Annotated in this window: 49 protein-coding genes (1 of these 49 running past the window's edge); 25 read left to right on the top strand and 24 right to left on the bottom strand. The window is 46.3% G+C overall.

What is annotated here, in order from left to right; translation table 11 throughout:
• Positions 1 to 136, top strand: the 3' portion of a protein-coding gene (acnB, locus tag NAF29_RS16845) for a bifunctional aconitate hydratase 2/2-methylisocitrate dehydratase (RefSeq protein ID WP_251262800.1). 2,465 nt of this gene lie to the left of the window's left edge; the window shows 136 of its 2,601 coding nt (coding positions 2,466-2,601); the start codon falls outside the window, past its left edge; it ends in the stop codon at positions 134 to 136.
• Between the two features lie 76 nt (positions 137 to 212).
• Here acnB and NAF29_RS16840 read toward each other — a convergent pair whose 3' ends face one another.
• From NAF29_RS16840 to msrP, 3 genes are read right to left on the bottom strand one after another with little or no spacing between them, the layout of a single operon-like run.
• A complete protein-coding gene (locus NAF29_RS16840) occupies positions 213 to 1,688 on the bottom strand; it encodes a sensor domain-containing diguanylate cyclase (protein WP_251262799.1) in 1,476 nt (491 codons plus the stop codon).
• A 15-nt stretch (positions 1,689 to 1,703) separates the two neighbouring features.
• Entirely contained in the window at positions 1,704 to 2,345 is a 642-nt protein-coding gene (msrQ, locus tag NAF29_RS16835) for a protein-methionine-sulfoxide reductase heme-binding subunit MsrQ (protein ID WP_251262798.1), read from the bottom strand.
• Complete coding sequence (gene msrP, locus NAF29_RS16830; protein WP_251262797.1) at positions 2,345 to 3,307, bottom strand: protein-methionine-sulfoxide reductase catalytic subunit MsrP; 963 nt, start codon at positions 3,305 to 3,307, stop codon at positions 2,345 to 2,347. Before msrP ends, msrQ begins: the two co-directional genes overlap by 1 nt.
• Positions 3,308 to 3,423: 116 nt before the next feature.
• Here msrP and NAF29_RS16825 point away from each other — a divergent pair, with 116 nt between their 5' ends.
• The 3 genes from NAF29_RS16825 to NAF29_RS16815 all read left to right on the top strand — a co-directional run bounded on the left by NAF29_RS16825 (position 3,424) and on the right by NAF29_RS16815 (position 5,659).
• Positions 3,424 to 3,777 carry a YacL family protein gene (locus NAF29_RS16825; protein WP_251262796.1) on the top strand — a complete coding sequence of 118 codons (354 nt, stop codon included), beginning with the start codon at positions 3,424 to 3,426 and terminating at the stop codon, positions 3,775 to 3,777.
• 222 nt (positions 3,778 to 3,999) lie between these two features.
• Positions 4,000 to 4,338 (top strand): P-II family nitrogen regulator, encoded by a 339-nt coding sequence (glnK, locus tag NAF29_RS16820; protein WP_251262795.1) that lies wholly within the window; start codon positions 4,000 to 4,002, stop codon positions 4,336 to 4,338.
• 40 nt (positions 4,339 to 4,378) lie between these two features.
• Positions 4,379 to 5,659: an ammonium transporter gene (locus NAF29_RS16815; protein WP_251262794.1), complete on the top strand. Its 1,281-nt coding sequence runs from the start codon at positions 4,379 to 4,381 to the stop codon at positions 5,657 to 5,659.
• A 397-nt stretch (positions 5,660 to 6,056) separates the two neighbouring features.
• Here the strand turns inward: NAF29_RS16815 and argR are convergent, their stop codons facing one another.
• The gene (argR, locus tag NAF29_RS16810) at positions 6,057 to 6,524 is read right to left on the bottom strand and encodes a transcriptional regulator ArgR (protein ID WP_251262793.1); all 468 of its coding nucleotides are present in this window, start codon (positions 6,522 to 6,524) and stop codon (positions 6,057 to 6,059) included.
• Positions 6,525 to 6,766: 242 nt separating this feature from the next.
• On the opposite strand from argR, the gene mdh reads away from it, so the two are divergent.
• Positions 6,767 to 7,699, top strand: coding sequence for a malate dehydrogenase (gene mdh, locus NAF29_RS16805; protein WP_251262792.1), 933 nt, complete (start codon positions 6,767 to 6,769; stop codon positions 7,697 to 7,699).
• A gap of 561 nt (positions 7,700 to 8,260) precedes the next feature.
• Entirely contained in the window at positions 8,261 to 12,865 is a 4,605-nt protein-coding gene (locus NAF29_RS16800) for a family 31 carbohydrate-binding protein (RefSeq protein WP_251262791.1), read from the top strand.
• A gap of 87 nt (positions 12,866 to 12,952) precedes the next feature.
• Here the strand turns inward: NAF29_RS16800 and NAF29_RS16795 are convergent, their stop codons facing one another.
• Positions 12,953 to 14,326 carry an RICIN domain-containing protein gene (locus NAF29_RS16795; protein ID WP_251262790.1) on the bottom strand — a complete coding sequence of 458 codons (1,374 nt, stop codon included), beginning with the start codon at positions 14,324 to 14,326 and terminating at the stop codon, positions 12,953 to 12,955.
• Between the two features lie 424 nt (positions 14,327 to 14,750).
• Positions 14,751 to 15,722, bottom strand: a complete 972-nt coding sequence (gene ispB / locus NAF29_RS16790; RefSeq protein WP_251262888.1) for an octaprenyl diphosphate synthase — start codon at positions 15,720 to 15,722, stop codon at positions 14,751 to 14,753.
• Between the two features lie 238 nt (positions 15,723 to 15,960).
• Here ispB and rplU point away from each other — a divergent pair, with 238 nt between their 5' ends.
• The 7 genes from rplU (at position 15,961) to NAF29_RS16755 (ending at position 20,124) form a co-directional block, all read left to right on the top strand.
• A complete protein-coding gene (gene rplU / locus NAF29_RS16785; RefSeq protein WP_251262789.1) occupies positions 15,961 to 16,272 on the top strand; it encodes a 50S ribosomal protein L21 in 312 nt (103 codons plus the stop codon).
• A 17-nt stretch (positions 16,273 to 16,289) separates the two neighbouring features.
• Positions 16,290 to 16,547 (top strand): 50S ribosomal protein L27, encoded by a 258-nt coding sequence (gene rpmA, locus NAF29_RS16780; protein WP_251262788.1) that lies wholly within the window; start codon positions 16,290 to 16,292, stop codon positions 16,545 to 16,547.
• A 117-nt stretch (positions 16,548 to 16,664) separates the two neighbouring features.
• Positions 16,665 to 17,858, top strand: a complete 1,194-nt coding sequence (gene cgtA, locus NAF29_RS16775) for an Obg family GTPase CgtA (RefSeq protein ID WP_251262787.1) — start codon at positions 16,665 to 16,667, stop codon at positions 17,856 to 17,858.
• A 35-nt stretch (positions 17,859 to 17,893) separates the two neighbouring features.
• Complete coding sequence (locus NAF29_RS16770) at positions 17,894 to 18,667, top strand: threonine/serine exporter family protein (RefSeq protein ID WP_251262786.1); 774 nt, start codon at positions 17,894 to 17,896, stop codon at positions 18,665 to 18,667.
• On the top strand, positions 18,658 to 19,137 hold the full coding sequence (locus tag NAF29_RS16765) for a threonine/serine exporter family protein (protein WP_251262785.1): 480 nt from the start codon (positions 18,658 to 18,660) through the stop codon (positions 19,135 to 19,137). The genes NAF29_RS16770 and NAF29_RS16765 overlap by 10 nt, the downstream gene beginning before the upstream one ends.
• A 12-nt stretch (positions 19,138 to 19,149) precedes the next feature.
• Positions 19,150 to 19,644, top strand: coding sequence for a type 3 dihydrofolate reductase (folA, locus tag NAF29_RS16760; protein WP_251262784.1), 495 nt, complete (start codon positions 19,150 to 19,152; stop codon positions 19,642 to 19,644).
• A 93-nt stretch (positions 19,645 to 19,737) separates the two neighbouring features.
• Positions 19,738 to 20,124 carry a DUF3718 domain-containing protein gene (locus NAF29_RS16755; RefSeq protein ID WP_251262783.1) on the top strand — a complete coding sequence of 129 codons (387 nt, stop codon included), beginning with the start codon at positions 19,738 to 19,740 and terminating at the stop codon, positions 20,122 to 20,124.
• An 83-nt stretch (positions 20,125 to 20,207) separates the two neighbouring features.
• Here NAF29_RS16755 and NAF29_RS16750 read toward each other — a convergent pair whose 3' ends face one another.
• The 7 genes from NAF29_RS16750 to lptD form a co-directional block, all read right to left on the bottom strand.
• Positions 20,208 to 22,232 (bottom strand): methyl-accepting chemotaxis protein, encoded by a 2,025-nt coding sequence (locus tag NAF29_RS16750; RefSeq protein ID WP_251262782.1) that lies wholly within the window; start codon positions 22,230 to 22,232, stop codon positions 20,208 to 20,210.
• 99 nt (positions 22,233 to 22,331) lie between these two features.
• Complete coding sequence (locus tag NAF29_RS16745) at positions 22,332 to 23,150, bottom strand: symmetrical bis(5'-nucleosyl)-tetraphosphatase (protein ID WP_251262781.1); 819 nt, start codon at positions 23,148 to 23,150, stop codon at positions 22,332 to 22,334.
• 13 nt (positions 23,151 to 23,163) lie between these two features.
• Positions 23,164 to 23,544: a Co2+/Mg2+ efflux protein ApaG gene (gene apaG / locus NAF29_RS16740; protein WP_251262780.1), complete on the bottom strand. Its 381-nt coding sequence runs from the start codon at positions 23,542 to 23,544 to the stop codon at positions 23,164 to 23,166.
• Positions 23,545 to 23,555: 11 nt separating this feature from the next.
• The gene (gene rsmA / locus NAF29_RS16735; RefSeq protein WP_251262779.1) at positions 23,556 to 24,368 is read right to left on the bottom strand and encodes a 16S rRNA (adenine(1518)-N(6)/adenine(1519)-N(6))-dimethyltransferase RsmA; all 813 of its coding nucleotides are present in this window, start codon (positions 24,366 to 24,368) and stop codon (positions 23,556 to 23,558) included.
• Positions 24,365 to 25,372: a 4-hydroxythreonine-4-phosphate dehydrogenase PdxA gene (pdxA, locus tag NAF29_RS16730; RefSeq protein ID WP_251262778.1), complete on the bottom strand. Its 1,008-nt coding sequence runs from the start codon at positions 25,370 to 25,372 to the stop codon at positions 24,365 to 24,367. The genes rsmA and pdxA overlap by 4 nt, the downstream gene beginning before the upstream one ends.
• A complete protein-coding gene (gene surA, locus NAF29_RS16725; RefSeq protein WP_251262777.1) occupies positions 25,373 to 26,677 on the bottom strand; it encodes a peptidylprolyl isomerase SurA in 1,305 nt (434 codons plus the stop codon). It lies immediately after the preceding gene.
• A gap of 81 nt (positions 26,678 to 26,758) precedes the next feature.
• Positions 26,759 to 28,906, bottom strand: a complete 2,148-nt coding sequence (lptD, locus tag NAF29_RS16720; RefSeq protein ID WP_251262776.1) for an LPS assembly protein LptD — start codon at positions 28,904 to 28,906, stop codon at positions 26,759 to 26,761.
• A 282-nt stretch (positions 28,907 to 29,188) separates the two neighbouring features.
• Between lptD and NAF29_RS16715 the strand changes: the two genes are divergently transcribed.
• From NAF29_RS16715 to djlA, 3 genes are read left to right on the top strand one after another with little or no spacing between them, the layout of a single operon-like run.
• Complete coding sequence (locus NAF29_RS16715) at positions 29,189 to 30,208, top strand: aminoglycoside phosphotransferase family protein (RefSeq protein ID WP_251262775.1); 1,020 nt, start codon at positions 29,189 to 29,191, stop codon at positions 30,206 to 30,208.
• Entirely contained in the window at positions 30,205 to 30,885 is a 681-nt protein-coding gene (gene murU / locus NAF29_RS16710; protein WP_251262774.1) for an N-acetylmuramate alpha-1-phosphate uridylyltransferase MurU, read from the top strand. The genes NAF29_RS16715 and murU overlap by 4 nt, the downstream gene beginning before the upstream one ends.
• Complete coding sequence (gene djlA / locus NAF29_RS16705; RefSeq protein ID WP_251262773.1) at positions 30,885 to 31,700, top strand: co-chaperone DjlA; 816 nt, start codon at positions 30,885 to 30,887, stop codon at positions 31,698 to 31,700. The genes murU and djlA overlap by 1 nt, the downstream gene beginning before the upstream one ends.
• On the opposite strand, the gene NAF29_RS16700 is transcribed toward djlA, so the two are convergent.
• The 4 genes from NAF29_RS16700 to rapA form a co-directional block, all read right to left on the bottom strand.
• Positions 31,697 to 32,227 carry an outer membrane beta-barrel protein gene (locus NAF29_RS16700; protein WP_251262772.1) on the bottom strand — a complete coding sequence of 177 codons (531 nt, stop codon included), beginning with the start codon at positions 32,225 to 32,227 and terminating at the stop codon, positions 31,697 to 31,699. The two genes, djlA and NAF29_RS16700, sit on opposite strands and share 4 nt — an antisense overlap.
• 69 nt (positions 32,228 to 32,296) lie before the next feature.
• Positions 32,297 to 33,103 carry a DUF3530 family protein gene (locus tag NAF29_RS16695; RefSeq protein WP_251262771.1) on the bottom strand — a complete coding sequence of 269 codons (807 nt, stop codon included), beginning with the start codon at positions 33,101 to 33,103 and terminating at the stop codon, positions 32,297 to 32,299.
• A 42-nt stretch (positions 33,104 to 33,145) separates the two neighbouring features.
• Positions 33,146 to 33,820: an RluA family pseudouridine synthase gene (locus tag NAF29_RS16690; RefSeq protein WP_251262770.1), complete on the bottom strand. Its 675-nt coding sequence runs from the start codon at positions 33,818 to 33,820 to the stop codon at positions 33,146 to 33,148.
• Positions 33,820 to 36,717: an RNA polymerase-associated protein RapA gene (gene rapA / locus NAF29_RS16685; RefSeq protein WP_251262769.1), complete on the bottom strand. Its 2,898-nt coding sequence runs from the start codon at positions 36,715 to 36,717 to the stop codon at positions 33,820 to 33,822. The genes NAF29_RS16690 and rapA overlap by 1 nt, the downstream gene beginning before the upstream one ends.
• A 223-nt stretch (positions 36,718 to 36,940) precedes the next feature.
• Between rapA and NAF29_RS16680 the strand changes: the two genes are divergently transcribed.
• Positions 36,941 to 38,326 (top strand): PhoH family protein, encoded by a 1,386-nt coding sequence (locus NAF29_RS16680; RefSeq protein ID WP_251262768.1) that lies wholly within the window; start codon positions 36,941 to 36,943, stop codon positions 38,324 to 38,326.
• Between the two features lie 41 nt (positions 38,327 to 38,367).
• On the opposite strand, the gene NAF29_RS16675 is transcribed toward NAF29_RS16680, so the two are convergent.
• Positions 38,368 to 39,300: a hypothetical protein gene (locus tag NAF29_RS16675; protein ID WP_251262767.1), complete on the bottom strand. Its 933-nt coding sequence runs from the start codon at positions 39,298 to 39,300 to the stop codon at positions 38,368 to 38,370.
• Between the two features lie 232 nt (positions 39,301 to 39,532).
• Here NAF29_RS16675 and NAF29_RS16670 point away from each other — a divergent pair, with 232 nt between their 5' ends.
• Genes NAF29_RS16670 through NAF29_RS16660 form a run of 3 tightly spaced genes read left to right on the top strand, consistent with a single transcriptional unit; the run spans position 39,533 to position 43,724 of the window.
• Positions 39,533 to 41,701 carry a TonB-dependent siderophore receptor gene (locus NAF29_RS16670; RefSeq protein WP_251262766.1) on the top strand — a complete coding sequence of 723 codons (2,169 nt, stop codon included), beginning with the start codon at positions 39,533 to 39,535 and terminating at the stop codon, positions 41,699 to 41,701.
• The gene (locus NAF29_RS16665) at positions 41,691 to 42,275 is read left to right on the top strand and encodes a hypothetical protein (protein ID WP_251262765.1); all 585 of its coding nucleotides are present in this window, start codon (positions 41,691 to 41,693) and stop codon (positions 42,273 to 42,275) included. The genes NAF29_RS16670 and NAF29_RS16665 overlap by 11 nt, the downstream gene beginning before the upstream one ends.
• 3 nt (positions 42,276 to 42,278) lie before the next feature.
• Positions 42,279 to 43,724, top strand: a complete 1,446-nt coding sequence (locus tag NAF29_RS16660; protein WP_251262764.1) for a PepSY-associated TM helix domain-containing protein — start codon at positions 42,279 to 42,281, stop codon at positions 43,722 to 43,724.
• A gap of 81 nt (positions 43,725 to 43,805) precedes the next feature.
• On the opposite strand, the gene leuD is transcribed toward NAF29_RS16660, so the two are convergent.
• From leuD to leuA, 4 genes are read right to left on the bottom strand one after another with little or no spacing between them, the layout of a single operon-like run.
• Positions 43,806 to 44,411 carry a 3-isopropylmalate dehydratase small subunit gene (gene leuD / locus NAF29_RS16655; RefSeq protein ID WP_251262763.1) on the bottom strand — a complete coding sequence of 202 codons (606 nt, stop codon included), beginning with the start codon at positions 44,409 to 44,411 and terminating at the stop codon, positions 43,806 to 43,808.
• Complete coding sequence (gene leuC, locus NAF29_RS16650) at positions 44,411 to 45,811, bottom strand: 3-isopropylmalate dehydratase large subunit (protein ID WP_251262762.1); 1,401 nt, start codon at positions 45,809 to 45,811, stop codon at positions 44,411 to 44,413. The genes leuD and leuC overlap by 1 nt, the downstream gene beginning before the upstream one ends.
• Before the next feature lie 18 nt (positions 45,812 to 45,829).
• Entirely contained in the window at positions 45,830 to 46,921 is a 1,092-nt protein-coding gene (gene leuB, locus NAF29_RS16645) for a 3-isopropylmalate dehydrogenase (protein ID WP_251262761.1), read from the bottom strand.
• Positions 46,918 to 48,477 (bottom strand): 2-isopropylmalate synthase, encoded by a 1,560-nt coding sequence (gene leuA, locus NAF29_RS16640; RefSeq protein WP_251262760.1) that lies wholly within the window; start codon positions 48,475 to 48,477, stop codon positions 46,918 to 46,920. Before leuA ends, leuB begins: the two co-directional genes overlap by 4 nt.
• A 418-nt stretch (positions 48,478 to 48,895) precedes the next feature.
• Here leuA and NAF29_RS16635 point away from each other — a divergent pair, with 418 nt between their 5' ends.
• Positions 48,896 to 49,693 carry a sulfite exporter TauE/SafE family protein gene (locus NAF29_RS16635; RefSeq protein WP_251262759.1) on the top strand — a complete coding sequence of 266 codons (798 nt, stop codon included), beginning with the start codon at positions 48,896 to 48,898 and terminating at the stop codon, positions 49,691 to 49,693.
• Between the two features lie 20 nt (positions 49,694 to 49,713).
• Here the strand turns inward: NAF29_RS16635 and NAF29_RS16630 are convergent, their stop codons facing one another.
• Positions 49,714 to 50,571 carry a thioredoxin family protein gene (locus NAF29_RS16630; RefSeq protein ID WP_251262758.1) on the bottom strand — a complete coding sequence of 286 codons (858 nt, stop codon included), beginning with the start codon at positions 50,569 to 50,571 and terminating at the stop codon, positions 49,714 to 49,716.
• A 98-nt stretch (positions 50,572 to 50,669) separates the two neighbouring features.
• Entirely contained in the window at positions 50,670 to 51,707 is a 1,038-nt protein-coding gene (locus tag NAF29_RS16625) for an NADP(H)-dependent aldo-keto reductase (RefSeq protein ID WP_251262757.1), read from the bottom strand.
• A gap of 275 nt (positions 51,708 to 51,982) precedes the next feature.
• On the opposite strand from NAF29_RS16625, the gene NAF29_RS16620 reads away from it, so the two are divergent.
• From NAF29_RS16620 to NAF29_RS16605, 4 genes are all read left to right on the top strand, one after another.
• A complete protein-coding gene (locus NAF29_RS16620; RefSeq protein WP_251262756.1) occupies positions 51,983 to 52,309 on the top strand; it encodes an Hpt domain-containing protein in 327 nt (108 codons plus the stop codon).
• Between the two features lie 33 nt (positions 52,310 to 52,342).
• Positions 52,343 to 53,536 carry an FIST signal transduction protein gene (locus NAF29_RS16615; protein WP_251262755.1) on the top strand — a complete coding sequence of 398 codons (1,194 nt, stop codon included), beginning with the start codon at positions 52,343 to 52,345 and terminating at the stop codon, positions 53,534 to 53,536.
• A complete protein-coding gene (locus NAF29_RS16610) occupies positions 53,533 to 54,972 on the top strand; it encodes a response regulator (RefSeq protein ID WP_251262754.1) in 1,440 nt (479 codons plus the stop codon). Before NAF29_RS16615 ends, NAF29_RS16610 begins: the two co-directional genes overlap by 4 nt.
• A 184-nt stretch (positions 54,973 to 55,156) precedes the next feature.
• On the top strand, positions 55,157 to 57,671 hold a 2,515-nt coding region (locus tag NAF29_RS16605; protein WP_251262753.1), incomplete at its 3' end, for a beta strand repeat-containing protein.

Below are 57,671 nucleotides of genomic sequence, written 5' to 3'. Positions count from 1 at the left end.
TAAAGATGAGTACATGCAATACGCCGATACAATCAGTGCAGATGCAGCGGATACCTATCGCTATTTGAATTTCCATAAGATGCCTGAGTATACGAAGAAAGCCGACGAGGTTATTTTCCAAACTGCGGAAGTCTAAATTGGGCTAAACACGCATGATTAAAAAAGCCAGCATAATGCTGGCTTTTTTGCGTTTAGACGTTGGAATTAAGTGCTTAAGCCGGTTTGATCATCACTTGATTTCTTCCATTGTGTTTGGCCTGATAGAGTGCTTCATCGGCATCTTTAATGAGAGATTCCAACTTAGCGTGAGTGTGTTGTATTTCTGCAACGCCAAAACTTGCTGAGACTTTAAGTGTTTTATTATTGTATTCCACTGTACTTCTGGACAATGATTCACGCATGCGTTCGGCCACAATCGCTGCATGTTGCGCCGAGCATTCCGGCACAATCACTGCAAACTCTTCACCGCCATAGCGGCAAACCAAAGCTTCATCTCTGAGCTGATTACAGAATATTTTGGCTGAGCGCTGCAATATCAAATCACCGCCATCATGACCGTATTCATCATTGATGCGTTTAAAGAAATCAAGATCGATGAGGATGATACTCATCATTCGGTCATATCTTTTTGAACGCAAAAACTCTTGTGAGGCGTGTGAAATCCACTTGCGCCTGTTTGCTATTCCAGTGAGTTCATCTGTGTGAGCTAAGGTATTCAAGTGGCGGTTATTGCCGATTGAACCGGTGAGAGCGAGGATCAAAATGCCGGCAATTGAAAGTGTTGGCAGCAACATTTGAACTTCAGAAACAGTGTAGACGCCCCAAAGTGATGAGGCGCTTACAATGAGTAATAAGGCAAATGTGGAGATGATGATAGCCAGTGCACTCGGGCCTAGTTTGATCGCGACATGGGCAAAGCAAAGCGTCGCTACAATACCCATCCATCCGATAACTGCGTGATCGGTTTCTATGTAGAAGCCTGCTATTTCGAGGGCGATGATAGTACTGGTAAATAGCAGTGTAATTTTGAGCAATCTCGAATCAATATTTAAATTGTTTCTGAGATATGCAATATCAATATATGCGTGGTCAAAGAATTGTTCGCAACGAAAATAAGAGAATGCCGTCATGAACGTTAAGGTGAAACATAGGGTGCCGGTGATGTTAGACATCCAGCGTAATAAAAACAAATCGATTAAAAGTTGAGCAATGTCTAAATCAATTAAGAAATAAACTAAAGTGGCAATGGTTGTGGAGATCACCGATGTCGCCATTGTCGCGTACACCAAAGCAAATACGTGCTTGGGTTGATCTAGTTTGAGTGACCCTTTGGTGTATCGCACAAGCCCAAGATGAGCCATGTAAAAGCATAATGCATGAGTGACGGAATAGAGAATGATTTGAGGTAAGAAATAAAAAGCATCTTCTGTTGGCTCCACGACATGAATCAGAGCAAACATGGATGCAAACATTGACCCCACGATAATACCGGGAAGGGCTTGGCGACCAAAGCAGGTCACCAGCGAAAAACTAAATGCTGCCGGAATGAATGCGACCGTGACAAAGTCGGTCGACCGGAAATAGACAGTGATCACTGCTACGCATAGCCATAAAAAACCAATGACTAATTGGAATTGCCAATATTTCTTCTTCGACACTGTAGGCGAGGTTGCCGTTTGATATGGCAATGGAGAGCCCTTTATTCATCTATGCATGGTTTTAGTGTGTTTGCTAGATCTGAAAAATTCAAACCAAATGAACAATTTATTTTGTCGCCATGCAAGAAGTGAGACACCCAACATGCCATATAAGATAGCCTCGTTTAAAGGGCTTTTTTGCGACCAGTAAAAATGCACCAATGCCAATACTAACAAAGGATAAACTAAGGCATGAACTTGCCCCCAACGCTTACCTAATGCGCGCTGAGCGCGTTTGAACGATGTAAAGCTTAGTATGGCCAGCAGTACCCACGTCACCATGCCTACAGTAATGTATGGACGCTTGATGATCTCTTTTCCAATTTCAAGCCATTGCAATTGCCATTCAAACACCACAAAGCAAATGATGTGCATGGATGCGTAAAACGCCGCATATAAGCCAAGCATGCGTCGTACCTGCAACAACGCTGGGGTTTTCGTCCAACGAATAGCGGGAGAAACGGCTAAAGTTGCAAACAAACAATGAATCGACCCAATACCATAAAAATGAATGAGTGCTTTGACTGGATCGGCTCCGAGCATATCGGTTGCGCCAAGCCAAAACATCCACACGGCTGGTGTTAAACAGGTCACATGCAATAGCAACTTAATGACTAGAAGGTGATTTTTGCTACGAATCAGGGCCATTAATAAAACTGCTTCTTGCCGAGTTGGGTGTACATATGTGCAACTTGGTCGGCATATCCGTTGTAAATTTCGGTATCGCGACGCTTCTGACCAAAAATGCCTCCGGTACCAATAATGCGCTCGCTGGCTTGACTCCATCGAGGGTGAGCCACCTCCGGATTTACGTTGGCATAAAAGCCGTATTCGCTAGGGGCTAATTGATTCCATGTCGTTTCTGGTTGCTCGCTTGTGAAACGAATTGACACGATCGACTTGATACTTTTGAAGCCATATTTCCACGGCAAAACGAGTCGAACAGGCGCACCATTCTGAGGTGGGATAGTCTTTCCATACATTCCTACCGCAATTAATGTGAGTGGGTTCATGGCTTCTTCAATAGTTAAACCTTCCACATAAGGATAATTGATGCCGCCTCCCATTAAACGATTCCGTTGTCCCGGCATCTGCTTTGGATCATGGAGCGTTTGAAATGCCACATATTTAGCGTCACTGGTGGGGGAGAAGCGTTTGATCATTTCAGCCAATGGAAACCCTATCCAAGGAATTACCATAGACCAAGCCTCTACACAGCGCAGGCGGTACACGCGCTCTTCAAGCGGGTTCCACTTCAGAATATCTTCCAAATGGAACGTGCCTGTGTTTTCCGCATGGCCAGAAACCTTGATTGACCAAGGTGTAGTTTTGAAATCTTGGGCATTATCCGCGGGGTCGTCTTTGCCCGTGCCAAATTCATAAAAATTATTGTACGTGGTCGCTTTGGCTTCTGGTGTCACGGCCAGAGCTGAGTCGTCTTTAATAAACTTAAGTCGACTTTGAGTGGCTGCATGGCCACTATTTGGGAGCATTGCCGCAGCAGTTAAGACACTGGCGCTGGTAATGAGTTGGCGCCGGTTTAGGTACAAAGATTCTGATGTTACCTGATGCTCAGGTAACGAGTAATGATTAAATCGAACACGTTTCATTCCATACACTCCATCTTTTTATACCCACAAAGCATTAGACCGTGTGTTAAACGAAAAAATCTCGTTTCAGGATGCGCTATTATTATAATTATGTGAACTAAACCGATGTGAACACCATGGACTTTGAATTTTTCTTCGACCCCAGTGAATTGAGAACTCTAGCAAGAGTGACTCATCCTCATGAAGCCTTTGGTGCATGGTTAAGTTACGAACTTGAAGCGGAAGTGACGTATATAGAGTCTTTAATTGAACGCCTAAAGTCAGGGCCAGATGAATGGTTTGAAGATGGTGATGAATGGCGATTAACGAAAGATAATGATTCTATTTCTGTGAAACATCACAGCTTATTTGAAGATTACGAAGATGATGGGAATGGCTTAAAACTTGACGGTGAGGCGCTCGAAGCGGATGCCGGTATAGAAGATTTCTTACAGTTACTCGAGGCATGGGTAGAACACCTATTTCCTTAAGCTGCACTGCAATGGTGCTGCATGTAACTTTTATGTGATGCAACTTGTAACTTGCACTACTTTGATCCATTGGAGCTGATCAAATTTGTGCATCACTGTTACAAATTATTAATAAAACCTTTCTATTTGAATCTATCCTATTGATTTTTATTGTTTAAATTCTCCTTGGCATGATGTTTGTTAATAATCCTTCGATTATAAAACTTTTCTAGGGAGTACACGATGAAACTTGTGACAGCAATCATCAAGCCATTCAAGCTGGATGATGTCAGAGAAGCCATCTCAGAAGTCGGAATTGAAGGTCTGACTGTAACTGAAGTTAAAGGCTTCGGACGCCAAAAAGGCCATACAGAGCTATATCGCGGCGCAGAGTACCAAGTCGATTTCTTGCCAAAAGTAAAATTAGAAATCGCAACGAATAACGAAAGCGTTGAGCGCTTAGTAGAAGCAATCAGCAAAGCGGCATACACCGGCAAAATCGGTGATGGCAAAATTTTCGTTTATGACTTGGAACAAGCTGTACGGATCCGTACAGGCGAAGCTGACGACGAAGCTCTATAAGAGTTTGGTTTTCACTGTCTGACACATCCGGGAGAAAATAATGGACAATCTTAATTACATCTTCGAATTGCAATACGCAATCGACACTTTTTACTTCTTAGTCTGTGGCGCATTAGTTATGTGGATGGCCGCTGGTTTCGCAATGCTGGAAGCTGGCTTGGTTCGCGCTAAGAACACAACTGAAATTCTAACTAAAAACGTAGCCTTGTTTGCTATCGCTTGTACCATGTACTTAGTATGTGGTTACGAAATTATGTATGACGGTGGATACTTCTTATCAGGTATCACAACTGTTGCTGGCATGGACGACGCAGCGATTGCATCGGTTCTTGACGCATCTAAAGAGTCTGGTTTTGGTGACATGGGCGAATACGCTGGTGCATCAGACTTCTTCTTCCAAGTTGTATTCGTTGCAACAGCAATGTCTATCGTATCGGGTGCGGTTGCTGAGCGTATGAAATTATTCGCTTTCTTAGCATTCGCAGTGGTACTGACTGGTTTCATCTATCCAATGGAAGGTTCTTGGACTTGGAACGGCGACAGCGTATTTGGTCTGTATGAATTGAGCTACAGTGACTATGCCGGTTCAGGTATTGTTCACATGGCTGGTGCAGCGGCTGCTCTTGCTGGCGTATTGTTGTTGGGTGCTCGTAAAGGTAAGTACGGTCCTAACGGTGAAGTGAAAGCGATTCCTGGTGCGAACTTGCCATTGGCAGCGTTAGGTACCTTCATCCTATGGATGGGTTGGTTCGGTTTCAACGGCGGTTCTACTCTTAAATTGGGTGGTATTGCGGTAGCAAACGAAGTTGCTAACGTATTCTTGAACACAAATGCTGCGGCTGCTGGTGGTGCGATTGCTGCACTCATCGTTGCTAAAATCTTATTCAAGAAAGCTGATTTGACGATGATCCTCAACGGCGCATTGGCTGGTTTGGTAGCAATTACAGCAGAGCCTGCTGACCCAACTCCACTATTAGCAACATTGATTGGTGCTGCTGGTGGTGTGATTGTAGTGTTCTCAATCTTGGCTTTGGATAAAGTTAAAATTGATGATCCAGTGGGTGCTATCTCTGTCCACGGTGTAGTTGGTCTGTGGGGTATATTCGCGGTACTTCTGTCTGATTCTGACGCAACGTTCATGGGCCAACTGGTTGGTGCATTAACTATCTTCGTATGGGTATTCGTAACAAGCTTAATCGTTTGGGGAATTCTCAAAGCAGTCATGGGTATCCGTGTCTCTGAAGAGGAAGAGTACGCTGGTACTGACGTTACAGATTGCGGTATGGAAGCATACCCAGAGTTCGTATCTAGCAGCAAGTAAGCTAGAACCAACTTATCTGAATAAACCGGAGCGGATGCTCCGGTTTTTTTATGCCTTGAATTTGTTTGTTGATATCCCGCGTATTGGCGACAAGATCATGATCTCATTTTTGACTCAATGCAGGCGCGTGAATATTAGGTATGTCTTACCCCGTTGTGACGTGATCTATGCGACAGTAGATACTGAATAGTGATTCATTTGTCGCCATCTAGAGACGAGCTGAATATTTGGCAGAGACAACGCTGTAGGGCTGAATAGGCGACTGACGGTGTGATTAAAGGAGGTGACTTGCTTGAGTCGATGCAGCTTAGCCATAAAGCCCATTGAGAGTTGGACGTTAGGCCATTTTATCTTAGCGAAGCAACGAAAAATGGCCCATTATCCATGTTAAAAACGATCAGTCGTTGTAGCCAAATAGATTCCGTACTGCGCGAAGTGTGTGATCAATATTCACAGCTTTGGTTGGCGTGATGAAAATGGTATCATCGCCCGCGATTGTTCCTAAGATGCCTTCGGCTTTGCCTACAGAGTCGAGCAAACGGGCAATAAGCTGAGCTGCGCCTGGGCTTGTTCGAATAACAATCATTAAATCATTGTGATCAATGTCGATAACAAGATTTTTAAGGGGACTAGAAGTCGTAGGTACGCCTAATTCCGCGGGTAAACAATAAACCATCTCCTGTTTAGCATTACGTGTTCGTACTGCTCCAAACTTGCTGAGCATCCGAGAAACCTTGGATTGGTTTACATTGATATAGCCTTGCTGTTTGAGTGCGTTGACTATTTCTCCTTGAGAACCAAATCGCTCCTGCTTGAGCAGGTTGTGAAATGCTTTGACTAAGGTATCTTGCTGGTTGGTCTGCATAACGAGTCCTTAATTTGTTATGCATTCATTTTGCATAAATTTGCATAAATCGGCAAACTTGGTTGCTGCGCATTGAGAACTAAACGCGTACTTTTTGCTTTACGATATTGGACAATGGAAATCGTCCGGTGTTCGCGGTTTGATTTAGCACAAGATCATGAGCTTCAATCGGGTTCAGTCTTGTGATAGTGAACTAATAATATAATTACCCTACATAAAAATTATTCAATAGGAGAATAACTATGAAAGTTGCTGTTCTTGGTGCCGCTGGTGGTATTGGGCAAGCGTTGTCTTTGCTTTTGAAAACTCAACTTCCAGCAGGTTCTGAATTGGCTTTGTATGACATTGCCCCAGTCACTCCGGGTGTTGCAAAAGATTTAAGCCACATCCCTACGGCAGTAGCAATTGATGGTTTTGGCAAGGACGACTTACATAAAGCACTCGAAGGTGCTGATATTGTTTTGATTCCTGCGGGCGTTCCGCGTAAGCCGGGCATGGACCGTGCCGATTTGTTCAACGTCAATGCGGGTGTTGTGAAGCACTTGGCAGAGCAAATTGCTGACGTATGTCCTACGGCAGCGGTATGTATCATCACAAACCCTGTGAACACTACAGTCGCTATTGCTGCAGAAGTGTTCAAAGCAAAAGGTTGTTACAACAAGAGCAAACTGTTCGGTGTGACAACGCTTGATGTCATTCGTGCAGAAACTTTCATTGCTGAAGCGAAAGGTTTGAACCCTGCTGACGTAAACATCAATGTGATCGGTGGTCACAGTGGTGTCACTATTCTTCCGCTCATTAGCCAATTAGGCTTAGATTTCACAGCTGAAGAAATTGAAGCGATGACTGTTCGCATCCAGAATGCAGGTACAGAAGTCGTTGAAGCTAAAGCTGGCGGCGGCTCTGCAACTCTTTCTATGGGCCAAGCAGCAGCACGTTTCTGTTTGTCTTTGGTCAAAGCCATGAATGGCGAGAATGTTGTTGAGTGTGCTTACGTCGATGGCGGTAGTGACCATGCAGAATTTTTTGCTCAACCTTTGCGCTTAGGCACAAATGGTGTTGAAGAAGTTCTCGGTTACGGGCAAATTAGCGCATTTGAAAAAGATGCACTTGAAGGCATGCTCGATACTCTCAAAGGTGATATCGCCAAAGGCGTTGAATTCGTCAAAAGTTAAGCCTCATCGAATTCTGCAATTGCAGATAGATTGACCGAATGAAAACGAGCCTCAATGGCTCGTTTTTTCGTTTTTAATCGCGCTGCCTTAAACCCGTCCCAACGTCAATTCATCCGATAGTTGATCCTTCCTGAATGATTCTTTCACTCTGTGTTACCGAAAACATTTTTATGCATTATGCAGGTCGTTAATATTATTTATTGCAGTTTAAGGGTGCATTAATTCGTTGCTAACTGAACTGTTATCGATAACATTATTGTGTTTTTGATCACTGTTTGGACGATAAGTTCAGACTTAGATCACGCATTGTTTTTTAGTTGTAGTTTTTAATTTCTCATTTGTTAATGATTTGTAACCTTGCTGGTGAAGGTGTGATTACTTGTGAATTGCAAAAGGAATAACTTAAAAATCTCTGGCCAATAGAGCCAAAAAATACAGAGATATTTCAAACGGACGCTCACCGCAATCTAGTCGTTTGTGATTTCAAATTCATGCGACAGATAACACGCCTTTCTCGTTGCGATAGCGACAGGAAAGACCAAAGAGCTAGAGGGGTTAAAAATGACCAAATTGAAGCGTTCCCATAAAGGGTTAGGACTTGCTATTGCTGTCTCAGGTTGCGTGGGCGCAACTTACGCCGCAGCAGCGGGTAAGCCGACTATTCCCGCTGATGGCCAGCGGATGTTCTTGTTAGGCCAAGATCAAGTGTCAATTCAAGACTACATGGCGGATGCGAGTCTGCCACGTCCACATGGGTTAACCATGTATACAACGCTGACTCGAGGAGCCACCGAGACCACAACCAATTATTGCTTTAAAGGTTTGGATGGGTTGAAGAATATTGATAACTACAACTCATACACCGCAGACGGTTGTAGTGATTCTGAGCGTCGCAACCAATGGGGCTCTGGAATTCAAAATGCTCAGTGGGCGATTGAAACATACCAACCTGAAGTTGTGGCGCTGGGCATGTTTTGTCCGGGCAATGGTCAAGCCCAAGGGCTTGCTCAAAACGGCACGCACGATGACCTGCTAATAGAACTTTCAGATTTCTTCAAAGAGCATCAAAACACAAGTTTCTTTTTAAGAACATGTTATGAGTTCAATGGCGATGCGCATGGTTTAAGCGCTGACGCATTCCGCAGTATTTATAAATACGTTAAAACCTTCCTAGACGAGCAAGGCGTATCTAACGTTGCGCATGTTTGGCAGTCAGATGCGTTTCACGGTACGGGACGTGTCACCAACCAAGCCCTTGGTAATCAAGAGCAGGGCTATTGGCCTGGTAAGCAATATGTTGACTGGGTGGGAGTGTCTCAATTTGCCAGTGACATTAACGAAGAAGCAGAAATTGCAGAAATTGAAGGGCTCCCCCTGTTTGTCGCGGAAGTGACACCTCACGGCGATTTAGGGACACAATACGATTTCGGTATTCCATTTAACAGTAGCCAGGGAGTTGCACAAGGTACGGCAAACCCAGTCACTATTGTGAACAATTTAGACTGGTTTACGCAAAAGAATGCAGAAATTGTGCGCCCCTCAACCAAAGCGTGGCATTACATTAATGCCGATTGGACGTCGCAGCCTCAGTGGGAGAGTGCTGCTGATCAAGCCGGTGCAAATTTCTTTAAATATACGGACTCGCGAATTCAGCAAAGCACTGATATTAAGGATTATTTTACTGAGTTTGTAAGTGAGGAAAACGGGTTCCTGTTGGCGGGTTCAGAGTCGGTGCCAATCGACCCAGCGGATCCTACCGTGCCAGTCGCCCCTGTTGAACCTTCAGAGCCGACCACCACGACACTGCAAGCAGAGAATGGAGTGTTGTCGGGTGATGCCCAAGTATTTGATGATGCTGCAGCTCAAGGTGGGCAAGGCGTTGCGTATATTTATACGCCCAACTCTGGAGTGGCGTTTGAAAACGCCCCTGCGGCTGATGAATTGACGCTGTATTTTGCATCAATGAACTCTGGCACGATCTCTATTTACGTCAATGGCACAGATAATAACGTTGCATACAGTGGCACAGGTTCCTGGGCGGGAACGTATCGTCCGTTAACTACGTCTATTGAAGTTCCCGCAGGTGCAACGGTAAAGGTCGGATTCGATTCAGGTGATGCTGCGTTGAACCTCGACCGTGTTGATTTCACGTCATTGGGTTCTACAGCACCAGAGGTTCCAACGGAACCGGAAGAACCGATAGAACCAGAGCAACCAACTGAACCGGCGGCTCCTGAAACTCCAGTGACTCCTGCAGCAAACTTTGGGTTCGCCTATGTTGATGATACAACCATGCGTGTATATCACGTAGACAACGGTTGGACTGCGAGCTGGAACTACATGTGTGTGAATGGCGATTGCCGCGCAGCTACTCGATCAGAAGGGGTGTTCTACCGTGAAGTGTCTGCGGTGATCGGTACGACTTATCAAATTGAATTTAAAGTTCAAGATGACGCGGTAAGCCAATTCATTGTGGGTGACTCTGTGACTTTTGAGGCTTCTTCCGGAGCACCGACGCAACCTGAAGTTCCGGTTGAGCCAGAAGAACCCTCTGAACCTGAAGTTCCGGTTGAGCCAGAAGAACCCTTTGAACCTGAAGTTCCGGTTGAGCCAACAGAGCCTGAAACTCCAGTGCAGCCAGCAGAACAATTTGGAATCGCTTATGTTGATGATTCAACCATGCGCGTGTACCACGTAGATAAGGGATGGACTGCAAGCTGGAACTATATTTGTGTGAACAGCGATTGTCGCGCTGGCACTCGTGAAAATGGCTTGTTTTATCGAGATGTACCAGCAATGTTAGGTACAACCTATGAGCTTGAATTTAAAGCTCAAGACGATGTTCTCAGTCAGGTGATGGTTAACAAATCTGCGACATTCACTGCAAATGCTGGAACTCCAACGGACCCAGCGGATCCCACAGAACCGACTGATCCAACAGACCCTACTAACCCAGGTGAGCCGACGCCAGCAGCAACGGTTGCTGTGGTGAATGATACCACGCTTGGCAACTTCCTTGTCGCAGGTGCCGATTCGGACCTAGCCGGGTTTACCTTGTACACGTTTGATGTTGATGCCGGTGGCCCAAGTCAATGTAACGGCGTTTGCGCCGGTGTTTGGCCTCCATACACTGTTGCATCTGAGGATCAACTGGTTGCGCCAGCAGGTGTCACCTTAGGCTCGTCATTACGCGAGGACGGCTCTCTGCAAGTGACGTTAGATGGTGACAACCTGTATTTTTACGTGAACGATTCGCAGCCTAGCGATACTGTGGGTCATGGTGTAAACGGAGTATGGTTCGTTGCCGACTTACCCACGCCTGATTTTGCAGACTTAACATGGCAAGAATCGGCTCTGCCTATGTGTTCAAACTTGTATTCAAACAATATTCCAACGTTCGGTTATCACACTTATATTGAAGGTACTGATTTAGTGTTCCGAGCGGGTTCTTTGCTTGCCAGTGAAGTTTGGGGCAATGGCATCCGTGCAGTCTTCTTTCGCACCAACGGTGCGTCAGGACAAGTCGAGCATATTGGCACAGTGGAAGGCTCTCGCAATGGCGACTCAGCGACCTTGAGTATTCCAAGTGAATATTTAGAAGGCCAAGTGAGTTACTACGTGTCTTACGAGCGCTTCTTCACGCCTATGTCTGATCCTGGAAAAACGGGGAATGCACTGGAGTATGCGGACTCTGCGCTGTATGCATTGAACCGTACTGAAGGATGTGTGTCGGGCAACTGGACAAGCTCTGGTGTAGAGGACTTTGCGGGGTGGACTCGTCGTCAGCACCCACAAGGGGTATTTAACGACCACAATGTATTTGCCAAGAGCACTAGCTCTATCCAAAACTCAGCCACGCACTTTATGCATGTGCCACGTTTTGTGGTATCGGTTGCGCAAGACCAAGTTGGTCAAGACTTAATCTTCAATGTTGTTTTTACATATGAAGCAGAGTCTCCATTCCAAGAAAGTTCTGAAATTATTTTCTCAGGAATTGAAGGTAAAGGTGCGCGTGCAGGTGACGGTAGCCCATTGCACAGTTATAGCTTCCGCTGTGATCAAGTGGGGCCGAACGAAGCGAACTGTAATGCCGGACAAGTATTCTCTTATGGCCAGAATGTTGACTGGGAATTACGTGTGCAGCCTGTAGGTGGTGCGGGTGCAAACTTGTACTCTCAAATGTTTTATTACGTACCCGGTCATGGTTGGGCGAGAGAATCGGTTGACCCACGGGCATTGTTAGGTGGTGAAGCGAGCATTGATGCGCACGGAGCAACGGTCTATGAGCGTTCAGCGGCATTTATGCAACATCAACACACCGATGATTTGCAACAAGTACGCGACTTTGTTCGCCAACACCAGGACTTGCGTGATCCGATTGGGACACCACAACACGGTGCTCAGTTTGACACATGTGAATCGTGCCATATCAATGATGGGCGAAGTGATACCGTGTTCACCTTACCAAATGGTCATCAGCGTATTGCTCCACCTCTCATTGGTTTAGGGCTGCTAGAGCAAGTGGTCGATTTCCCAGGAAAAGTCGGTTTTGGTTGGGAAGGGAGCCGCGACTCTGTTGAAGCTGCTGTTCGCTTTGCACTTGAAGCTGACTTTGGTGTGCCAAATCCAGATGCCGGTTTAGTGGATAAACTGACTCACTATTCCCAGTTAGTGGGGGTGCCACAGCGTGACAAGAGCACTATGTTTGATCCATCTGTGATTGCCGGAGAAGCACTGTTCAAAGGAAAAATGCAATGTATCGCATGTCACCAAGAAACATTGCAACTGACCAATGGCGATGTGATTCGTCCATACACCGACATGAAAGCGCATGACTTAGGAGATGGTTCTTTCCGTACGGCCCCACTTTGGGGGATTGGCCGCTCTGCGAATGTTGTATTAGTCAGTATGGAAGCCGATACAGGAATGGGCTTTAACAACGCGCAAGCGCCAGGTATTGCTCAACGCACCTTGGGTGCCAGCGAAGCCGAATTGCGTCAACTCGGTGATGACCGTGATGCTTTGTTCATGCACGACGGACGAGCTCAAGGGTTAGATGAAGCTGTTAGAGTACATGGCGGCGAAGCTGCTACAGCGAGTCAAGCTTACCAGAATGCATCATCACAAGAACGAGAACAATTATTGAGCTTTTTACGCTCTTTGTAATAACAAGGCCTTGGCGATAAGCAAGATCTCAATTAAAAAGCCGATGCGTGTTGATGCATCGGCTTTTTCGAGCAATTGAATCAGAGCTTAGATAAATCTAAAACGTTGATTGTTTCCACCGTCACATGATGATTGTTGAATCACACCACCATTTGCGCCGGAATTGTTTCTTACTTCCATGCACTTACCGCTTTGCTTATTGCGAATTTCAAAGGTGTTGCTGCCTTTGTCGAATAAGGTCCAGCGTTGCTTTTGATCTGCATAGTTACAGACCCACTGTTGAATTACTGCGCCGTCGGCTGAGCTGCCAGAAGCGAGCTCCATACATAGTTGACTCTTCTGAGAGCTAATTGCGTACTCGCCATTGCCCAGTGAATTGAATTTAAAGCGTTGATTTTGGTTGCCAGTATTACAAACCCACTGCTGGTAATTACTGCCATTCCACATGGCGCCACCTGCAACATCTAAACAAAGGTTGCTGTGAACCAATTGCACATTGGTATTGCTCGTTGGAGCCGTGATGTCACCCGTGTCAGGCGTGCCATTGTCACCGCCTGATGTGCTAACAGGTTTGTAGACTCGGATCCAATCAACGTACATTTTGTTTTTGCTGTTGTTAGCCAGATCTGCATCAGATGCGACAATGCCAGCTTCAGAGCGCCACGAGTGGTCTTCTGTATCAATAATGATGAAAGATTCTTCATCCATGTTGTAGGTGTTTTTGTCAAGAATTGCGCCGGTGTAGTCTTTGTCCTTCATGACAACTTCAGCCCACGAGCCATTCGGCGTTTCTTGGCCATTAATGTAGAAGGTGACTTCAGTAGGACTTTTCCAGTACACGGCAAATCGATGAAATCCATCGCGCCAGTAAGTACCCCAAGGCGGAGTGTTGTGAGTTTGATCGTTAAAGTCGCTTCTAATTGAATTGTCAGCATTGCGCATGAAAACGTGGAAGTTAGTCGACATATTGCGAGCAAACCAATCGTCATTCGCGCCGCCGTAAACTTCGAGCACATCGATTTCGCGCTCGTCATTTTCACTCAGTAGCCAAAAATTAGAGGACAACTCTAGGTTGCTTACCTTGATCCGAGCCTCCAAAAAAATGGGGTATTTAACTTTTGTTTTTGACGTAACCACGCCCGCGTTCACTTGATTGGTACCCGCGCGTCTAGAAGCGCCAATAATCAAGTTACCATCGGCTACCCAGCTTTCAGATTGCTGCCAGTAGGTTAGACCAGGGCCTGTCCAACCGTTAAAATAAGTGTCGTTCCATTTACTTGTAAAGCTGTTTGGTTTGCCCGTGTAGTTAAATGAATCGGAATAGTTTTCTTGAAGTTCCCATTCCATATTATTGCCAGGGCTAACCGGCAAAGGGATATTATCCCAATCTGCTGCTGTTGCCGCGAATGATAGGCTCAATGCGCCTGCTAGTATTACTGTTTTAGTTGTTTTAAATGTCATTGTATGTGCTCTCTGTATGTTGCTTTTTTACAATTCCATAACTTTAGATTTCTAAATGAGATTTAGTTAACAATTAACATTGGTCGATGGGGGGGGGTGCAATTTTTGTGATCCCGTCCTGCGTTACGTAATTTTATTTTTATTCTTTGGGTTTTTAGTGTGTCGGTTGTTTTATAGGCAGGTGAATATTTAACGAGTAATTTAAATCATTGTTTTAACGTATTTTTATTGTTTATAGATAAAGCTTTCATGTTCATCAGTGAGATGGGAATGGATTATGAAATATCACTATTTTTTGTATGGAATTAAAAATTGAAAGGTGTTTTGAACGGTTTGAAGCGCGAATAAAGGGCATTCAGTTCGCTTTGGAATCGTGTGAGGGGTAATGAAAAGCAGTCATATCATGATGACTGCTTTGATGCTTTTAGTGATTTCGTTCCACTGATAAATGCGCCAGTCCTACTAAAGCCGCCTTGTAGTCCGAGTCGGGCATAAAGTTCAATGCCGCAATGGCTTTGTCAGCTTCCTCTTCAGCTTTTTGACGTGTGTAATCGAGCGAACCAACACGCTCCATAGTCGCTTGAATACGTTGCAAATGAGGTAAGCCGTTTGCTTGTTCGATCGCTTCGCGGATGAGTGCTGATTCTTCATCATTGCCATGATGCATCGCATGCAATAAGGGGAGCGTGGGTTTGCCTTCAGCGAGGTCGTCTCCGGCATTTTTGCCCATGGTCTCAGCATCGGCGCTGTAATCTAATAGGTCATCAATCAATTGAAATGCCGTACCTAAATGGCGTCCATAGGCTAGCATTGCTTGTTCAACCGCTTCGCTTTGGCCGCTTACCACCGCTGCTAAGCGGGTCGCCGCTTCAAATAATTTGGCAGTTTTGCAATAGATGACTTCAAAGTAGCTTTCTTCAGACACATCTGCATCATTAACATTCATCAGTTGAAGTACTTCACCTTCAGCGATGACATTGGTGGCATCGGAGAGTACTTCGAGTACTTTCATTTCACCAATGCCAACCATCATTTGAAACGAACGGGTGTAAAGGAAGTCTCCTACCAACACACTAGCCTGATTGCCAAACAATGCATTGGCTGTTTCGCGACCTCGACGCATGGTGGATTCGTCAACGACGTCATCATGCAATAGCGTTGCGGTGTGAATAAATTCAATCAGGGTTGCAAGAGCAATGTGTTGTTTGCCGTCATAACCTAACGCTCTAGCCGCTAATACGGTTAACAGTGGACGAAGACGTTTGCCGCCGGCACTAACGATGTATAAACCGAGCTGGTTAATAAGTGCGACATCTGAACTAAGCTGCTCGCCAATCAATTGATTGACGGAGTTCATATCGTCGTTTGTGAGTTGTTTAATTTGCTCAAGTTGCATGAGACCTGCCGAGATTTGAGTCACTTAGGTTCTTTGAAGTTGTGTGGAGTTTACGCATAAATGCTAACTTGTGACAGTTTGAAACTGAAAACATTTGTTAGATGGTTAAAAAATATTCATTTGAAGTGGGTTGTCGCTTGCGTCTGAGTGTCGTTTTGAATAGAATACGCGCCCTAAAGCTTTAAGGCTCTCGTATCTTGCCTCAAAAAGATGCTGAAATTTTCGGAGTATAAGAAATATGTACGCGGTTTTTCAAAGTGGCGGTAAACAGCACCGAGTTGCAGAAGGCCAAACCGTCCGCCTGGAAAAGCTGGACGTCGAAACCGGCTCAGCCGTTGAATTCGACAAAGTCCTGTTAGTTGCGAATGGCGAAAACGTTACAGTTGGCGCACCATTCGTTGAAGGCGGTAAAATTCAAGCGGAAGTGGTAACTCACGGTCGTGGCCCTAAGGTCAAGATTGTTAAGTTCCGCCGACGTAAGCACTCACGTTCGCAAGCTGGTCATCGTCAGTGGTTCACTGAAGTGAAGATCACAGCGATCAGCGGTTAATTAAGGAGTAATATCTAATGGCACATAAAAAAGCTGGCGGTAGTACCCGTAACGGCCGCGATTCGGAAAGTAAACGCCTTGGTGTGAAACGCTATGGTGGCCAAGCAGTTCTTGCTGGTAACATTCTTGTTCGTCAACGCGGCACTAAGTTCCATGCTGGTAACAATGTAGGTCTTGGTAAAGACCACACGTTGTTCGCTACATCGGACGGCGTTGTAAAATTTGAAGTTAAAGGTCCTAAGAATCGTAAATACATCAGCGTAGTTGCTGCCTGATTCTGACTTTCTTTGAGTTTTAAAAGCCCTGCCGATTAAGGCGGGGCTTTTTGTTTTCTGGAGCCGTATAATACGGCTAAAATATAAGTATCAGTTTGAACGGTAGGCACCCACATCATGAAATTTGTTGATGAAGCACGAATCTTTGTTGAAGCCGGTAAAGGCGGCAATGGTATCGTGAGTTTCCGTCGTGAAAAATATATTCCACGTGGCGGCCCAGATGGCGGCGACGGGGGCGATGGCGGTGATTTGTACCTTCAGGCCGATGAAAACTTGAATACACTGATCGACTATCAGTTTGAGCGTTCATTCCAAGCACAACATGGCGAAAATGGCCAAAGCCGAGACTGTACCGGACGACGTGGTGATGATTTAGTGCTTTATGTGCCTGTAGGCACACGTATTCGTGATGAAGACACCAACGAAATTGTGGGTGATTTAACGCGTCACGAACAAAAAATTCTAGTGGCCAAGTCTGGTTTTCATGGGCTTGGTAACGCACGCTTTAAGAGCAGTACAAACCGTGCGCCACGACATAAAACCAATGGGACACCGGGCGAAAGCCGCCACGTATTGCTTGAGCTTATGTTGCTCGCAGATGTGGGACTTCTAGGATTACCTAACGCCGGTAAGTCTACCTTTATTCGCTCTGTATCATCAGCCAAACCAAAAGTTGCCGATTATCCTTTTACAACCTTGGTACCGAACCTAGGTGTGGTTAGACTGGGTTCTGCCAGTAGCTTTGTTATTGCAGACATTCCAGGTCTGATTGAAGGCGCAAGTGAAGGTGCTGGACTTGGCGTTCAGTTCCTAAAACATTTGGAACGTTGTCGTATTTTGTTGCATATGGTGGATGTCATGCCTGCCGACTTGAGCGATCCGGCTGAAAATGCAATCACTATTATCAACGAACTTCATGCTCACAGCCCAGAGCTTGCTGACAAGCCTCGGTGGTTGATTTTCAATAAGTCCGATTTGATGCTCGAAGATGAGCTGGACGAAGTCATCGAGAGTGTGACCGAGGCATTGGAATGGGATGGCCCAATCTTCAAGATCTCGGCATCAGAGCGCAAAGGTACATTAGAATTGGCTCAAGCCATTGGTGAGCTGCTTGAACAAATGCCTCGTGACTTAGAAGAAACCGCAGAAATCAGAGAAGAAGTTGAATTTCAGTGGGATGATCATCACAAGCAGCAAATGGAAGAAGTGGAAAGCGCCGATGATTGGAATGATGAGTATGAAGGCGATGATGACGACGATGATTGGGACGACGATGATGATCACGGCGTTGAAATTATCTATCAAAAGTAAATTCGACGTCATCTCCCTCAATTAGGAGCGAATAAATGGATGAATCGGCCCACCAGAATATTGTCAGATTGGCACTGTGGGCTGGTCAGCTCATGCTTCAACATGGTGCTGATACCGAGCTGGTAGAAACCACCACCCACCGCCTTTGCACCGCTCTTGGTGCTGATTGGGCCGATATCGCTATATCGGCCAACAATATTGTCATTAGCTCTGTGAGTCAAAAGAAGTTTCTGACGAAAGTCCGTCGCGTCGTTGATCGCGGGATCAACCTTAAAGTTGTGTGTGACGTTGTAGGTTTAACCGAAATGGTCGAGCGAGGCGTGGCCGATACCTATATGGTTGAAAAACGCCTTCGATTACTCAGCGATAAACCTCGTAAATACAACCGCTGGTTGGTCACTTTTGTGGTTGCGCTAAGCTGTGCATGTTTTTGTTATTTGTTTGGCGGTGGACTGCAGGAATGTGCCGTTACCTTTACTGCGAGTTTAGTTGGCATGGTGGTGCGCCAAAGCTTTGCAAAGCATCATATTAACCCATTAATTAACTTTGCAGTCACGGCCTTTGTGAGTACTTCAGTTGCGTCTCTCGGGGTTCTATTTGAATGGGGGGAACATCCACGCATCGCAATGGCTGCAACGGTATTGATGTTGGTTCCTGGCTTGCCATCGATCAATGCTGTGAGTGATGCCGTTGAAGGTCATATTAGCGTTGCGCTTGCGCGTTGGACCTTTGCAACCATGCTTATTATGGCAACAGGAGCGGGCATTATGTTGGCGATGACGCTTACAGGGGTTTGGTCATGGATTTAAACTGGGTTGTACTGTCGTTGTTGCTGCCGATGTTGGTGGCTGTGGTTCCTGCTGTTGGTTTTGCCGTGTTGTTTAATGTTCCTATTCGTTTTTTAAAGTATTGCGGTATAGCCGGAGCAATGGGCTATGGAACTCGAATTATTGCGATGCAACTGTTGGATTTTCCAATAGAGATTGCATCGTTAGCTGCAGCCTCCGTAGTGGGCTGCTTAGCCATGTATTGGTCGCGTAAATTCCTAGCACCTGTTCAAGTATTTGCAGTGGCTGCGGTGATCCCAATGATCCCTGGTAAATTTGCTTTTGGTGCAATGGTGGGGTTGATGGAGATGAATCTACACAATCATTTTGATCCCGCTTTAATGACCGATGTATTAAGACTTGGTTTGAAAACCGTGTTTATTCTAATGTGTTTAGCGCTTGGAATTGCCGCACCTAGATTGTTATTCTATCGTGCTAAGCCTGTCGTATAACTGGAACTTATCATGCGAATTGCCATGATCGCTGCAATGGCTCGTAATCGAGTCATTGGCAAAAACAATCAAATGCCTTGGCACATGCCTGCTGACCTCAAACACTTTAAAAGCGTGACGATGGGAAAGCCCGTGATTATGGGGCGCAAAACATTTGAATCCATTGGGCGTCCCTTGCCCGGCCGAAAAAATATCGTGATTACTCGAGATGCTCAGTATCAGGTTGAGGGAGTTGAAGTGGTGACTACGCCAGAAGCTGCCATTCAAGCTGTGCCTGATGTGGAGGAAGTTATGATCATCGGAGGTGGACAAATATATGTGCACTTTCTGCCCATGGCGACGGACCTGCATTTAACTTTTATCGATGCAGAGCCAGAAGGGGATGCTTTTTTCCCTGAATTACCGTCAAGTTTTAAACAGGTGTCAACTGAACGTCACTTAAAGGATGAAAAGAACCAATATTCCTGTGATTTTACACATTGGTTAAGAAAAGCTAGGGAATTGTAAAAAAACCTGACGTTATACCATCGTTTTTTATATTCATTTGGTTATAATGCATGCGCTATCTAACTATTACGAAAAGCTCAGGAGTTATAAATAATGAATATAAGAGCTACTGCGTATGTATTAACCGCTCTTCTTGCTGCCCCCGTTTTTTCGGTTAACGCAGTAGGGGGCGATCAAGTTTTAACAAGCTTGTGCAACTATACAGCTCAGAATGATAAAAACCGTGTGCGTAAAACATTGAAAAACGCAGAAATCAGGCTTCGAGATATCTATTCAGACTTCCAATGCAATAACTTGAGTTTATTGCGTTTTGCAATGTCAAAAGATGCAGTTGAAGCTGGCGAATTTATTGTTAAAAAAGTCTCGAAAAAACAGTTAACTCAGCCTGAATCAGACGGTGCTACTGTTCTGGAATGGGCTGCGGCAAACGGCAAGGGTGATAGCCCAATTGTTGCTGCGATTAATGACCGAATCAATTAAGTCGTTTCGGCTTTATTAGTATTAGAGCCGAAAGCATAAAAAACCGCGCATCTGCGCGGTTTTTTTATGCGGTGCAAAGCACATCAAACTGAAAATCGTTCAATCGAGTTTTTCAGCTCCTCAGATAACGCAGCTACTTGCTGGCTTGCTTCTGCGGTTTGTTTGGCGCCTACAGCGTTTTCTTCGGCAATGGATACAATCTGCTCGAGTCGTTCACTGATTTGCGCAGTGACGTCCGTCTGCTCGCTTGCGGCATGGTTGATCTGATTACTAATGTCATGGGCGTGGTGAACAGAGTCAGTAATGGCTTGCAGCGCATTTGTCGACTCCTCAACTTGTTGCACACACTGATCGGCTTTTTCTTGACCTTGAGTCATAGCTGCAACAGCTTGCTGTGCTCCAGTTTGTAGTTGCTCAATCATTGTGTTGATTTCTTGCGTGGATTGCTGAGTCCGACTTGCCAAAGAGCGGACTTCGTCAGCCACTACCGCAAAGCCGCGGCCTTGTTCGCCTGCTCGTGCAGCCTCAATGGCAGCGTTAAGCGCAAGCAAGTTGGTTTGTTCGGCAATCCCCCGAATGACATCAAGAATAGAGCTAATGCTGGTGCTGTCTTCATGTAATTTATTAATTACGCCAGATGCGTGCTCAACTTCATTTGCAAGTGACATCATATTGCTACGTGTATTCGAGGCGAGTTCTTTTACATGTTCAGCTTCATCGTCTGCATGTTTAATGGCAGACAGCGTATCGTTGGCACTATTCACAACTTGTTGAGCCGAACTGTTCATCTGTGTTGTTGCTGCTGCAACTTGTTCGACTTCACTCTTTTGTTGCTGAATAGATACCGTTGATTGCTCTGTAATTGAGGATGTTTGTTCCGACGCTGCGCCCAGTTGTGTGGAGCGCTCAACAATACCATTGATCAGATCGCGTAGGTTATCGATGAGTACATTTACGTTGTGAGAAAGAATCCCAAACTCATCATTTTTATGCTCTTCCAAACGCTGAGTGAGGTCTCCGCTGGCCATTACATTGAGCATGCTGTTTACTTCATTTAAAGGACGCACGATGCTGCGCACAACGAAGAATGCAATGGTGCTGGCAAAAATCACAGAAATAATCATAACGATCGTATTCAATTGATTTCCGTCAGTCACTTCTTGCGCAACTTGCTTTTGAGCTTCTTCACTAAAAGCGTGGATATCGTGCGTGAGTTGATCGAGCTCGTGGATCAACTGTTCAGACTCTTGTTTCACAACCGCTAGCTGTTGTTTTGCTTGTTGTTGGGAGGTGATTTTGGTGGTATGCAGGCTCAGAATAGATTGATTGCCTTCGAGTGACTCTAGCACGGCTTCAATGCCTTCAACAGCATCTTCGATCAGTTCAGGTTCTTCAAAGAAGTCGACCTTTGATTTGATGAAATCGAGACCTTGGGTCATTGAGCGAGAGGTAAAGTCTAGTTCTTCCTTCGCCACTTCAACTTGTTTAAGTTGCGTCATCGTCAGAATGTCTTGACTCGTGGTGAGCAATGCCATGACTTTGATTTCAAGCGTATTGGCAAATGATGCAACCTGAGCATCGTTTACGTTTTCTGAAGATTCGCCATAATCGATCAGGTCAAGCAAGTATCCGCTGGCATCATCCGCAGCGTCTGACAAATCATCAATGGCATCAATAGAGTCGTCACGAGCAATCAAACTATCTTTACGTAGTTTTAAAGAGCGGTTTGCGTCCGACTGAAATTTTTCTAAGTTCGCGCGAATCGGGTTCAATTTACTGTTGAACTTAGCGGCCGACTTAGTTTGTTGATCGAGAGTATTAAAGGCTTCAATAACTTGCTGAGCTGAAGCTTGGTAGATATTCGATTCTTCAGTGAGCGCTTGTTGTTGATCTTGGTAATACGCAGACAACAGTGCCAGATCACTGCTGACCAGTTGAAGTTGTAATTTATTCACTGCACTGAGGGTGGGAACTGCGACTTGATTGACGCGTTGTTGCGACTCATTGACGGTGTTGAGACTAAGTAATGAGCTTGCACCGCTAAATAATAGTAAGGCTGTAATAACCGAGAAGCCTAGTATTACCCGCATTGCTACAGATAACTTCATGATATGACCTTCCTGACTGAAGATTGGTAAAATAAATGTTAAAAGCTTAATGCACGCTACCTGATGGCCCTTGTGATTGCTAGCGTTGGGCTCTTTTGTTCATATCTTTGGCAGTGCATTCTGCGTTACAGTCTGTTGCGCCTCCCAATGCAAAAGACTCATGTGGTTACCCCAAACACAACCTGTATCGAGTGCAACATAGTCAGGGCTATTTGTTTTACCCATCAACGCTGCCCAATGACCAAATAATTTAGTTGCTGTTTCATTGGGGAACCTTTGCTGCCGCAAAATATACCATGGCAACAAATTGTTAACGGTCTGTTGAGGATTTTCTTTAGCATCAAAATCTAATTTTCCATCCGGGTAGCAAAAACGCATCCGAGTGAAAGCATTGATGATGAAGCGATCTCGCTCACAACCGACTAAGTCATCATGCCAGACGTTGGGATGATTACCATACATACTTGTTAATAATGATAAGTAGCGATCACTTGAAAGTTTCTGCTCGACTTCTGCAGCAAGAAATGCCGCTTGTTCAAGTGTCCATTCGGGATATATACCCGCATGCGACATAATGATCGGGTAGTGAGAGTGAGTTAACAGCAAAGGTTGTTGACGGAGCCAGGTCAATAGTTCTGCTCGATCTTGCGCTTCAAAAATTGGAGCTGTACGGTCTTTGACCTTGACAGGGTGTATGCCTTCGCTGACGGCGAGTAAGTGAAGGTCGTGGTTGCCGAGCACTGTTTTGGTATTTTTGTGTTGTTTAACCCATCGCAGCGTGTCGAGTGAACGAGGGCCGCGAGCAACTAAGTCCCCACACAGCCATAGCGTATCGGAATCACTAAACTTAACGCGTTCGAGAAGCAATTGAAGTTCATCAAGGCAGCCTTGAATATCTCCAACAATATAGAGCGCCACGAGAGTCTATGACCTAATGCAATGCGTTGGGGCTAGCAAGCCGGAATGCTGGAATATCAACATCGAATACGTTGCCATTTTCAGTCTGAAACGAGTAATGGCCATGCATACTGCCGACGGCTGTTTCAAGCACCGCACTGCTGGTGTAGGTAAAATGTTCACCTGATGACAAGTGAGGTTGTTTACCAACGACTCCTGGACCACTAACCGAGCTCACATCGCCATTACCATTGGTGATATTCCAATGCCGAGTGAGCAGTTTTGCAGGCACTTCACCATTGTTGGTAATGGTAATAGTGTAGGCGAACAGGAAGTGTTCTTTTTCTGGAATAGATTGATGTGCCAAATAATTCACATCAACCTCAATTGAAATGGTAGAGCTAAGGTTAGCCACTGTTTAGCCTCCTAGTTTTGCTCGGGTGGATGCGCAGCAACGTAATTGGCAATTTGGACAAACTGCTCAAGTGAGACGGCTTCTGGACGAAGGCTTGCATCAACATTAAGCGTTTCTAAAGCTTCGGCATTGATCATGCGCTTCAAGCAATTACGAAGTGTTTTACGGCGCTGATTAAAAGCTTCAGCGACAACCTTCTCCAGCCAGCGGATATCATCAGCAGGCCATTGAGGCGGTGTTGGGATAAGGCGAATCACTGCGCTATCAACCTGCGGAGCGGGCTTAAATGCTGTGGGGGGCACTTCCAACACTGGAATTGCTTTGCAATAGTACTGCGTCATGACCGACAACCGGCCGTACGTTTTATTGCCTGGCCCTGAAGCCATGCGCTCAACGACTTCTTTTTGAAGCATAAAGTGCATGTTTTCGATAACGCCTTGGTAACTTAAAAGATGGAAAATCAACGGCGTCGAAACGTTATATGGCAAGTTGCCAAACACTTTGATTTTTTTGCCGTCTTCAACTAGTTGATGAAAATCGAACTTGAGAGCATCGCCTTCATGAACGGTGAGTTTGTTGGCAATAAAAGGGTGATGACGCAAGCGTTTGGCTAGGTCTCTATCTAATTCAATAACATGCAGATGATCGGCTTCTTCTGCCACAGGTTCAGTTAATGCACCTAGGCCCGGGCCAATTTCGACCAGTGTGTCGCCGCTTTGAGGAGAGATTGCTCTGACAATGCCGTCAATCACGTCTTCATCTGTTAAGAAGTTTTGGCCAAAGCGTTTACGAGCCGTGTGGCCTAAATGCGAACGACTACTCATGCTGGAACTCCTAAGCCTTTTTTCTGACGAGCGGTAGCCATGGCAATCGCCTCGCTCAATGCCACCACAAAGCTACCTACTTCTGCTTGCCCTGTACCCGCTAGCTCTAGTGCCGTGCCGTGATCAACAGATGTTCTGATGAACGGCAAACCCAAAGTGATGTTCATTGAGGCGCCAAACCCCTTTGCTTTGAGTACCGGTAGACCTTGGTCGTGGTACATGGCTAACACGGCATCGGCTTTTTCAAGGTATTTGGGTTGGAACAGAGTATCTGCTGGTAAGCAGCCCTCTAGTGTCATACCTTCTGCTCTGAGTTGCTCAAGCACGGGGTTAATGGTGGTAATTTCTTCTGTGCCTAAGTGACCGTCTTCGCCTGCATGGGGGTTTAACCCGCATACGTAAATGGTGGGATCATCGATCGCGAATTTGTCTTTTAAATCGTGATGCAAAATTCGAATCATGTTTTCAACACGCAAAGGCGTGATGGCCTTTGATACGTAAGCCAAGGGAATATGTGTGGTCACCAGTGCAACACGTAATCCTTCAGTGGCAAGCATCATCACAACGTCTGGTGTATTCGCATGTTGGGCAAAAAACTCTGTGTGGCCGCTGAACGAGACGCCCGCATCGTTAATAACACCTTTATGCACAGGGCCTGTAACCACAGCACAAAATTCACCGCTCATATTGCCATTGATAGCCGTGAGCAATGTATCGAGTACGTAATTCCCATTGTCTGGATTTAATTGGCCGCATACGGCCTGCGCCGACATTGCGTGATTGGCAACGACCATGGTTCCAGCTTTTGATGCAGAAACAGGCATGCTTGAATCATAATGAACAATACTGAGCGGCAGACCTAAGATCTCCGCTCGCTGTTGTAACAAGTCGACATTGGCGCAGACAACCAGCTGCACTGGCCAATCTCTTTGAGCAAGTTTAATGACTAAGTCTGGGCCAATACCAGCAGGCTCGCCCGGTGTAATTGCAATTCTCAAGGTCATTTATTCTTGCTCTTCATCGAGTACGTCGATGTATGCTGTTTCTCGCATTTCGGCTAACCAAAGTGCAGATTCTTCATTGAATTTACGGTTTGTAATCATCTGATAAGCCTGATCACGCCAGCGATCTTTAGTTGCATCTTGCGTTCGCTTATCCAACAACTGAACGATATGCCAGCCATGTGAGGTGCGGAATGGTTCGCTGACTGCGCCGATCTCCATTGTTTTGAGCATGGTGCTAAATTCAGGAACATACATGTCTGGGTTACCCCAGCCTAAATCACCGCCTTGCGCGGCAGAACCTGGATCTTCGGAATATTCTTCGGCCAATTCAGCAAATTTAGAATCGTCAGCTTGGAGTTGCTTACTGAATTCTGTCAGCATCGATTTAGCTTTGGTTTCGCTCAAAATAATTGAGGGCTGTAGCAAAATATGGCGAGCATTGACTTCTAAAGACTCAACAACTTCGGCACCGCGTTCTTCAAATACAGTTAAAATATGAAAACCAACAGGGCTTCTGATTGGCCCGATAAGCTCACCCACTTCTGCTGTTTGCAGTGGTTCAGAGAAAATAGTTGGAGCTTCGTTAATGTTCATCCAGCCCCAATCACCCCCTTCAAGTGCCTTGGGGCCTTGTGATGATGCGGTGGCTTGGCGACGGAAATCTGCCCCTTCTTGCAGTAAATCCAAGATTTTATCGATGCGTTTTTGGGCATCTTCAATTTCTTGCTTACTTGCTTCGGCATCAACAGAAACCATAATGTGGCCGAAATTGATTTCTCGGTTGGTTTCGCTCTGTTCCTGCAGCATGTCTGCCAATGCATCAATTTCTTGAGGCGAGACATTAATGCGGTTTCTGACCGCAATGCGCGTGACATCACCGATCACGAGCTCTTCTCGGAGGTCTTCACGGTATTGCTGAAAGCTCATGCCGCCTCTTTCAATCGTTGCACGCATTTGTTCAACCGTCATGTTGTCTTGGCGTGCAATATTGGCGATGGTTTGGTCTAACTGGGCGTCAGAAATACGTAAACCCATTCTTTCAGCCGTGGACATTTGCAGTTGGCGATTAATCAAACGCTCTGTAATTTGAGTTCTGAGCACTAAATCGCGAGGTAACGATTGCCCTGCCATGAGCGCTCGTTGTTTTACGTCTTCGAGCATGCGATCGACTTCGCTTTCTAAAACAACAGCATTGTTCACTCGAACCACGACGCGGTCCATGAGTTCAGGAGCTGCCATTGCTGGAATGGAAGACGAAAGGGCAAGTACATATCCTGCCAAAATGGTGACAAGTGTTTTTTTCATCGTATGTGTCTACTTCAAACGTTGTGCGAAACCCTTCAGGGCGCGACTTGGCAAACAGCCTGAGAGATTATCACAATCTCTTTAGTTGTTCAGATAGTAATTACGACGATAGCCAAACAGTGACTTATCGATCATAGATTGATGACCGCTCATATCTGATGAACCGCCAAATCCTTTAATTTCAAATTGAATTGCAATCCCTGCATCGTAGGCTTCGCGCTCTCTAAAGCTGTCGCCATCATCTGGGAAGTTGGTATTGAGATTACGTTGGTATACCAGCCGAATCGCCCAACAACATGATTGGTATTGGATTCCTACCAGTGATTCAATTGAACGTCCAAGGTCTGTATCGCGATAGTGGGTGCCGACTAACTGGTATTTTTCGCTGATAGGCCAGCTCGCCACTAAACCGAGTTGGTTAATCTCCCGAGTTTCAGGCTCGACATCAAAAGAACGTCCAAATACGATAGGCTCGGGTGAATAGTGATAACTAACTTGTGCAAGCTTGCGAGCGCTGGGTGAGTAGTTCAATAAAAGGCTCGATGTTTGAGTCATGTCACGTTCAAAGTCATATTGATATTCGGCACGAACGTCAAAATCGCCCATATAAGCATCCATTGACATGGCAAAGGCTGAAGCGTTCTCTGATTCTATTCCACTTAAATCTTCAAGCATCTCACTATCAGATAAGTAAATAATCTGCCCCATGCTTAAATTGAATGTTTCCTGATTTTGTTCGTTGAGCATGCGCGTAGTAACGCCTAAAGTCAGTTGGTTGGCATCTGAAATGCGGTCGATGCTACTAAAGCGGCGATCGCGGAATAGCGAATAAACGTCATCTCGCATGGCTACGGTGTCATAAACGCCAATCTCGTCTTGGTTTTCGTAATCGATGTAAAGATATTGAGCTTTGGGCTCTAATGTTTGTGTAAAGCGAGAGCCAAACCAGCTGGTGCTTCGCTCAAAGTTTAATTGCCCATAGGCACGGAATGAAGGAATTGTGCGAGACACGGACGAGTCGAGGGTATCGCTTGGGTCGTCTTGATCATAATAACTTTGGTATAGTTTCGCCTCTAATTCAAACGAATTAGACGGCTTGTGGACACCATAGCGAATAGACGGTTCAATATGGTAACGATTGGCAGTAACTTGATCGTCATCTTGATGATCAAAACGTGTGGCTTCAGCGTAGATATCCATGTCGATTACATCTGACAAGTAAGGAACACGGTAGGTAAAGTCGATTCGAGGCAGCTGTCGGTATACATCTGAAGTGTTACCAAACACTTCAAAATCGGTAACGGTTAAGTTGGAATCAAAAGATTCTGAAACATATGTGAGCTGAGCGGTTCGTTCAAGACGGTTATCAGTCTCGTTACCGACATCACTCCCTAAATCGTTAAAATAGTTATCATCAGAAACATGCGTATATTCGACGAAGCTGCGCCAATTTTCGGTAAATTTCCCTTGGTGCAACCAATGGGTCAGGTAGCGGTCATCCGAATTGGCTAACTCTTTATCTGAGCCCAGGAATTCAAAATTGAGCTGATTGTATTGTTCTTCACGAAGGTAACGCACTTCAGTAGAAATTTGAGTGCCTCGGTTGGCCATGTAACGCGGTGTGAATGTGGCGTCAGCGTCTTCTCTGAAGTTCCAGTAATAGGGTTGGCTTAAATCCAAGCCATTAGTGCTGCTATTGGAAATAGTTGGAAATAACAAACCCGTTTTACGTTTGTCGGAAATAGGAAATGTCATATACGGTACCCATAAAACAGGTACACCCATTAAACGAATGGTGGAACTATGGGCCTCCCCCCATTCTGATTCACCGTCTAGTTCAATTTCGTCGGCTTCCATCAACCAGCTGTCATCGCCTTCTGGGCAGGTGGTAAACGTGCCGTCTTTCAAAATGAACTTTTGTTCACGCTGAACAATTTTTAATGTTTTGGCTTTGCCTCGGCTACCGTCCGTTTTCATGGAATAGGTTGAATTCGTCATTTCAACCACGCCGGTTTCAGCATTGGCATTAAGGCCATCTGAGTCGACCATAAAAATTGGATCTTCGTAGTGAACGTCACCCGATGCATCTAATTGGCTTTGGTCTTGATTTAAAATAGCTTGTTGGGCTGTGAGCGACTTTGTGCCCTGTGTGACACTCACATCGCCAGTGAACTCTAACCGCGTATTGTGTTCGCCTGCGGCTTTATCGGCAGAAATAGTGAGTGGCATTGGAGTCTCACTCGCCTGATCTGCGTACCGCTGAGAGGCAGTGACGGGCGAGATGTTTTCCGTATTTTGACATGCACTCAGCTTAACGTGAGTGTTTTTTGTTGGCGCTTCAATAGAGGCGAAAGCAGGCAAAGCTGATATGGTCAGCGCCCCTAAAAAGATACTCCGAGTGATCAAGATGACATCCCTAATCTGCAGCTGTAGTTGAGTTATGAACTGATTAGCTGTTACTGTTGCGAACAATCATAATTCATCTTAGTCCTGACTGCTATGGATGTCTCCTTGGGTTCTTCCAGTTCTGATCTACATCACCGCCAAATGGCGTTAACAACATGGCTTCGTCAAGCCCTATCAAATTCAGATATCTGTCTGGAGTTGGTGTCGGGTGACGCAAGCTTTAGACGATACTTTCGTGTTTTGAATCATTCTCAAAGTGCGATAGCCGTGGACGCGCCTGCGCCCCATGAAAACTGTGAGTTGTTTTTACAAGTTGCAGCAGCCTATCGCAAAGCGGGTGTTCGGGTTCCGAACGTGCTGGCAGAGGATGCTGATGCAGGGTTTATGTGTTTAGAGGATTTTGGTGACCGGTTGCTACTTGCTGAAGTCAATTCATCAAACTGCACTGAGCTTTATGGGCGCTCGCTAGATGAACTCATTGCCATTGCCAGCGTTACTCAAACTTGCAAGGGGCAGTTGCCAGCTTTCAACAGGGCTCATCTTCAGCGCGAAAATGCCTTATTCACCGATTGGTTGTTGGGCACTCATTTGCAGCTTGAGTTGAGCGATGCTGAACAAACGATGCTCGAATGGACTTTTGATGCCTTGATAGATAATGCGTTAAGCCAGCCGCAAACTGGCGTGCATCGTGATTATCATGCTCGAAATATCATGTTGCTTGAAGGCGATGAGGTCGGCATTATCGACTTCCAAGACGCTGTTTATGGGGCTGTGACCTACGATGTAGTGTCGCTACTTCGAGACTGCTATATCGAATGGCCCGATCAATGGGTAGATGAAATGTTGTTTGAGTGGGCGCGCAAAGCTGTGGCCCAAGGAGTGTTTCTAGCGCCCGACCCCGAACAACTGAGACGTTGGTTTGATTTGATGGGCATTCAGCGCCACGTTAAAGCCAGTGGTATTTTTTGTCGTTTGTGCCATCGAGATGGCAAAACCGGCTACCTCAACGACATCCCATTAACGTTGTCTTACATTGCCAAATTCTCAAAGCGCCATGCCGACACCGTCGCACTGGCCGAGTTTATTGAACATCGAGTGATGCCCGCCTGGGAGGCCAAAGGATGATCCGTACGGCGATGATTTTAGCCGCAGGCCGTGGTGAACGTATGCGGCCTTTAACCGATCATCTGCCCAAACCTTTGCTTGAGGTGAATCATAAGCCTCTGATTGTTTGGCACATTGAACGACTTGCTCGTTTAGGTATTGAAATTATAGTGATAAACCATGCCTACCTCGGCTCTAAAATAGTAGAAGCTTTGGGTGATGGAAGTCAGTATGGAGTAAGCATTCATTATTCGGCCGAAACTGAGGGGGCACTTGAAACCGCAGGTGGTATTGTGAAAGCACTTCCTTTGCTGGGTGATGAACCGTTTTTGTTGGTTAATGGTGATGTTTGGAGCGACTTTGATTTTGGGGCGCTGCAGTCGTTAGAATTGTCGACATTGGCAAAGCTTGTGATGATCCCGAATCCAGAGCACAATCCGAACGGTGACTTTGTTGTTCACAATGGTGTATTAAGTCATAAAATAGATGGTCAAATAAGCTTTACCTATTCGGGAATAGGCTTGTATTCACCCAAGTTATTTGCACAATTATCAGTTGAAAGAGCGCCGCTCGCCCCATTACTTTATCGGGCGATGGAGCAGCAACTCATTTCTGCTGAGATCTATCATGGACAATGGTGTGACGTGGGCACACCAGAGCGACTTCAACAACTGAATGAACAGTTAGGAGCTTCCTAATGCCGTATTGGGGAAAGGTTTTGGGCTTCGGCTTTGGCCTTATGCTGGGCAATATATTTGGTGCCCTACTTGGACTATGGATAGGTCATTTATTTGACCGAGGCATGTCTCGTGAATTTTCTCAGCGTGGCGGCTTTGGTGGCATGTTTAATCAGAACAGTGCTCAGTTAACTAACCACATGGTGTTCCTGTACACCTCCTATGCGGTGATGGGCCACATGGCAAAAGCCAGCGGGCAGGTGACTCAGGCCGATATTGCAGTGGCATCTGCAATCATGGATCGAATGGGGCTCAAAGGCGAACGCCGTAAAGAGATGCAAGAGGCCCATCGTGAAGGGCGTGTGGCAGGTTTTCCACTACGAGACAGGCTTCGGGAATTTAAAGAAGCATGTTTCGGACGTCACGATGTGATGCAGGTGTTTTTAGAAATTCAGCTTCAAGCTGCATTTGCCGATGGTGAATTACACACCCGAGAACAGCAAATTCTTTATACCATTGCTGACGAATTAGGATTTGCACGAAGCTCTCTCGATCAATTGTTTTCCATGTGGCAGGCGGAGCAGAAATTTAAGCAGCATGCCAAAGGCGCGACACCGCACGATCGAAATCGCCAACTTTCTGAGGCCTATCGAATCTTAGGTGTTCAATCAACCGATGATATGACCGTCATTAAGAAAGCGTACCGCAAGTTAATGGCGCAGCACCATCCAGATAAACTGATGGCGAAAGGGGTTCCGGAAGAGGCGCTGACGATGGCAAAAGAAAAAACACAGGATATTCAAGCTGCGTACGAGCTTATTAAATCCCAGCGTTAAAACCGATAACCTACAGACATTTGCGGGCCTAAATCGGCAGGTGTATCTTCAACTGCGGGGCTCGCGACTTGCACAACCCCTTCAAAGTAGATGCCATTCGTAAACTTATAACGAACACCGCCACCATAGCTGACACTGGAATCCGTTGAATTTTGCAACGGCAGCGCGGTATTTGGATCTCGCATTAAATAAACACCGCCGCCCACTTGTACAAAACCTTGCCAATGTGGTGTGAATTCATAGGCTCCGCGAACATTTAGGGCATTTGACTCAGCATTGGACGTTGCGTTGGTAAATGCGCTTAAGGGATCGTAATTGAGGTAATCGACTTCAACGGACACATTTTCAGAGACTTGGAACTGTCCAGATGCTGCGAGTTTCCAATAACCAAGCGTGCCCTCTGGGCTTAAAAACCGAGTGGTGGGCAAAAGATCTTGAGTGGCATCAGCGTCCGCCTCATCAGCGGCGAGTAATATCGGAGACATACCCGCGGCTAGTAACGCGCAAACTACAGTTATTATTCTCATCAATTATGTATCCCCTGAATGACTCAAAATTCGAGTCAGACCCTAAGTATAGATACAGATTTTGATCTTTTACCAACCTAAATGATCAATCCAACCATGAATTTGTCGTGTGAGCCAAAGTTGGCTGCCTTGATTGGGCGGAACGATATTCATTGTACTTTGACGATAGTCTTCGCGCAGTCGTTTGCGTGCTGCGGTTGCTCGGGGTTTGATGGTGGCTTTTGCCCAGCGATTATCAAACGGTGTGTAAATATCCATCAGCGGATATTCGGACGTACCAAACCAGCTCGATAACTCAAAATTCAGGGCTGGATCGGGTAAATAGGGTGACAGCACAACTAATGCTTCTGGAGCCTCCAGTTTGCCATTCACATAGAGTGAAACAAGGCTTGCGGCTGACGTCCCTTCGGCAACGATCATTTTCGAACCTGGAAATTGTGCCGCGTATTCTAATGTGGCTTCTAGGGTCATTTGCAGCTGTGATTGGTAAAGCTCCCAGGCTGTTGCAAGTTCATTGGTGTCTTCGCTGGCGGGAGCGGTAAGAGCACCCTCTGGCCATGTAGGGGGCGTGATGACAATCGTGTCCCAACCTAGTTCAGCCAGAGATGACCGAAGAAACATCATGTTGTCTGGAGAAATTGCGAGTTTGCCTGCCTCTGGCACCAAAATGGCGGTTCCCCGCACTTTTATTCGTTCTGACCGCTTTAATAAAATTGCGAAAGGATCGGCTGACTTTGTGGTTAATTGTTGCAAATCTTGCCGCACATTGGCGGGCCAACCGTCAGGGAGCGCAGGAGGTTGGTCTTGTGCGCTTAACTGAACGGTGGTGAAAGCGAACACGACAAGCAGCAGTGTTTTAAAGGTCAGAATGTTCATGTGGTCCCGATAAGATGTAAACAATGAAGAAGTATCGTTTATCTATGGATTTAGGAACTCTAGCGCGTGTTCTGCTGGGCTGTCAAAACTGACAGTTTGCGCAGTAGTCGGATGCGTAAACTGAATGGTGGTAGCATGCAGTTGCAATCGTGATGCGCCCGTTAGTGCATTGCCTCTCGCATAGAGCTGGTCGCCTAAGATAACGTGTCCCAAATACAGCATGTGAACGCGCAATTGGTGTGAACGACCGGTAATCGGGTAGAGTGTCACTAAAGTTTGGTTGGCGTTACGTTTTTGCACCTTCCAAAGCGTCTGCGCGGATTTACCATGTTCGTAGCAGACCATTTGCTTGGGACGATTAGGCCAATCACAAATCAAAGGTTGATCCACCAACCCACCATCGTTTCCAACCGAGCCATGTACCCACGCGGTGTAAGTCTTCCCAACGGTGCGTTCTTGGAATTGCCGAGCGAGATTGCTCATCGCTGGGCGATTCAATGCCAATACCATTAAACCCGAGGTAGACATGTCTAAACGATGAATCACAACTGCGCTGGGAAAAACCCGGAGGATCCTAAGCATTAAACTATCTTGATGCTCAGGTAAACGCCCCGGCACCGATAGCAATCCGCTGGGTTTGTCAACCACGACGATGTCGTCGTCGTGGTACAGAACCTTCAGATAAGGTTCAGTTGGGGGGCGGTAAACAAAGCTCATTAGCTATGATTAACCACGATGAGCTGCACGCCTTCAATTCGCAATTGAGCTTGACTTAGAGCCGCTTGAGCTTGAATAGCTTGTTGTTCTAAAAATTCAATCTCTTCGTCGCGTACACTGGGGTTCACGGCCTTAAGCGCGGTTAAGCGATCAATTTCATGGCGAAAATATTGATCTGCTTTGGTTAATGCTTGCGCGGTCATCGCGTTACTTTGCACCGTCGCTTTGGCTTCACCATTGAGTATCAAGTCGGGTAAAAATTGGCGCAATGCAGCAACCAGTTTAGTACCGGTGTGGCGACCAATTGGACTCAATTGCGGCGCTAGCTGTTCGAATGAAACTTTGTCAGCTAAATCATTGCCGGTTTTATCCAGCAAGATACGAATAGTCTGTGATGACAAGAAACGTCCCAGTTGTAAAGAGCCAGGTGCACTCACTTGCAATGTGTAGAGCAATTGCAGCATGTAGCTGCCATTCGGCAATCCTCGATTCTTAATAATGGCAACGTTGGTTGAGCCGGTAGGAGTGCCGAGAATGGCATCGACTGCACCGGCTACCATAGGGTGATCCCAACTTAAGAATTGAACGTCTTCACGGCTGAGTGCGGTGGTACGGTCAAAAGTAATGGTGGCTCCATCGTCCGGTAGGCCCGGGAGTTCAGCTCCCAACATGCCTTCAGTGGGCATCAGAGCAATACATTTCTCGCCTTTTTCATCCTGATTGACGCCGTACACATCCCATAGTTTGAGCATGAATTGCGGTAACTCGGTTTCATCATCTTGAGCGGCAATGTCAGAGATTAATTGCTCGGCTTCTTTTTGGCCACAACTGCCCAATTCAAGCAGTCGGTCACGGCCTTTTTCTAGCTCGGCAATCAATTCCATGCGACGAGTTTTGGTTTGATGAATGAGTTGTTCCCAGTGCTCGGAATCCAAATTCATCAGCAAACCTTCCACCAATGATTGCTCAAACTCATCAAAGATTTTCTTGCCGATACTCAGCGTGCTTTCCAGCGCATTCAGGCCTTGGTGGAGCCAGTCGAGTAGGCGGATTTGAGCGCTGTCAGTGAGGCATGGCACATGAATGTTAATGTCGTGACGTTGACCAATACGGTCAAGGCGGCCAATGCGCTGTTCGAGCAAGTCCGGGTTTAACGGCAAATCAAATAGCACTAAGTGATGGGCGAATTGGAAGTTTCGACCTTCGGAGCCAATTTCTGAGCACAGTAGTACTTGGGTGCCGTCATATTCGTCTGCAAAGTGAGCGGCAGCGCGATCACGCTCAACAATACTCATGTCTTCATGGAAAGTTGAAACATGCATGCCGGTGCGTTCGCGCATGGTTTCTGCCAATTGCAGTACGGTGCGTTTTTGAGAGCAGATCAGCAACACTTTATGGGGTTTGAGTTCCGCGAGCTTGTTGAGTAGCCAATCCACACGAGGATCAATGTTCAGCCATGCTTCAGAGCTGCCTTCAATTTCACCGTAACAGGTTTCTGGGGTGAGTAGTTGAATGAGGCGCTCTTGTGGTTCGGAGCTCCCCATAAGCTTCATCGCAGTTTTATAGGCGGCTGGCATTTCTAACGCGTATGAGGTTAAGTTGCGTTTAGGGAACCCTTTGACGGCTGCGCGTGTATTGCGGAACAGCACTCGGCTGGTGCCATGGCGATCGAGCAATAATTCCAAAAGCTCATCTTTCGCGCTTTGACGTTGGTCAGCGTTGACAGAGTCATCTTGAATGCAGCGCAACAAGGGTTCAATGTCATTTTCGCTGATGAGTTCATTTAACAGGGTGAGTTGCGCTTGTGTGAGTGCTTGCTCATCTAACAATGCATTGGCAGCGTCAGCAACGTCTCGGTAGCTATTCTCTTCAGCCACAAAGCTTTGATAATCGTGAAAACGATTTGGATCGAGTAAGCGCAGACGAGCAAAATGGCCTTCGTGGCCGAGCTGGTCGGGGGTTGCGGTGAGCAATAATAGTCCTGGCGTTTGCTCGGCGAGTTGTGCAACTTGTTGATAATTTCGTCCGGGCTTGCCGTCTTCCCACGTTAAGTGGTGCGCTTCGTCTACCACCAATAAGTCCCACTCTGCCTCTACCGCGGCGTCGTGAATTTTGCGCTTGTTCATTAACCGCTGGCTGCACAATACAATCTGAGCAGATTCAAATGGGTTTAACGCTTCATCGAGAGACTCTTGTATGCGTGCTTCGTCGAACAAAGCCACTTGAATATTGAAGCGGCGCAGCAGTTCAACCAACCATTGATGCTGCAAAGACTCAGGCACCAAAATTAACACGCGTTGAGCACGTTCGGTTAACAGCTGTTGATGCAAAATCAACCCAGCTTCAATGGTTTTACCTAAGCCGACTTCATCGGCCAGTAATAAGCGAGGGGCAAAACGTTGGCCTGCCTCTTTGGCGATGTGAAGCTGGTGGGGGATTAAACCAATGCGCGCGCCGTTTAAACCTCGAATTGGCGAGCTTTGCAGGCGCGCACGATTTTGGAGACATTGGTGGCGTAAATTGAATTGCTCCATGCGGTCGAGCTGACCTGCAAACAAGCGATCTTGGGGTTGGTTGACCACAATGTTTGGGCTTAATTCTGTTTCAACCAACAAGGTAGTTTCGCCAGTATCAACACGGTCTCCAATATAGTAAATCACACCGTTGTTTTCTTTGAGCTCAGTAATTTTGAGCTGCCAGTCTTCTACGTGCGATACCGTGTCGTTCACGGCAAATGCTAAACGGGTTATAGGGGCATCTTTGATGCTATACACACGACGCTCTTCGGTTGCGGGAAAATACAGTGTGATAGTTCGCGCATCCAGCGCAGTTAAGATTCCTATACCAAGCTCTGACTCGTTATCACTGAGCCAACGCTGACCGATAGCATGGGACATATAATGGACCTGTGTGGACTTTTAAAAGGGCGCGAATAGTAGCTGATTTTACGACGTTAAGCACCATCAAAACCAACATTAATCGGTGATAAATCGAGTTCTAATTAACAGTCGTAAAATTCAGTGAACAAAGCGCTTTCATTATGTTGAATCTAAGTTTAGTCTAGAACTTGAGGCCAGTCGGGTCTCGCGAGGTTTCACTTCACTGACAATGGGAGTGCCTATGGGTCAGAACGACAAGAAAGTCTACATTCTCGATACCAATGTACTATTGCACGAACCTCTCGCTATCTATTCCTTTCAGGAACATGACGTCATCATTCCGATGACTGTTTTAGAAGAACTTGACCACATCAAAGACCGCCGCAAGGATGTTAGTCGTGACGCACGTATTGCGATACGTGCTATTGATGATGCGTTAAGGGACGCTACCCCAGAAGAAATATTAGCGGGCGTGTTACTCAAAAAAGCAGGAGATGATGCAGTTTCTGGGCATATATCTATTTATCCAGACCATGCGTTGCCAGAAGACACTGGCTTCTTACCGGCGCAAAATAACAACGACAACAAAATCATTAACACAGCTCTTTATTTGCAGCGCAGTCATGCCGAGCAAATGGTGGTGTTGGTAACCAAAGATATCAACATGAGGTTGAAGGCCAAAGGTGCCGGCATGCAGCATGTTGAAGATTATCGGACTGACCAACTGATCTCAGATGTCAGTATGATGTCTAAAGGTTTTCGAGAACTCGATCATTCTTTTTGGGATGATGTGGGGGATTGTGAAAGCTTCCAAGAAGGTCGTGATACATTTCACCTTGTATCTGACGCCTTGCTTCCTCAGGCATTTCCTAATGAATACATACTTGATGAGACCGATCAGTTTGCTGCGCGCGTAGTGGCCAGTAGCGATCACAAAGTCACCTTGCATGATTTAGGGCGCGAGCGTCTCATGGCGCGTCAAGCTTGGGGGGTTCATCCAAAAAATATTTATCAAGGCTTAGCGTTGGATGCGCTGCTCGATCCAAGTTTGGATCTGGTCGTACTGACAGGCCCTGCAGGGTGCGGTAAAACGCTTCTTGCGCTGGCGGCTGCGCTTGAATTGGTGGTTGAAAAAGGGATTTATTCGAAGGTCATTGTGACACGGAATACACCTGAAATTGCTGAGTCAATCGGCTTCCTACCAGGAACGGAAGAAGAGAAAATGGCGCCTTGGTTGGCGGCTATTACAGATACGCTAGAGGTCTTACACCGCCATGATGAATCGCCCGATGGGTCGATGGAGTACATCATGGATAAAGCAAATATTCAGTTTAAATCGGTGAACTTTATGCGTGGCCGAAGCATTCAAAATGCCTTGGTCTTATTAGATGAGTGCCAGAACTTAACAGCGTCGCAATTGAAAACAATTATTACCCGCTGTGGTGAAGGTACCAAGATAGTGTGCTCGGGAAATCTATCGCAAATTGATAGCAATTATTTGACGCCAGTGACATCAGGATTAACCTACATTGCTGAGCGTTTTCGCTCATTTGAAGGCAGTGCTCACGTTTATCTCAATGGTGTTGTTCGGAGTCGTTTAGCTTCATTTGCAGAAGAAAAGCTATAACCTCAACGTGACTTTATTCAAAGTCGCATCATGTGCTCAGGTCATGGGATTGTAATGATTCTCATGGCTTGAGCCGAGAGCTCTCGCTCTGTGTGTTTCATGACTTTCCCTATAGGCATTTGCTCAGGTGTTGATACTTCGGCAACTAGCCATTGCGCGCCATTGTCATTCACCAATCTTCCGTCTACTGGATAGTTTATTTGCACACCAATTAACGCATGGTCGGTCAAATGGATGAGCGCTAAAGGGCGCGTCGGATAGACACCTCGAATAATGCTTGCTGCAAGCGTGGCCTTAGAATGGGCGTCGGCTCTGTCTTCTAACAATACTGTCAAAGGCGGATCGTAATTGGTGATATCGCCGGTTGCAGGCTTGACTGGAATACTTTGAACAAAGCTTGCAACCCGCTCAATGGCTAAGTGCGGAGGAAGCATTCTAATTTGATCCCGAAAAGCATTAATAAACGGCATCATGGGTGAAATATTGGCATGCGTATAAAATTTGTAATCCGGAATGACGTCGATTCCACCGTAATATCCGGCTGCTATCACCAGGTGTCGTTGTGCTAAATATTCCTGCTCCGTTTGTCGTAAATGAGCGTCGAGGTTTTGCACCGTCTCCGCAACTGCTTGTGTTTTGTTTCCTGACACATGAACGTGATACTGAAAACCTGAATGCACCAAGCGTAATTTTACATCAGAGGGGAGCTTTGTTTCGGCGAATTTCACTTGTCGCGCCAAATGTTGATTCAGGTGGCGGGGTCTAAAGCGTTTATGAACGCGGCTTGCTCCAACCAAAGTTTGCGTGTTGATCGAGGCCTTTATGTAATGTTCAGCGTGCTTACTATCACGCCACACAAAGCTCAATAAGGTTTGGTCGCCTTGTTGAATTTTATTGAACTCGACTTGCGATTCATTGTTGGCAAATGCCAATGAACCGACTGTGCACATAATGAAGGCAATGATGAACCGCATAATAGTCTTAAGATCGTTGCTGAAGTCTTTAGCTTATATCTTTGCCTGCATTTTCCAAGTTATTTGGGGGGGAATGCGATATTGGACTAAATCCTTTAGAAAGAATGAGGTAGAGCAGAGGTAAAGGTTGGAGTAAATCATCTAACTCGCCCATTTTTAATAAAAATGTCATTGCAAATGATAATCATTGTTATTACGATGTGGTAAATTTGTTGTGATTTAGAGGTTTGTTGTGAATCAGTTAACCCCGTTAGCCGTTGCCATGTCGTCTGCCATTTTTTGTTCTTATTCTGTTGTTGCTCAAGAATTAGAGGCTAACTCTGATACGAAAGAGGTGTCAGAATCTGATGTTGAAGTCGTGCGAGTGATTGGCAAGCTATCAAAGTATTCGGCGGTGAAAACCGATACGCCTATTGTAGAAACTGCGCGTTCGATTTCAATTGAAACGGAACAGGATTTAGTTGACAAAGGAGCGCTTCGTTTGGATGACGCCTACACCTATAGTGCAGGTGTAACGGGCCAAACCTATGGTTTTGCAACGCGAGGCGATTGGGTAAAAGTACGTGGTTTAGATGTACCTCAATATCAAGATAGCCTGCAATCTCTGTTTGGAAATTACAATAATACCCGCCCAGATATTTACACCTTGGAGCAGGTAGAGATTCTCAAAGGGCCTGCTTCGGTTCTTTATGGTAAAGGCTCGCCGGGCGGTTTGGTCAATTCTGTGAGTAAGCGTCCAGAACAAGAATCTGCTCACGAAGTTGTTGCCGAAGTGGGCAGTCAATCTCGTAAACAATTGATGTTGGATTCAACCGGTGCGCTAGATAGTGATGGTGAATGGCTGTATCGCATGATTGCGGTTTACCGGGATACGGAAACGCAAGTTGACCATGTAGATGACAATACTTACGTGTTGGCTCCTTCGTTAACATGGCGTCCTACCGACGAAACAGAATTGTCGTTATTGGTGAACTATACCAACACTGAGAGCGATACAGCGGCCCAGTTTTTGCCTATTTCTGGCACCTTAACAGCTGCGCCGAACGGCAAATATATCGACGCAAGTACCTATACCGGTGATCCAGAATACAACCAGTATGATGCCGATGCTTTGTCTGTCACATTAACCGCTTCTCATGACATTAATGACAATTGGTTAGCTTCGGTAAATGCACGCTATACCGATGGTAGTGCTGATTACCAACAAGCTTGGACGTCTTTTAGTGTCAGTGCTGATCGCTATATCCGCAACGCAGATGGCAGCCTTTACAAGGACGGCATGGTGCCACGCACTTTCTATCGGAATGATGCTACTTCAGAGCAAGCAGCAATTGATGCACGCTTAACTGGAACTGTGGACTTGGGTGCTTGGCAGCACAATATTTTAGCGGGAACACAGTACCAAGACGTCACGACCGGAAGCGCTGGATACTATCTATGGGCTGTTGGATATGATGCCGCAACGGGAGGTCCAGACAGTACCTTTGGTGACGCGTTTTGGATCAACCTCTTTGATCCTCAATACGGCAATATCCCTAGCACGGACCTGTTGGATACGTTCTACACCAAAAGCCAAGACACAACCTCAAAAGATTTTGGCTTCTATATCACCGACCAAATCAATTATGAGCAGTGGGTGTTCACCCTAGGAATGCGCTACGACGACACGGAAACTGAGACAGGCAGTGACTCTCAGTCTGATGATGCTGTTAGCTTTAGTGCGGGGGCTTTGTATGCATTTGATATGGGGCTGTCACCTTATGTAAGTTTTGCAGAGTCATTTGATCCTGTGATCGGCAACAATGGTGATCTAACTAACCCGAAGGCTTTAGAGCCAATGGAAGGAGAGCAATGGGAAGCCGGCGTGAAGTATGAGCCCAACGGTTTTCCTGGCTTGTTTACACTGGCTTACTTTGACATTGAACAAACAAACTTAAGTGATCCTGCAACTAATCCAGGTGGCCCTCTCGAGCAGCAAAATGGCAAAGCGACTATCACAGGCTTTGAATTTGAAGGCATTGCTGAGCTGGGTGATTTTACGGTTGAGCTCAATGCCAGCCGTTTGGATACGGAAAGCGCAGAAGGCTTTCAATTGGCAAGTGTTCCTGAGCATCAAGCATCATCCTGGATTGGGTATCGTCCGTCACTTTTCATGCGAGGGTTTAAATCGGGTGTTGGCGTTCGCTATGTGGGTGAATCGTATGGTGGAGCAGATTTAATCAGAACCAATTCTTACACCGTGTATGACATGATGCTCGGTTACGAAATTGAAGATTGGAATGTTGCACTGAACGTTCGAAACTTATTTGATAAGGAATACCAAGCAACGTGCTTATACCGTGGGGATTGTTTCCCAGGTAGTGAAAGAACCATTGTAGCGCGAGTTGGGTATGAATTTTAATTCTCAAATTCTGGAATCGGCATTGCACAATGCAATGCCGTCAGTTGGCTTTATGATCAGCGCCCTAGTGCTTAATGCACTGGGCGTGTTTTTGATCTGGTCAAAGTGGCGTGGTCAGCATACAAGTGGAGCAAAGCTTACTTTGGGTTGGTTGATTGTGGCCTTCGCTTCGGTGCCATGGGTCATTGTATTTGGCGTTGAGTTTGGCATTACATTTCAGCTCATCTGCATTGCGTTAATGACTTGGTTGTTGGTGGCATCAACGGCCGACATCAAACCTCTAAAAGCGTTACCCGAAGGGGCTGAATCTGTTACTAAAAGTCGCGTTTCGCATGTGGCATTTCAAGTGTTGGTGGTTGTGGTACTTTGTGGCGCGTTTAGCATACTTGCCGTGATATCGGTTGGAAGCCAACTGCCCATATCAAGGCCTGCTCAACTTGTCTTAGGATCGCTGAGTTTTCCGCTCATCTGGAGTGGGGTAGCGCTGGTTGCGTTGTATACCTCTCGAGTGTATCTCTTGAGTGGCTTATTGCTATTGATGTGCGCAGGTATGGCATGGAGCTTACTGGGATAATCAATGAACATTCAAATATCTACTCAGTTTGTAAAACGTATTTTGTCGGCCCATTCGGGCATTGGCCTTGCTGTTAGCGTGTTGATGTATGTCGTTTGCATCACGGGCACATTCGCTGTGTTTTATCACGACTTTGAGCGTTGGGAGCAGCCCCAAGTTGAAGAGTTCACAAGCTTATCGCCAGCGGCAATGCTACGCGCGCAACAAGAATTTAATGCGCGGGTTGATTCAGACAAGAGTCTTTACATTGTGTTGCCAACTCACGAGCAGCCGCGCTCTCATATCTCCACTGGCGATGATGAGTTCTGGGTGAATCAAGACGGTTCACTAGGTGAAGCCGTGAATGCTCAATGGACGCATTTATTAACCCAACTGCATGTACATTTGCTGATCCCCGGTCAGGCAGGGCTCATTGTGGTTGGGTTGCTTGGGGTCATGCTTACGGCATTAGTGATTTCTGGTGTATTGGCGCACCCTCGAATTTTTAAGGATGCGTTTCGATTTCGCTGGGGTGGTTCAGGTCAACAACAGCAAATTGATTTACATAATCGCTTGTCGATTTGGGCGCTGCCATTTCATCTAATGTTTGCCGTGACAGGAGCATTCTTTGGCTTGGTGGGGCTGTTGATTCTGCTTGCGACTTCCGCTTTTTATGATGGCGATCAGAGCGCTCTAATCGACGATGTTTACGGCACTGATCCTGTGATCGAACATTCCGCGAAAGAGGTGAACTTCGAGCAAGCTTTTACCCACTTAAACGAATTTGCGCCAACAGTGACACCTATTTATGCGGTGATCCAAGAACCCGGAACCGAACAGCAATACTTGGAGATTGCCGCAGCGGTGGACGGGCGTTTCATCTATTCCGAAATTTATCGCTTTGAAAGTGACGGTTCGATGATCAATCATCAAGGATTTTCCGATGGCCCTACAGCCAGACAAGTGGCGTATTCGGTGTATCGAATTCATTTTGGCCACTTTAGTGGCTACGCCGTGAAGATTTTGTACTTTGTGCTGGGGTTGGCCTTAACGGTTGTGTGTGTGTCTGGTATTCACATTTGGCTAAACAAGAAGCCACGCCGGCATTGGATGAATTTAGTCTGGCCCGGTTTTCTTTGGGGCGTACCATTGGCGCTTGTGGTCAGTGCAGGCGTGTCGCTCGTGTGGTCGGGAGCAACAGTCACTTCGTTCTTAGTGGTGCAATTCATTGCCGTTGTAGCGAGTAGCATGATTAAAAATAGAATGCGAGCTAATGTGTTGTTGGTGGACTGTTTAAGTGCAAGCATGGTTCTAGTGATGGCGATGTACATGGGGCTCTACCCGCACTTTTTGCTGACATCCGCTGCGCTGACGGGCAACTTCCTTCTGATGTTATGCTTTGTTTTCTGCCTCTGGCTCAGAAGCTTGTACACTAAGCGTTTGATGATTGAAGTGCCGCATTTCACTTAGTTTAGTATTCGGTGAATTGTAAACACAAAAAAGCCAAGCATTCCGAGCTTGGCTTTTTTACTTCAATATAGGCTTCCAGAGTTAGCGACGCCAAGCTGGTATTTTTTCTTCGTAGGTACTAATTGCATCTTCAAATTGAAGTGTCCAACCAATGCTGTCGAGCCCTTTGAGCAAGCAATCGCGATGGAATGGGTCAATCTCAAATGGGTGGGAATCACCATTTGGTGCTATCACCACTTTAGCCTCAAGATCAACCGTGACCTCTGCGCCTTCATTCGCAAATAGCTGAGTCATTAAGCTGTCGATAATGGATTCATCTAAGTGAATCGGCAGCATAGTGTTGTTGATTGCATTGCCGTAAAAAATATCAGCAAATGACGAGGCTAATACCACGGTGTAGCCCATTTCTTTCAGTGCCCAAGGGGCGTGTTCACGGCTTGAACCACAGCCGAAGTTTTCACGTGTGACTAACACAGATGCATTCTGGTATACAGGTTTGTTCAGAATAAAGTCAGGGTTCACCTGAGTGCCAGCTTCATCAAGATAGCGCCAATCATGAAAACAATGCACACCAAAACCAACACGTTCAACTTTGGTTAAAAATTGCTTTGGAATAATTTGGTCAGTGTCAACGTTTGCGCGATCCAAGGGCGCAGCAACACCTGTATGTTTTTGAATTCCCGCCATTAGTTCATCTCCCTTACATCTACAAAGCGGCCGGTAATTGCAGCGGCGGCAGCCATTGCTGGACTCACTAAGTGCGTGCGCCCGCCACGGCCTTGGCGGCCTTCAAAGTTACGGTTTGATGTGCTGGCACAACGTTGGCCATCGCCTAAACGGTCGTCATTCATCGCTAAGCACATGGAACAACCGGGTAGGCGCCACTCAAAACCAGCTTCGGTGAGTACTTTATCGAGGCCTTCATCTTCTGCTTGCTTTTTAACGTTACCAGAGCCCGGCACAACAATCGCTTCAACGCCTGAGGCTACCTTTTTGCCTTGGGCGATTTCTGCTGCGGCACGAATATCTTCGATACGGCTATTGGTACATGAACCGATGAACACCACATCAACATCTAAGTCAGTCAGGCGTTGGCCTTGCTCAATGCCCATGTACTTCAAGGCCTTTGCGCATGAATCGGCTTCAACGGCATCATTAAAGTCTTTTGGCGTTGGAATAGCGTCATTAACTCCAATGACTTGGCCAGGGTTTGTGCCCCACGTAACCATTGGAGTAATGTCGGCCGCATCAAGTTCTACGGTCACGTCAAACTCAGCGCCCTCATCGCTCTTAAGCGTATTCCAGTAAGCGCAGGCTTGCTCCCAATCGTCACCTTTGGGTGAGAACGGGCGATCTTTTAAGTAGTCCATGGTCACTTGGTCGGGAGCGACCAAGCCTGCTTTGGCACCAATTTCGATGCTCATGTTGCAAAGCGTCATACGGCCTTCCATGCTGAGGCCTTCAATGGCTTCACCACAATATTCAACCACATGTCCCGTACCGCCAGCAGAGCCCGTTACGCCTGCAATAGCGAGGATCACGTCTTTGGCTGTGATGCCTTCGTGTAATTTGCCCTTAACCTGAATTTTCATGGTTTTATAACGCGGTTGTTTCAGCGTTTGAGTTGCCATGACGTGTTCAACTTCAGATGTACCAATACCAAAAGCAATGGCACCAAATGCACCATGAGTTGCAGTGTGTGAGTCACCACATACGATGGTTGTGCCCGGCAATGTAAGACCTTGTTCAGGCCCCATGACATGCACAATACCTTGGTTGATGTGGCCAATACCGAACAACTCAACGCCAAATTCATCACAATTAGCGCGCAACGTGCGCATCTGAGTTTCAGATTGTGGGCCACATGCATCAATGGCGAGGCTGCGCGTAGATACATTGTGGTCCATCGTTGCAATGGTTTTAGAAGGCTGGCGCAAAGGACGATTAGTCAAACGCAAGCCTTCAAAAGCTTGTGGTGAAGTCACTTCATGAACCAATTGGCGATCGATATAGATGACCGGTGTTTCGTTTTCGACTTCGCGAACGATATGGTCTTGATAAATTTTCTCGTAAAGGGTCTTCGCCATGACGAGATCTCCTTAAGTCTATTGAGCGATCAACTGAGCGATGTAATCACCCATTTGCGCTGTTGTTTTGGCTTGATCACGCTTTTCTTCAGGGAGTAACTCACCTGTAAGGTAACCGTCTGACAATGCTTGGCTTACGGCTGCTTCAATGGCATCCGCCGCGGCATCTTGATTGAGGCTGAAACGCAACATGAGAGCGGCAGATAAAATTTGCGCCACTGGGTTCGCTATGCCTTGGCCCGCTATATCGGGAGCTGAACCTCCTGCGGGTTCGTACATTCCGAAACCGTCTGCGTTCAAGCTCGCTGAGGGTAATAATCCCATTGAACCGGTGATCATGGCACATTCGTCCGACAAGATATCGCCCATTAGATTGGAGCATAATAAGACATCAAACTGGCTTGGATCTTTCACCAGTTGCATAGTGGCATTGTCGATGTAGATGTGTTCTAAGGTGACATCGGGGTAGTCTTTTGCCACATCAATCACGACTTCGCGCCACAAGATGCTGGTGGCTAAAACATTAGCTTTGTCGACCGAGGTCACTTTCTTGCCACGTTTTTGCGCGGCTTGAAATGCGATGTGAGCAATGCGTTTAATTTCGCGGCGCGAGTAGCGCATGGTGTCGTAGCCGGTTTCTTCATCGCCTTCGCCTTCGCGTCCTTTAGGCTTGCCAAAATAAATGCCTCCGGTCAGTTCACGAACAACCAGTATGTCAAAACCTAGGGCTGAAATATCAGCACGTAACGGCGAAAGAGGCTCTAAACCTGAGTGGATTTTGCCGGGGCGAAAATTACAGAACAAATCAAAGTGACCACGCAGTGGCAGCAATGAACCGCGTTCTGGTTGCATGTCGGGTGCAAGGCCTTCCCACTTAGGGCCGCCCACTGAACCAAACAAGATAGCATCCGATTTTTTGCATGCGTCCATGGTTGACTCTGGAAGGGGCACTCCGTGGTTGTCGAGTGCGATTCCACCTACATCGTGGGCATCATAGTTTAATGTGAAGTCAAACTTTTGCTGCGTGACGTCCAACACTTTGAGTGCCTCTGCCATGACTTCTGGTCCGATTCCATCTCCTGATAAGACGGCAATATTGTACTGGCTCATACGGTTGAGTTCTCTTCCTGCAATTTTTGTTTTTGTTCTGCGACGGCAGTTGCACGATGTGCGTGATTCATGACATGAATCAGTGCCAGCGCGGACGATTCGACGATATCCGTGGCTAAGCCCATGCCGTGAAAACGGCGGCCTTCATATAAGGCAACGATATCTACTTGCCCAAGCGCATCTTTGCCTTTGCCTTTGCTACTGATGTGGTAATCCACCACTTCAATATTGAGGTTGGTGATGCGGTTAATCGCTTGGTATACCGCATCGACTGGGCCATTGCCTGTTGCGGCTTCGATGTTGGTGACGTCGCCACATGCGAGCTTAACGCTTGCCGTCGACATCACAGACGAGCCTGATTGAACGCTGAGGTATTTCAGGCTGTAGTATTCGTTGTCTTCATGAGTACGATTGAAAAACAGTAACGCTTCCAAATCATAATCAAATACTTGGCCTTTCTTGTCGGCTAGTTCAAGGAAACTGGCGTACAAGTCATCCAATTCATAGTCGGCTTCGGTATAACCCATGCTTTCCATGCGGTGCTTAATGACGTGGCGACCCGAACGAGACGTTAAGTTCAGTACGTTTTGGGTTAAGCCAATACTCTCAGGAGTAATAATTTCGTAGGTGTTTTTCGATTTCAACACGCCATCTTGGTGAATGCCCGATGAGTGTGAAAATGCATTTGAGCCCACAATGGCTTTGTTCGGTTGAACCGGCATATTACACAAGGTGCTGACCAATTGACTGGTGCGGGCAATTTCCTTGTGATTAATGTTTGTTTCAACGCCTAATAAATCGGCGCGGGTATGCATGATCATCGCCACTTCTTCGAGTGAACAGTTGCCCGCACGTTCGCCAATACCGTTGATAGTACATTCAATCTGTCGGGCTCCCATTTGGACTGCCGAGATTGAGTTTGCAACAGACAAGCCTAAGTCGTCATGACAATGCACTGAAATAATGGCTTTATCGATATTGGGTACGCGATTAAACAGCGTTTCAATAATGCCACCAAATTGGCTAGGTAAGGTATAACCCACTGTATCAGGGATATTGATGGTGGTTGCACCTGCGCTAATGGCAGCCTCAACCATACGACATAAGTTGTCGATGGGGGTGCGCCCTGCATCTTCACACGAAAACTCAACGTTATCGGTGTAGTTGCGAGCTCGCTTTACAGCATTGACGCCCATTTCTAATACTTGATCAAAGCTGCGGCGAAGCTTGCTTTGGACATGAATATCAGAGGTTGAAATAAAGGTGTGAATGCGGAAGTTATCAGAAACACGCAAGGCTTCGCCTGCTGCATCGATATCTTTTTCCATTGCCCGAGCAAGCCCGCAAACCGTTGAGTTCTTGATGTTTTTTGCAATGGTTTGCACAGACTCAAAATCGCCGGGTGAAGAAACGGGAAAACCGACTTCCATCACGTCCACGCCAAGTCGCTCCAGCGCCAGCGCAATCTGCAATTTTTCTTTTACAGTTAAACTTGCTGCTAAAGCTTGCTCGCCGTCGCGTAAAGTGGTGTCGAATATGATGACTTGGTTATTCATGCCGTAATCTCCGGATGTCTCGGCAGTGCGCCCTAATAACAAAAAAACCCGCGCTGTTAGCGCGGGTTTTTGGCGTATTCATTGAGGTTTACTCTGACACGACCTACCCGCGCTGCTCAGTTAAGAGAGCGAGAAGAAGTAGTAGGTTCAGTCGTACATTAAACATTTCAGTGTAAATCCTTTGTAATATGTCGCTATCATCGCCAACACAGAGAAAAGTGTCAAGCGGCATTTCCATCTAAAAGGTAATGATTTTGGTGATGGAATTGACATGAGAGTAGGTGTTCTAATATGCGCGTAACGTGCGACTTTGTTTTTTTAAACTAGGCGCACAACAAAAATTGTTCAATTTGAGCTTCCGTCATCAACACATTTTTTGTTTGATATACTTAATATTCTTTCTCCTTGGAGCAGCTTAATGGACATTGTTCTGTATTTAGCACTGGGCTGTGTAGGCGGTTTTTTGGCCGGCTTATTTGGGATTGGAGGAGGTCTGATTATTGTGCCGACTCTGGTGTGGGTTTTCCGTCACCAAGGTTATGACATGAGCGTTGCCATGCATATGGCATTGGCAACATCGTTGGCAACGATTGTGGTCACTGGTATCAGCTCAGCTCGAGCTCATCATCAACAACATCACGTTCACTGGCCTACCGCAAAGGCGCTCACTCCTTTTCTTGTTCTTGGCTCAGTGTCCGGTGTGGTGGTGGCGCATTTTTTGACTGGCCAACTACTAGGACGGCTATTTGTAGGGTTTTTGATTCTCATGTCGGTGTATATGTGGTTTAGCCCAGAGCCGAAACAGCATCGATTTAGAGTGGCGAATTGGCGTTGGAAATTTGCCTCCACTTTGATGGGCGTTTTGTCTGCTTTATTAGGTATTGGCGGGGCTTTATTTATGGTGCCGTTTCTTAAATCAAAGGGTATGGCGATTCGTTATGCGATTGGTACCGCTGCCTTTTGTGGCGTGCCCCTAGCGGTGACTGGAACTATTGGCTATATGTTGGGCGGTGGAGCAGAGCAGCCATTGCCTGTGTATACCATCGGTTATGTCAACTTACTGGCTTTCGCTTGTATTGTTCTTACCAGTAGCCACTTTTCTAAAGTGGGAGCCAAGCTAGTAACTAAGGTGCCGCCGCAACGAATGCGCCGAGGTTTTGCAGTGTTTATTTGGGTTTTGGCCGCGAATCTTATTTATAAAATGGCCTCCAATTGAATGGAAGCCATGCGTACCGACTAGTACAGAAGGCTGTATAGTTTTCGGCGGTATGAAGTGGCTAATGCGTCACCATCGGGCTGAGTGGCTAAAATATCCATAAAGCTTTTTTTCACCGCTCCATCGAGAGCGTTAAGATCTTTTTTCAGCACATCAAATAGTAATTTCATTGCTTCTTCTGCACGGCCTACGTCAGACAATTGAACTGCAAGTTGTTGTTTTAAATCTAAGTTGTCAGGGTGTTGAAGAACTTGCTGTTGTAAGGTTCTAATTTCTGGTGAGTCGGCGGCTTGTTGTTTTAGTTCAAGCGCGGAAACGAGTTGTTGATAGTAAGAATCTTGATCTTCAAGGCGAATGGATTTGAGTAAATCTTCAGCTAGGTCCAAGCGACCAGCTTGAATACATGCATCGGTTAATGTCAGTCGGATAATCGCCAGTTCAGGCGCAAGTTCGTGAGCTCTACTAAGGAGTGGCAAAGCGCCATTGAAATCGCCTTCAGTTAGTAAGTCTTGGGCATGTTTGAGCAGCAACTCATGTTCTTTCGGAACAAATTTTTGGACCAGCTCACGCAAAGCATCTTCGGTTTGTGGCCCGACAAGACCATCCACACCTTGTCCATCTTTAAATACGGCCACAGTTGGCAGTGACTGAACACCAAATTGCATGGCAATTTGCTGCTCTGTTGCGCAGTCAATCCGAGCCAAAATAATATATTCACCGAATTCAGAAGCGAGTTTTTGAAGCGATGTAGCCGTTTGAATGCAAGGCTCATGTCCCTCCGCCCAAAATTCAACAATAACGGGCTTTTCACGTGAGCCTTCCAAAATGACTTGTTGGAAGTTTTGGACGTTGATATCAATGATGTTCGTGGCTTGCATGGAGGTTACTCTGTCGTTCGTTATGCCTCATAAATGAGGGCGTAAAGCATGAATTACAAGGTGTATGGCGGATATTTACCGAGTTATCGCTGAACTTACTATGGGCATGGATTCGGGTTTTGTTGGAAGATTGCCTCAATACCTTGATTCAACTCTTCTGATAAATCCATTGCGCAGGCTTCTATATTATTTGAGAGCTGTTCTAGGTTGGTAGCCCCCAATATCACACTTCCTATAAAGGGTTGTTGGGCTGCAAACGCAATGGCCATTTGGGCTGGATCAATTTGATGTTCGAGCGCGAGTTCGAAGTATCGCTGAGTGGCATCCACACCTCTGGCATTCGTGTATCTTACGAACCGAGTATACCGAGTCATGCGTGCACCCTCTGGTTTCTGGTCGTTTAGATATTTACCAGACAACGCACCAAAAGCTAAGGGAGAGTATGCTAGTAGCGGAACTTGCTCACGTATAGCTATCTCTGCCATACCTACCTCAAAGCTTCGATTCAACAAGTTGTAAGGATTTTGAATGGATGCAATGCGGGGCAAGTCGTGCAGAGCCGACAACTTTAAATATTCAGCCGCGCCCCAAGGTGTTTCATTGGAAATGCCAATATGTCTAATTTTTCCCGCCCGCTGGCATTTTAATAAGGCTTCTAGCGTTTCCATAATTGGGGTGAGGTTGCTTTCTTCCGTGTGCTGGTAATTCAGTTGACCAAAATAATTGGTGCTTCGTTCAGGCCAATGCACTTGATAGAGATCTAAATAGTCGGTGCCGAGCCGGTTCAGGCTGCTATCAAGCGCGAGTTCAATGTTACTAGCATTGAGTGCCATGTGGGGCCTAATTTGCACACTTGGGCCACCAGTAGCTGCTACCTTGCTTGCAATAATAAGCTCGTCTCTGTCAGAGCGGCCTTTGAGCCATTTGCCAATGAAGCGCTCAGTGTCGCCTTGCGTTTCGGGAGTCGGCGGAATGGGGTACATTTCTGCGGTATCAATAAAATTCACACCATTCGCAACGGCATAGTTGAGTTGCTGAGCGGCTTCTTCTACCGTATTTTGCTGACCGAACGTCATGGTGCCTATGCAAGCCATAGAGACTCGGAGATCTGTTTGTCCAAGCTGGGTGTATTTCACATCAAATCCTTCCGTAACTTTCGTCACAACTCTTTTAGTCAGTGCAATAGCTTAACTATATTGCGTTGGGCGCTGTTAAATTATTATTTCTAGTGATAAGTCTACGATGTTTTTTAAATGGTTTATCGTAGAAAATAGCAGTTGTTGCTATATTTCATGTAACACCCTTGATTTTTATGTAATAGTAATCTGGTATACCAGTTGGGGGATGGCTCTCCGTACTACATGAGTGTGGTAACTGGCTGTAAAATAGTGGAAATCGAAAGGATAACGATTTGACTCGCTTAATAGATAAAGAAGTCTTGTTGGATTTGCAGTCGCAAATTGGGCAAAACATGCTTCCCCTCATCGTCCAAACCTTCATTTCGGAAGGTGACAAATACCTCTCAATGCTTCGAGGTGATATTTCACGTTCTGAACTTCAGAAACTGAGTCATGCGCTCAAAAGCAGTGCAGCTTCATTGGGGGCTATTCAATTGTCTCAAGAAGCGCAGAGAATCGATGACTTGCTCGATACTGAAATGAACGCAAGTCCCGACTCACAACGTTTAATCTCGCTTTTGGACGCTAGTTTAATTGCGCTTCGGACATACCTTGTGTGATGTCGTCATTAATTATCTGATGAATGGATTTTTATGCATATTTTAACTGCGCAATCAGATCTTGACCAACCTCAACTTGCAGTAAAAGCTCTGTTGAGCCGGCTTGGCGATATGAGCCCATGTTTTATGGTGGTGGCGGGTAGCCCTGCCCATCATTTTTCTGACGCATTTTTAGAACTCAAAAAACTCTATCCAGATACCCATATGATTGGGTGCAGCAGTTACAGTGGATTGTTTAGCGAGCAAGGTTACTGCAGTTCGGGTTTAGGCCGAAGCCTTGGTATTTGGGCTTTATCAGATACCGGAGGAAGTTATGGTGCAGCCATGCGTCCGTACGGAAATAACCCGCAATTGGCTGCAAAAGAAGCGCTAGAAGAAGCTTTTCTCAATTCGGAACGTGTGGCGGAAATGCCAGCCTTAATTTGGATGCATGCATCACCAGGGCATGAAGAGCGTGTGTTAGAAGCCATCCGAGACTATGTAGGGCCGAGTGTTCCTGTCATTGGTGGTGCCGCGGCACCGAGCCCAGAGTTTGAGCAACAAGCTGTGGCCTGCAATGGTGCCGTTGAAGATGATGGTGTGACGATTGCGGTAATGTTTCCTTCTGGGCGAGTTGGCTATTCGTTTCATTCGGGGTGTTCTATGGCAGAGCCCCTAGGGCGAGTGACCAAGGTGATGGGGCGAACCTTAGTTGAGATCGACCATCAGCCGGCAATTGATGTCTACGAACAAGCTGTTGGCGTGCCGATTGTGAATGCCATCGAAACGCAAAACTGGACCATATTGCCGGTGGGGCGAGTCATTGGTGAACACTTAAATATGCCGGTGTTTACACTTTCAATTCCCATTGAAGTAAATGATCAAGGCGTCAACTTTCTCACAGAATTAAAGGTCGGTGAGCAGTTGTACCTAATGAGTGGGAATGAATCTAGTTTGAGAGGTAGGGGAGCTCGAGTAGCTGAAGGGGCAATGAAAATGTTGCCCGAAGGGCGTTTAGGGTTGAAGCCGATAGGTGCGCTAATGGTGTATTGCGCGTGTTGCATGCAAGTTGTATCCAACGATCTGCAACAAGTTGTAGATTCTACAACCCATGTGCTGGGGACTGAAACTCCGGTCCTTACTATGTTCACGTATGGTGAGCAGGGACCGTTGCTCGATTCTCAAAATGTTCATGGTAATTTAATGATCGCATCCGCTGTTTTTTATGGAGAGGCTTGTTCTGAATGACCTACCAAAAGTTTGACAACGAGCATTTGCAAGAGCGCCTACTCGACTTATTGAGAAGCAACGAGCAAGTACAGCAGCGAGAAATGGATGCCACTGCGTTACTCGATATCATTCAAGTGATTGGCGAGGCCAATAGTGGTTTGCAGGTGATTGATAGCCTGTTGCAAGGTGTGCAAGTGATTACGGGGCACCATTCCTCTTTAGTACTGGAACCTCAACCCGATCATCAAGGCTATTGGTTGGAAAAAAATTGTACACATCCGTCTTTTAAAAAATCGTTGTGGTGCGCAGCCTCAGTGTTTGAGCGTGTTTTAGCGGGTGAAGTCGTGGTGTTGTTCAAACCAAGTTTGGTGGATGAGTTTCAGGATCAGGATCCAGCTCTACTAGAGAACACTCGCTCTGCTCTGATATTGAGTGTGATTAGTGATTTTGAACCGCAAATTATTATTCTGTTTCACCGAAATTCCAATCATTTCTCTCCGCATCAAAAAGAAGCCATACGCCGTTTAAAACCTATGGTTGAGCAACGCCTGCAAAGTTTAGAATTCGATGCAAAGCTCAGAAAAATGGTTGCTAAGCGAACTAACGATTTGCGTCAAAGCCAAAAACGGATGGCTTCATTTGCACGGTCTTCGTCTGATTGGTTTTGGGAAATGGATGACCAAATGAGATTTTGTTACACCTCGACACAGGATCATCAAGATGCGATTACCATGCGTGATGATTTGTTCGGCAAAACTATACTGGAACTCAGAACAGGGCAAGAGTGTACCAAGTTAAATAAGTGGTTTTCGGTCACGCGAATTTTGCAAGATCGGGGAGCGATCAGAGACTTTGAATTCGAGTTGGATTTACCGAGTCGCACACCTATTTGGATTCGAATTAGCGGCGAACCTTTTTTTTCGGAGCGAGGTGTGTTCGAAGGTTATCGCGGCACTGCCAAAAATATTACCGAGCGTAAATCTGAAGAACGTGAGTTGAGTGCTCAAATTCAGCAATTCTCAAATAGAAATCAGTCTCTTCAACGTCCGGAGTTGCTCGTCGCAGAGCCGTCGCCCAACCAACCTGAAACAAACGAATTCAGAGTACTGTTGGTCGATGACTGTGAGTCGAGTCAAATGATCACCCAACTTATGTTGATGAATTTGGGGTATCCAACAGAAACAGTGGAAAGCGGTGCGAAAGCCTTGAAACTGTCCTCTCTCAAAGATTTTGAACTCATATTGATGGATCTAGATATGCCAGATATGAGTGGTGAAGAGGTGAGTCGACAAATGAGAATGTTGGGTGTTTCGGCTCCTATTCTCGCTTTGACGGGGTGCAGTTACGCCCAACGAGGAGAGCAGGTAGCTGATGCCGGAATGAATGGGTTTATCGAAAAGCCAGTCAGATTAAATGTACTTCAAGAGCAATTGAACAAGACATTCGCTTTATAAAATAGTGGTAAGAATCACATTTTGTGAGTGCTTACTCCTGTGTTGAGTAAAGTATTTATTGTTGATGCCGATTTTTTAATTAGATTTGATGGCGAAATTATCTTAATTTAGTTAAAAATACGTTATCGGGATCCATGTTTCGTAGAATTATCCTCATAATAGGCCTAATCGTCGGAGTTGTAGTATGCAACAAGTTGAATCCTCAAGTGCTTTGAATAACATCAGTCTTTCTGTGGAAGCAGTTAGTGGTGATGTCACTGTTATTGGAGCGGATGGTAGTGAGATTGCCATTACTCGGGGGGCGGCAATTCCAGCAGACGCTACGGTGCTTGTTGCAAAGGGGGCTAGTATTGAGCTGTCCTCACCGCAAACTGGATTGAGAATGATCGATGGACCTGTTTTGGTTCAAATTGCTCAAGCATTGCAAAATCAAACGCCAGTGGGCCCAGGTCAAGAGAACCCGCTTCAAGATTTGTTAGGTGATGAAGAACTTGGCGCTGAGCTATCTGATATAGAAGCGATCCAACAAGCTCTATTAGATGGCGGGGACCCCACTCTTGATTTACCCGCTGCAGCTGCGGGTCAAGTTGCAGGTGGCGGCTTAAGCGAAGCCAATAACATCGAAAGAACAGGAAGCGAACAAGACGTATCGAGCGGCTTAGATACCGAGATCCCAGCTGCGATACAAAGCATTCAGCAAGATCAGCCTGATGGTTCGTTGCAGCCTCAAGTATTTGATATTACATCCAACATCGTTTTGAACCCCGTGACTGGAGATGACCTGGTTACTGAAGGAGAGTTGTCTGAAGGGGTTGCTATTGAAGGGAGTACTGAAGGAGTGGCGGAAGGATCCACTGTTTCTATCACGATTACCGATAGCAGCGGGACTTCGGTGCAAGGAACCGCGGTTGTAGCCGCAGATGGCACCTTTGTATCGAATCCTATCGATGGCTCTACGCTGATTGAAGGAATTAGCTCAATAGTAGCTGAAGTGATTGATTTAAATGGCGAAACACTTGAGGTGGAACGCGATTTTTCAGTTGATCTATTGCCTCAACTATCAATTGACTCCGTTGAGATTTCATACAGCGATTCGGATTCTCTGTTAGGAGATGACAGCGCAGTTGTGAACATAGTCGGAGCCTCGACTAATTTACCGGCAAACTCGGTTGTGACTATAGTGATTTCCGACGGAGTCAATCAACTTCAAGTAAATGCGCAGACTGACGCAAATGGTCAATATAGCCTGAATGATGTTGATGTAAGCGGGCTGAATGAAGGCAACTTGTCTATCACTGCTTCTGCGAGTGACCCGCAAGGGAATGCCGCGTCGGCATCCGGCTCGGCTAATCTAGACTTTTTACCGATTGTGACTATCAACAATGTCGTTGCAGGCCAGGACACCACCCCAACGTTTGCAGGCTCATCGAGCAATACTGACGGCGATTTAACGCTGACGGTCAATGGTGTGGACTATGTTGTAACCCCCGAAGCTGATGGCTCTTGGGAATTCACCCTGCCGGATGGTGCCGCCTTAGAGGACGGCACTTATACTGCGGCGATTAACGGCTCCGATGCGCAAAATAATGACGCACCTGAAGCATCCACTGAATTTACCGTGGATCAGCTGCCGATTGTCAGCATCGATACCGTAGCCTCAGGTGATGAAATTACGCCTACTTTCTCAGGCTCATCGAGCAATACTGACGGCGATTTAACGCTGACGGTCAATGGTGTGGACTATGTTGTAACCCCCGAAGCTGATGGCTCTTGGGAATTCACCCTGCCGGATGGTGCCGCCTTAGAGGACGGCACTTATACTGCGGCGATTAACGGCTCCGATGCGCAAAATAATGAGGCACCTGAAGATTCCACTGAATTTACCGTGGATCAGCTGCCGATTGTAAGCATCGATACCGTGGCCTCAGGTGATGATATTACGCCTACCTTCTCAGGAACTTCGAGCAATACTGACGGCGATTTAACGCTGACGGTCAATGGTGTGGACTATGTTGTAACCCCCGAAGCTGATGGCTCTTGGGAATTCATCCTGCCGGATGATGCCGCCTTAGAGGACGGCACTTATACTGCGGCGATTAACGGCTCCGATGCGCAAAATAATGACGCACCTGAAGATTCCGCGAGTTTTAGGGTTCTACTGACCCCAGAAGTCAGTATAACTGTGACCAACGATCCGGAAGACACCACGCCAACCTTTAGTGGTACCTCGGATAATACCGTGGGTGATTTAACGTTGACGGTGAACGGTGTTGAGTACGCCGTCACGCCAGAGCTTGATGGCTCGTGGGAATTCACACTGCCCGATGGCGCAGCGTTAGCCGATGGCGATTACACTGCGACTATCGATGGAGTCGATGCGCAAGGCGATGCTGCTGAAACCTCTGATGCCGACTTCACCATTGGTCTAGTGCCAGAAGTCAGTATTACTGTGACCAACGATCCGGAAGACACCACGCCAACCTTTAGTGGTACCTCGGATAATACCGTGGGTGATTTAACGTTGACGGTGAACGGTGTTGAGTACGCCGTCACGCCAGAGCTTGATGGCTCGTGGGAATTCACACTGCCCGATGGCGCAGCGTTAGCCGATGGCGATTACACTGCGACTATCGATGGAGTCGATGCGCAAGGCGATGCTGCTGAAACCTCTGATGCCGACTTCACCATTGGCCTAGTGC

Origin of the sequence: Echinimonas agarilytica (genome assembly GCF_023703465.1) — a bacterium.
In the GTDB taxonomy this organism is placed as follows: domain Bacteria; phylum Pseudomonadota; class Gammaproteobacteria; order Enterobacterales; family Neiellaceae; genus Echinimonas; species Echinimonas agarilytica.
This window is presented reverse-complemented; position numbering and strand designations above follow the sequence as displayed.

Coding starts and splice junctions, on each gene's coding strand:
- msrQ (WP_251262798.1), bottom strand. CDS start 2,345: ATGGCCCTGATTCGTAGCAAAAATCACCTTCTAGTCATTAAGTTGCTA.
- msrP (WP_251262797.1), bottom strand. CDS start 3,307: ATGAAACGTGTTCGATTTAATCATTACTCGTTACCTGAGCATCAGGTA.
- NAF29_RS16825 (WP_251262796.1), top strand. CDS start 3,424: ATGGACTTTGAATTTTTCTTCGACCCCAGTGAATTGAGAACTCTAGCA.
- glnK (WP_251262795.1), top strand. CDS start 4,000: ATGAAACTTGTGACAGCAATCATCAAGCCATTCAAGCTGGATGATGTC.
- NAF29_RS16815 (WP_251262794.1), top strand. CDS start 4,379: ATGGACAATCTTAATTACATCTTCGAATTGCAATACGCAATCGACACT.
- argR (WP_251262793.1), bottom strand. CDS start 6,524: ATGCAGACCAACCAGCAAGATACCTTAGTCAAAGCATTTCACAACCTG.
- mdh (WP_251262792.1), top strand. CDS start 6,767: ATGAAAGTTGCTGTTCTTGGTGCCGCTGGTGGTATTGGGCAAGCGTTG.
- NAF29_RS16800 (WP_251262791.1), top strand. CDS start 8,261: ATGACCAAATTGAAGCGTTCCCATAAAGGGTTAGGACTTGCTATTGCT.
- NAF29_RS16795 (WP_251262790.1), bottom strand. CDS start 14,326: ATGACATTTAAAACAACTAAAACAGTAATACTAGCAGGCGCATTGAGC.
- ispB (WP_251262888.1), bottom strand. CDS start 15,722: ATGCAACTTGAGCAAATTAAACAACTCACAAACGACGATATGAACTCC.
- rplU (WP_251262789.1), top strand. CDS start 15,961: ATGTACGCGGTTTTTCAAAGTGGCGGTAAACAGCACCGAGTTGCAGAA.
- rpmA (WP_251262788.1), top strand. CDS start 16,290: ATGGCACATAAAAAAGCTGGCGGTAGTACCCGTAACGGCCGCGATTCG.
- cgtA (WP_251262787.1), top strand. CDS start 16,665: ATGAAATTTGTTGATGAAGCACGAATCTTTGTTGAAGCCGGTAAAGGC.
- NAF29_RS16770 (WP_251262786.1), top strand. CDS start 17,894: ATGGATGAATCGGCCCACCAGAATATTGTCAGATTGGCACTGTGGGCT.
- NAF29_RS16765 (WP_251262785.1), top strand. CDS start 18,658: ATGGATTTAAACTGGGTTGTACTGTCGTTGTTGCTGCCGATGTTGGTG.
- folA (WP_251262784.1), top strand. CDS start 19,150: ATGCGAATTGCCATGATCGCTGCAATGGCTCGTAATCGAGTCATTGGC.
- NAF29_RS16755 (WP_251262783.1), top strand. CDS start 19,738: ATGAATATAAGAGCTACTGCGTATGTATTAACCGCTCTTCTTGCTGCC.
- NAF29_RS16750 (WP_251262782.1), bottom strand. CDS start 22,232: ATGAAGTTATCTGTAGCAATGCGGGTAATACTAGGCTTCTCGGTTATT.
- rsmA (WP_251262779.1), bottom strand. CDS start 24,368: ATGAGTAGTCGTTCGCATTTAGGCCACACGGCTCGTAAACGCTTTGGC.
- pdxA (WP_251262778.1), bottom strand. CDS start 25,372: ATGACCTTGAGAATTGCAATTACACCGGGCGAGCCTGCTGGTATTGGC.
- surA (WP_251262777.1), bottom strand. CDS start 26,677: ATGAAAAAAACACTTGTCACCATTTTGGCAGGATATGTACTTGCCCTT.
- lptD (WP_251262776.1), bottom strand. CDS start 28,906: ATGCCACTCACTATTTCTGCCGATAAAGCCGCAGGCGAACACAATACG.
- murU (WP_251262774.1), top strand. CDS start 30,205: ATGATCCGTACGGCGATGATTTTAGCCGCAGGCCGTGGTGAACGTATG.
- djlA (WP_251262773.1), top strand. CDS start 30,885: ATGCCGTATTGGGGAAAGGTTTTGGGCTTCGGCTTTGGCCTTATGCTG.
- NAF29_RS16700 (WP_251262772.1), bottom strand. CDS start 32,227: ATGAGAATAATAACTGTAGTTTGCGCGTTACTAGCCGCGGGTATGTCT.
- NAF29_RS16695 (WP_251262771.1), bottom strand. CDS start 33,103: ATGAACATTCTGACCTTTAAAACACTGCTGCTTGTCGTGTTCGCTTTC.
- NAF29_RS16690 (WP_251262770.1), bottom strand. CDS start 33,820: ATGAGCTTTGTTTACCGCCCCCCAACTGAACCTTATCTGAAGGTTCTG.
- rapA (WP_251262769.1), bottom strand. CDS start 36,717: ATGTCCCATGCTATCGGTCAGCGTTGGCTCAGTGATAACGAGTCAGAG.
- NAF29_RS16680 (WP_251262768.1), top strand. CDS start 36,941: ATGGGTCAGAACGACAAGAAAGTCTACATTCTCGATACCAATGTACTA.
- NAF29_RS16675 (WP_251262767.1), bottom strand. CDS start 39,300: ATGCGGTTCATCATTGCCTTCATTATGTGCACAGTCGGTTCATTGGCA.
- NAF29_RS16665 (WP_251262765.1), top strand. CDS start 41,691: ATGAATTTTAATTCTCAAATTCTGGAATCGGCATTGCACAATGCAATG.
- NAF29_RS16660 (WP_251262764.1), top strand. CDS start 42,279: ATGAACATTCAAATATCTACTCAGTTTGTAAAACGTATTTTGTCGGCC.
- leuD (WP_251262763.1), bottom strand. CDS start 44,411: ATGGCGGGAATTCAAAAACATACAGGTGTTGCTGCGCCCTTGGATCGC.
- leuC (WP_251262762.1), bottom strand. CDS start 45,811: ATGGCGAAGACCCTTTACGAGAAAATTTATCAAGACCATATCGTTCGC.
- leuB (WP_251262761.1), bottom strand. CDS start 46,921: ATGAGCCAGTACAATATTGCCGTCTTATCAGGAGATGGAATCGGACCA.
- leuA (WP_251262760.1), bottom strand. CDS start 48,477: ATGAATAACCAAGTCATCATATTCGACACCACTTTACGCGACGGCGAG.
- NAF29_RS16635 (WP_251262759.1), top strand. CDS start 48,896: ATGGACATTGTTCTGTATTTAGCACTGGGCTGTGTAGGCGGTTTTTTG.
- NAF29_RS16630 (WP_251262758.1), bottom strand. CDS start 50,571: ATGCAAGCCACGAACATCATTGATATCAACGTCCAAAACTTCCAACAA.
- NAF29_RS16615 (WP_251262755.1), top strand. CDS start 52,343: ATGCATATTTTAACTGCGCAATCAGATCTTGACCAACCTCAACTTGCA.
- NAF29_RS16610 (WP_251262754.1), top strand. CDS start 53,533: ATGACCTACCAAAAGTTTGACAACGAGCATTTGCAAGAGCGCCTACTC.